The following is a 57,671-nucleotide window of genomic DNA, read 5'->3' on the forward strand; positions in this document are numbered from 1 at the left end:
TCGCTGGGGTTGGGGGGGGGGGGGCCCGCGGCCCCCCGCCCCCCCCCCCCCCACCCCCCCCCCCCGCCGCCCCCCCGCGCCCCCCCCCCCCCCCCCCCCCCCCCCCCCCCCCCACGAGCTTGCCCCGGCGGGCGACCGTCACCCGCCCTCGGCCCGGCGTACCCCCCTCCCTAACCCTCCCCCCCAAGGGGGGAGGGAACAAGAAGGTCGCCGCGGGGCCGTGACGCCCGTTCTCGACTCACCGCCCGCGCTCACGTTCGAGCAATGCACGCAGTTCGCCGTCGGCAAGATCGGCGACGTGCTCGGCCCGCTGTTCGCCGCCGTCGATGCCCACCCCACCCGCGTGCGGCTGCCGGAAGGCCCGCTCATGCTCGTGGACCGCGTCCTCAAGATCGAGGGCGAGCCGCGGTCCCTGAAATCCGGCCGCGTCGTCACGGACCACACCGTTGACGCGAACCGCTGGTATCTCGATTCCGGCCGCTGCCCGACGAGCATCACGGTCGAAGCGGGGCAGGCCGACCTGTTCCTCTCCGGCTACCTCGGCATCGACTTCGTCACGAAGGGGCTGGCCGTCTACCGGCTGCTCGACGCCGTCGTGCAGTTCCACCGCGGGCTGCCGGCGGTCGGCGAGCGGATCGAGTACGACATCCACATCGACGAGTTCTTCAACCAGGCCGACGCCTGGCTGTTCCGCTTCCGATTCGAGGGCACGGTCAACGGCGAGCCGCTCCTCAGCATGAAGAACGGCGTCGCCGGCTTCTTCACGCAGGCCGCGCTCGAAGCCGGGCAGGGGATCGTTCACACGAAGCTCGACAAGCAGCCGGTCCCCGGCAAAAAGCCGGCCGACTGGAAGGACCTCGTGCGGCTCGAACGCACGACGGTGGACGCCGCCGGCGTCGAGGCGCTGCGCCGCGGCGACCTCGCGGCCGCGTTCGGCACGGCGTTCGCGAACCTGCCGTTGAAGTCGCCGGTGAAGCTGCCCGGCGGGATGCTGCGGCTGGTGGACCGCGTGACCGACCTCGACCCGGCCGGCGGGCGGTTCGGTCTCGGGTTCGTCCGGGCCGAGTACGACCTGCGGCCGAGGGAGTGGTTCATCGAGTGCCACTTCGTGGACGACAAGGTGATGCCCGGCACGCTCATGTACGAGTGCTGCCTGCACACGCTCCGCGTCCTGCTGATGCGGATGGGCTGGGTCGGCGAGGCCGGGGCGGTCGTGTGCGAGCCGGTCCCCGGCGTGGACAGCCGCCTCAAGTGCCGCGGCCAGGTGCTGGAGACGACGGCGCGGGTGACGTATGAGATCAGCGTGAAGGAACTCGGTTACGGCCCCGCGCCGTACTGCGTCGCCGACGCACTGATGTACGCGGACGGGAAGCCGATCGTCGAAATCACGAACCTGTCACTGCGGATGACGGGGCTGACGCGCGACGGGCTGACGAGTCTTTGGAACCCTGAGCGGAAGCGACGGGGTGGAGAGACAGTCCAACACCCCGTCGCTTCCGCTCAGGGTTCTACGAAGGCGGCCCTCTACGACTCCGCGTCGATCCTCGCGTTCTCCAACGGCCACCCGTCGGAGGCGTTCGGCGAGCCGTACCGCGTCTTCGACTCCGACCGCGTCATCGCCCGGCTGCCGGGGCCGCCGTACCAGTTCCTCGATTGCATCACCGCCGTCACCGGCGAGCCGTTCGTCCTGAAGGCCGGGGCCAGCTGCGTCGCCGAGTACGCCGTGCCGCCGGACGCCTGGTACTTCGGAGCCAACCGCGGCGACACCATGCCGTTCAGCGTGCTCCTCGAAGTCGCGCTCCAGCCGTGCGGGTGGCTGGCGGCGTACTGCGGGTCGGCGCTCACGAGTCCGTCCGACCTGTCGTTCCGCAACCTCGGCGGCAAGGCGACGCAGTTCCGCCCCGTCACGCCGGCCACCGGCACGCTCACCACCGCCGTGACGATGACGCAGGTGTCGTCCTCCGGCGGGATGATCATCCAGCACTACGACATGCTCGTCACGGACAAAGTTGGGAAGGTGTACCAGGGGACGACGTACTTCGGCTTCTTCTCGAAGGAGTCGCTGACGAACCAGGTCGGGATGCCGACGGCGAAAGTCCCGTTCCTCGCCGACGGACAGAAGCTGAACGCCGGGCAGCTGCCGCACGACCCGCCGTTCCCCGCGCCGCAGATGCGGATGGTGGACGAGATCGAGGGCTACCTCCCGGCCGGCGGCAAGCGCGGCCTCGGCCTCATCCAGGGCCGCATCGCCGTGGACCCGTCGTTCTGGTTCTTCCAGGCCCACTTCTACCAGGACCCGGTCTGGCCCGGCTCTCTCGGCCTCGAATCGTTCCTGCAACTGTTGAAGTACGTTGCGTTCCAGAAGTTCGGCCCGCCGCCGGGCGGCGGGTGGCAGACGGTGGCCTTGAACCGCGAGCACGTTTGGACGTACCGTGGCCAGGTCGTGCCGTCGGATCACGTCGTCACGGTAGTTTTGGAAGTGACGGCCGAAGACCGGGACGCCCGCCGGCTGACGGCCGACGGATTCCTGACCGTGGACGGCCGAATCATCTACCAGATGACGGGATTCACACTAGAGTGACAGGACTCGCCCGGCCGCGGTAGGGATACAATGGCCGGAATCCCCAGACCCGCCTGCAACCTTCACGGATCGAACCCCCCGCAATGCGATACTCCCGCGTCCACATCGAAGCGCTCGGGTACGAGTTGCCGCCGGTCGTCGTCTCGACGGCCGAGCTGGAGGCGCGGCTCAAGCCGTTCTACCAGGAACACAAGCTCTCCTCCGGCCAGCTCGAGCTGCTCACCGGCATCAGCGAGCGGCGGTGGTGGGACAAGAACTACGCCGTCTCCGACGGCGCGACGGCGGCCGCGTTCAAGGCCCTCTCGCGGGCGAACTTCTCGCCGAAGGACCTGGACGTGCTGATCTACGCCGGCGTCTGCCGCGAGGGGTTCGAGCCGGCGACCGCGTGCGCCGTCGCGTCCAACATCGGGCTGAACAACGACGCCGCCATTTTCGACGTGAGTAACGCCTGCCTCGGCGTCCTGAACGGCGTCGTCGAGGTCGCGAACCGGATCGAACTCGGCCAGGCGGAAGCCGGCCTCGTCGTGTCGTGCGAAACGGCCCGCGAGATCAACGAGAACGTCATCGACCGGCTCGTCGATACGAAGTCGATGGACTTGTACCGCAGCTCCGTGGCCACGCTCACCGGCGGGTCCGGGGCCGTCGCCGTCCTCGTCACGTCCAAGGAATCCTCCTCCGAGAAGCGGCGGCAGATCGTCGGCGGGCTGACGAAGAACGCCCCGCAGCACCACAACCTGTGCCGGTGGGGGTTGCAGTCGGCGTTCCCGCCGCCGGTCGAGCGGCTGCTCGGCGGCGACCTGTCGCAGGCCGTGCAACGCTACCTGGGGTCGAACGCCGGGGCGATCGTGCAGAAGAGCATCGACCTGGGCATGAAGCACGTGATGATGCCGTTCATGGAGACGCACGCCGGGGAGGTGCTGAAGTACGGCATCGACCTCGGCTACCGCACCTGGAGTTCGTTCCTGACGAAGTTCGGGTGGACGACCGGCGAGATGGACAAGGTGATCTGCCACCAGGTCGGGGCCGGCCACCGGGACGCGATGCTGAAGGCGTTCGGCATCCCGGTCGAGAAGGACTTCAGCACGTTCCCGTACCTGGGGAACATCGGCACGGTGTCGCTGCCGCTGACGGCGGCGCTGGCCGAGGAGCGGGAGTTCCTCCGCCCCGGCGACCGCGTCGGCTGGCTCGGCATCGGCAGCGGCCTCAACTGCATGATGCTGGGGATCGAGTGGTAGAAGATGAACGGGTGAATCGGATGGTCGCCGAGACACCCCAAATGTTTCTGTACCACCTTGAACGGGCACCCGAAGCCCCGCGAGAAGCAACGCTCCTCCGCGAATTCCAAGAGGCTTGTTGCGAACAAATCCGTGGCGTACTCCCGGAAGAAGCCGATGATTGGTTGAGAACCGCATGTGCCTATCGTCTGAGGGAAGTGACCCCGGCCGAACTCGAAACCGTCCGCGTGGCCGCTTGGAAGTATCTCGGCCCTAGATCGCTTGAAGTAACCATTCCAGAGGTTTGTGCAGTTCGCGCGGTTATCTGTTTGCTCTTCCCCGACGACTACTCCGCTTATGACGATGAGACGCCGGTGCGAATCACTCGGTTTGAATCGCTGGACTGGTTTCTAAGATACGCCAACTGCGTGTCGGACGGCCGCGTGAAGCAGTTGGAACTGCTACGAACGCTTTTCCCGAACGTGGAAGCCTCCCAAAACACATGAAATCTGACTCACTCCTTCACCCCTTCACCCCTTCACCCCTTCACTTCAACCGCAACGGCCTCAAGCTCCACTATGTCGATCAGGGCGAAGGCCCGCCGGTCGTCATGCTACACGGCAACCCGACGTGGAGCTTCTACTGGCGGAACCTCGTTCTCGCCCTCCGCGACTCGCACCGCTGCATCGTGCCGGATCACATCGGCTGCGGCCTCTCCGACAAGCCGCCGGCGAGCGTCTACGACTACTCGCTCAAGGCCCGCATCGACGACGTGGAGGCGCTGCTCGATCACCTCAACGTCAAGGAAAAGGTCACGCTCGTCGTGCAGGACTGGGGCGGCATGATCGGGCTGGGCTACGCCGCCCGCCACCCGGACCGGATCGCCCGCATCGTCGCCACGAACACCGGCTGCTCGCGGCTGCCGACGGCGAAGGGCTTCCCGTGGTCGCTGTGGCTCGGCCGCAACACGCGGCTCGGCGAGTGGCTCATCCTGAAGCGGAACGCCTTCTGCAAGCTCGCCGCGAAGTGGTGCGTGACGCGGAAGCCGCTGCCGCCGGACGTTCGCGAGATGTACCTGAAGCCCTACGACTCGCCGGAGCACCGCGTCGCCGTGCTGAAGTTCGTGCAGACGATCCCGCTCGCGCCGTCCGATCCTGGCTACGACATCGTGGTCGGCGTGGAGGAAGCCGCGGCGAAGCTGCGTGACGTGCCGGTGCTGCTGTTGTGGGGGATGAAGGACTTCGTGTTCGACCGGCACTTCCTGGCCGAGTGGCAGCGGCTCTACCCGCACGCCGAGACGCACACGTGGCCGGACTGCGGCCACTACCTGCTCGAAGACGCGCCGGACGAGGCGATCGCGAAGGTCAAGGCGTTCCTGGCGAAGCATCCGGTGTAGTCCTCGGTTTTCACCCCGAAGGGGTAGGAGAACATAGCCCAGGGCAACGCCCTGGGTGCGGGAGGTTGCCGCGGCGTGGGACGTTGCCGCTCGCAGGCTTTCAGCCTGCCCTCGGTGGCGCGTCCCACCCAGGGCGTTGCCCTGGGCTGAGCGCTCCCAGGCCGTTGGCCTGAAAACCGCCGCAGACATCCACGGCCTCTTGGTGGGTGGATCACGTCTCGCCCGTTCATCACATCGCGGGCACGCGGTACATCGCCAGCGCCGCCGTCACCTGCTCCGGCACGCGGTACTGGCTCACGTAGGTCGCGTAGCTCGTCTCGACGCCGCTCTCGTTCCGCGACACCAGGTTCAAATGCCCGAGCGTCGCGTTCGTCTTCGCCTGCCGGTACCAGTGGCCGATCAGGTCCGCGTAGGCCCGGCCCACCGCCGCCGGGACCGCGCCGGTCGCCGTCGCGTAGACCACCTGCACCGCGTTCGGCACGCTCCCGCCGCCGAACGCCCCGCCCCGCGACACGATCACCCCGCGGTCCGACAGCACCGCGTACGCGCTCGCCGCCAGCTGCGTCTCGGCCCCGAACGCGCCGTTCGGGTCCACCTTCACGGACGTGACGCCCGCCACCGGGAAGTTCGCGAGGAACAACAGGCGCTGCCCGCTCGCGTGGTACTCCGTGAACGTCCCGCCGGCGAACGCCCGGCCGCAGTGCTGCTCGATGAACGCGTCCGCCGCCGCCTGCAGCTGCCCCAGCAGCGTGTCGTCGCCCGTCCCGCTGACGCCGAGGTTCACCTTGACGCTACTCAACGTGTCGATGGCCATGACAAGTCTCCAGAAAAAATGGCCACAGATGAACACAGAGAACACAGATAAAAACCAAGATTCATTTCAAAGACCTGAGCTGATCGAGCCGTCCGGAAAACGATCTCGTTTTATCCGTGTTCATCTGTGTTCATCTGTGGCTAATTCATCACGCGACCAGCAACTGGTCGCACAACACGAAGCTCGCCTGGTTCCGCGGGCCGGCGTCGATGTGCTGGATGCCGCGGAGGTACGTCTGGTCGTTTTGAAGCGCCGTGTCGCCGTGGCCGGACGCGAGGAACTCCATCACGCCGAGCCGCGCGACGATCCAGTCCGGGAAGTAGAATGACCCAATCCGGGTAGTTGATTTCCCTAGATTTCCGCTAGTTTTCTGAGCCATGATTTTTTGTGCACGGAATTCGTGCATAGAATTCTGATGGACCCCACTCCCCCGCTCACCGAGCCTCCGCAATGGCCCGCAAGTCCTCGATCTGGTTCCGCGAGCAGACCGGCTGGTACATGACCACCCACCGCGGCAAGCAGGTGAAACTCTCGCAGGACCCGAAGGAGGCGGAGCGGGCGTTCCACGCCCTGCTCGCCCACGAGGAGCCGCCCGAGGAGACGGGCGGGCTGCGGCCCACGTTTCGTAAGCTGGCCGACCTGTTCCTCACCGAGGCCGAGCGGACCGTCTCGGCCGAGCGCGTGAAGGTGCAGAAGGTCTACCTGCAGAGCTTCTGCGACCACGTGGGCCGGAAGCGGGCGGCCGAACTGAAGGTGCACCACGTCACCGAGTGGATCCACCGGCACGCGGCCGCCGGCCACGCCCAGAAGCGAGGCCGGGCGGGCGTGAAAAAGTACCCGGCGTGGGGCCCGTCCACCTGCACCACCGCCCGCAGCGTGATCACCGCGTGTCTGAACTGGGCGGTCGGGCAGGGGTACATCACGGTCAACCCGCTCGCCCGGCTGAAGCGCGGCAGCTACGCGCGGCGGGAACGCATCCTGACGGCCGACGAGAAGCGGCGGATCCGCGGCTGGTTGCCGGCGGGCGTCCGCGAGTTCGTGTACGCCCTGGAGCAGACCGGCGCGAGGCCGTTTTCCGAGCTGGCCCGGGTGACGGCGGGCATGGTCGACTGGCAGGCCGCGAGCGTGACACTGAAGGAGCACAAGAACGCGAAGCGGGGCAAGAAGCGCGTCATCTACCTGACGGACGGGATGAAGGAGTTGTTGCGGGGGCTGTCCGCCGAGTACCCGGACGGCCCGCTGTTCCGCACCCGGACGGGCAACGCGTGGAACAAGGGGGCCGTGCTGAAGTGGGTGCGGCGGGCGGAGCGGGCCCTCGGCATCCCGCGGCTGTCGCCCTACGCGTGGCGGCACACCTACATCACCGAGTGCCTGGCGAAGGGAATGAGCGCGGACATCGTGGCCGAGCTGGTCGGGAACTCGCCGGCGACCATCCACCGCTACTACTCCCACCTGGACCAGAAGTCCGACGCCCTGCACGCCGCGGCGCGCAGGGCCGTCGGGTGATCAGCGGATGTGCTTGAGCGGTTCGGACTCGTCCAGCCCGTCGGCATCGACCCGACAGGCGGACAGGAACGCGTCGAGGTCGGCCTCGTCGATCAGTAGTTTCCCGCGGCGGCCGTCGCCGCCGATCCGGAAGTGGGGCAGCCGCCGCTCGGCACACAACTGGTAGATGAGGCTGACGCTGATCCCGACGCGCTCGGCGGCCTGGGCCGGGGTCAACATCAGCAGCGCTTCGACCCACAGCAGCCAGGCGGCGAGCGGTGTGGCCGGGGTCGACGCGGGCGTGGCACCGAGCCGGGAGCGAATCGTCTGAAGCAGACGGGGTAACGCAGGTCGTAACAGGGCCCACGGCCCCGCCCCGGGTGTCGCCTGGCCGTCGCGCGGACACGCCGGTGCCTCGCCGGCCGTCACCGGGCAGTCGGCCAACAGTCTTTCCTCGTGCTGCATCGTCGGTACCATCGGTCGATCTCCTCGGTTCAGACGGACAGGTCGAACCTCTAACGTGTCAGGGAAAACCTTGGGAGGGCGGCCCGACCGCGAGGGCCGGGGCCGCCTCCGCGTTGCTGCCCCGGCCCTCGCAAAACGATTCCCGTCGCCCCCGACCCGCCGGCGGGGTGACCGCCCTGGCCGTGCTGCCGCAGTCGATCCTTCGCACCTCCGACACGGTGCCGTGGGCCCCTGCCGCGCTCGCCGTCTCGCTCGCCAACCGCCTCCCGCGTGACTCCCGTCTCGTCGCTCAGAACGGGAGATCGTCGGCGAACCCCGCGTGCGGCTCGTCCGGGTCGGGTGTCGGGTCGAACCGCGGCCGCTCCGGCGTGGCGTTCGCTAACAGCCACGCCTGGCGGTCGAGGTGCATGCGGACTTCCAGGCCGATCCGGCGGCAGAGCCGGTCGGTCAATTCGTCCTCGTCGAGAGCGGAAACGGGTAGCCCGCCCCGGTCCCGGATGAACCCACGAATCACTTCCAGCACGTCGCGGCGGCACCAGGTGGTGACGTCAGTTCGATCAGTCATGACAGCTCCTTGACACAAAGAAACCTTCCCCCACCTCCGCCCGCCCGTGGGCCCCGTTCTCCACCACCCGGAGCCACCTCGAACCGGTTGCCGTCATCATCGCCGCTTCCCCCGCGGCGGGGTGCGCCGTGGCCCGGCCGCGGGCGTTACGCCGTCGGGTCGGGCCTCGGCACCTTTCCGATCTCCTGGAGCTTCGGCTTCGGGTTCGCTTGCGGCGTGGGAGTCGGCGGGGTTGGCGGGGTCGCGGGCGGGGCGGCCAGACCGAGCCGGGTCCGGTCGTCCGCGTCCCACGGGCGGAGGTACTGGTGCCCGTCCGGACGGGGCTGGTAGTCGGGGACCGAGCGGTCGGGCGGGACCAGCCGCGCCGCCAGTTCGCTCCCAGGGATCGTGTGCTTGTACGCCCCCGTGACCGGGCCGACGAAGACGCCGGTCAGCCCGTTGGCGGGGTTAGTCACCGGCAGGTCGGTGAACTCGGATGGCAGCACCGACGGCCGCCGGGTGATGTCCTCGGTCAGGGACGGCGGGCCGCCCCCGGGCGGCTGGTTCTTCTTCACCTCCAGCTGCTCGTACTCGCCGACCACCTTCGACGCCCACGCGGCGGTCTCCGGGCTCTCCACCCGCAGGAGCGCCTTGTGGTTGCACTCCCCGGCGATCTCCTCGGCGGCGTCCCGGCCGTAGGCGTCCCACAGGCCCTCGATCGCCTGGAAGCCGAGGACGACGCACGCCCCCTTCGACCGGCCCTTGTTCAACAGGCTCCGGAGGCCGGTCAGCGGGCCGGCCTCGCGCACCTCGTCCAGGAATACCCACGTCCGCCGCACAGGGCTGTCGGGCCGGGCGAGGATCAACTCCACCGCCCGCTGGAAGATCGCCCGGTTGATGGCGTCGAGCGGTGCCCGCAGCGCCTCCTCGCACCCGAGGACGAGGACGGACTCGCCCCGCACCCAGTCCTCCAGGCTGACCCTGTTCGGGGCGTGATCCCAGGCGGCCGCGATGGGCATGAACGGGGCCAGCTCCGCCGCCAGCGTGCTCAGGAGGTTGGCGAGGGTCCGGGGGTCCTCGAAGTACTTCAGCCGGTCCGCGGTGTACGGGGACCGGCCGAGTAGGTCGCGCAGCGTGCCGGTGTCGGCGAACGCCAGGAGTACGTCCCGTAGCGACCACCGGCCGGGGGCTTTGACGATGAATGACAGGATCACGCCTGCAAGCAAGTCGCGTCCGCCCTTGACGAAGAACGCGTTCGGCCCGGCGTCGTGGTCGGCGATCAGGACGTGCGCGAGCTGGACGGCGGCGGCCGGCGTGTTGCAGTCGCGGGCCACGTCCCACCCGACCGACCGAGCGTCCATCGGGTTCAGGATCTTCACCGGGCACGGCAGCCGCATCCCCGCGAGGACCGAAATCAGGTCGTTCTTGGCGTCGTAGATGAGTGCCCGTGCGTCCGAGCCGGGTCGGATCCGCGGGAGCGCGTCCTGCATCAGCAGCCGCTGGAGCATCGTCTTGCCCGAGCCGGTCGTGCCGCACACCAGCCAGTGCAGCGTCCCCACGAACGACAGGAGCCGGCACCCGCCCCACCAGAGACCGTCGTCGTCTTCGGGGCGAGCCGCATCGGCGGCGCGTTCGGCGTCCGAGAACCGCTTCAGCCGCCGGCCCCGGGCGAACGGCTGGAACGGGTGGTCGGGGAACAGCAGGCCGCCGAGGACGTGCGCGACCGCCGTCAGGACCAGCAACCCGCAGAACCAGCGCGGCAGTTCGGTCTCCACCCACCCCGCCATGGGCGGGGCGGCCTCGGTGCGTGGAAACAGACCGATCGAGGCGAGCGGGTGGGCGGGCAGCATCCATTCCGCGAGCCGGTAGCCGACGAGGGCGGCGAGGAGTTCGGCCGCCAGGAGGAGTTCCTGCTTGACGAGCAGCCGCCCGAGGTCGGCGAGCGGAGGCGGCCCGCCCGTCCGCTGGCGCGACGTCAGGTGCGAGTACCGCCCGTGGCAGGAGGCCCACGCGGAGATGCCGGCGATCAGCCCGGCGACGGCGTTGACCCACAGCGGGTAGCCCGAGCGTGCGCCTACCTGGTACACCGCCCACGCGAAGGCCGCGGAGGCGACGAACGTCAGGGGGCCGACCAGGATCGGGGTCCAGTTGCTCATCGCACCACCTCCGGGGCCATCGGCTCCGTGCGCGCCGTCGGGTCGTCGGTGGCGGTCCGGCCCTCGGGGCCGGCCGCCACGTCGTGGGCCAGTTCCTGCGGGCGCGACTTCGCCATCGCCCGCGCCAGGTCGCCGAGCTGCTCCCCGGCCTCGGTCCTGTCCACGAACACGCGGGTCGTCGCGCGGGCGCGGGAGAGTTGCACGTAGGCGAGTTCGCGGTCGGTCATCGGGCCGCCGGCCAGGACGTAGGCGTGGTCGACGGTGACCCCCTGCCCCTTGTGCGTCGTCACCGCGTAGCCGAGCCGGACGTCGTCGTAGGTTTCGAGCGGGACGACGACCTCGCGGCCCCCGTCGAGTCGGACGCGCAGCGTCTGCAGGGCCGGGTCGGCGGCCGTGACCGTCCCGAGGGAGCCGTTCTTGACGCCGACCGACCGGTCGTTGCGGGTGAACAGCACCCGGTCGCCGGGCTGGGCCAGGTCGGTCCCGACCGCGAGGCCGACGCCGGAGACGTGGCCCGCTGCCCGGCGCTCGCCCTGGCAGAGCCGGTTCAGCCGGGCCGCCTCCTCGTTGGTGCCGGCGAAGATCAGGTGCCGCTCCGGGTCGGCGGCACCGCCCGCCCGCCAGGCGGCGACGAGTTCCCGCATCGCGGCCGCCCGGTCGTCGGCCACGGCCAGGAGGCCGCGGTCGGCGAAGGCCGCCAGGGCCGACGCGGCGTCCCCGCCCACCACCCTCCGGACGGCCTCCCGCGCCCACTCCTCCGACTGCCGCGTGATCTGCGTCAACTCCGCCCGGCCGATCCGGTCGCCGATGCCCTTGAACGCGCCGCCGGCGTCGACGCTCTGGAGCTGGCGGTGGTCCCCGACGAGGACGAGCAGGCTGCCGGCCTCCCGGCAGTGGTCGGCCAGCTGCGCCAGGTGCCGCGTCCCCACCATGCCGGCCTCGTCGATCACGACGACCGACTTCGGGGTGAGCTTGAGCCGCCCGGCGGCGAGGTCGATCAGCCGGCGGTGGATGGTGTTGCTGGCGATGTGCGCCCCGTCCTGCAGGCCCTGGGCGGCCTTGCCGGCCAGGGCGGCACCGACGACGGTCATCCCGCCCCGCTCCCAGGCGTCCCGGGCGGCGTCGAGCAAGGTCGTCTTCCCGGTCCCCGCCAGCCCGCTGACGACCCGCACGCCGCCGCCGCCCTGGGTGAGGTGGCGCACGGCCGCGACCTGTTCGTCCGAGAGCTCGCGACCGGCGGCCTTGGCCTTGGCTTCGGCCGCGGCCAGGGCCGCGGTGACGGCGTGGTCCGGCAGGTCCTTGGACCGGTCGCCCGCCGCCCGTTCCGCGCCCGCCAGGAGCTTCGCCTCGATCTCGAAGAGTTCGGTCGTGGTGTACCGCGGGAGCCGGTCCCGCACCCCGAGGCGGACGACGTCCGGGGACCCCTCCAGGTACGCCCGGACGTAGCCGCGGATGTCCACGGCGGCGATACCCTCGGCCTGGACGGCCTCGGCGACGCCGCGCACCACGTCCCGCTCGGCGAAGTGGCTCCTCGTATCGGTCAGACGGCGGACGGCCTCGGGCACCGCCGCGCGGAGGCGGGCCGCCGGGTTGCCGCACGGCCGGGCGACGCCGATCAGCCGGGCGGCCTCGTCCGGTCCGAACCCGACGGCCCGCCCGCGGTCCTGCCACCCGGCGAACAACTCGTCCCGCGGCCGGGCCTCCTTCGCCTGCCGCGTGGCCAGGGCCGCGGCCTCGGACGCCTTCGCCCCCGAGCAGCCGCGTTCGGCCAGTTCGGCCTCGATCTGCTTGCGGCGGGTCGAGAACTCGTGCGCGGCGTCGGCGGGCACCCCCGACAGCGTGAACCAGGACTGCTTCGGCTCACAGGCCAGCCCGAGTCGCTGTTGCAGTTGGCGGGCGAGTTCCGCCCGGTAGAGGGCCCCGGCGGCCATCTTCGTCTCGTAGAGCGGCTTGGACAGGATCGACCCGGTCGTGCCGTCGGCCCGCACGCCGACGTTCGTCAGGATGACGTGGGTGTGCAGGTTGCAGTCCTGCTCCCGGCTGGTGCCGTGTTCGAACGCGGCGGCCAGGAGCCCGCACGGCTCGGCCTCGGCCCCGGCCTTGCCCCGGCGGGTCCAGGCGAAATCGTCCTCCAGGAACCCCATCGCGGCGGCCACCGCGGCGGCGTGCGCCTGCTCCACTTGCGACCGGTCGCCGGCCCCGGCCATCGCCCAGAACACGCTCACGTCCTTCGGGGCGGTGAAGGTCAGGTCCCAGCCCGGCTGGCGGTTCTCGGCCCCGGCGTTCTGCACGAGGGGCCGGCCGTCGGGGCCGTACCCGTCGAACAGGCGGCGGAAGTGGTCCGCGTCCGCCGCCCCGGCCAGGCCGAGGGCGGCCGCCCCCGACCCGAGCCAGTAGCCGGGCGGCTCGGACCCGCGGAGGTAGTAGTCCTCCCGGGCGAGCTTGAGGTAGTACTCCTCCTGCCCCCGCCCGAGGGCGTTGATCGACAACATGGCGAGTACCCACAACACGGTCACGCCCCCGTCAGGTTCTCCCGAACCCACTTCTCGGCACCGGCCTCCACCACGTTGCCGGCGTGGGTCAGGAGGACGGCGGTCGCGCGGCCCAGGTCCGCCCGCAGCCGAGCCAGGTCCCGGCGGGCCGCGGCGAGTTCGTCGGCCACCCGCCCGGCGTCGCCCGCCAGGGCGTCGAGGACGATGCGGCGGGCGTACGTGCCCGGCGTCAGTTCGCGCTTCGCGGCCTCGGCCGCCAGCTTGCGGGCGAGGGCCGGCGGCAGCCGGAAGCCGACCGGTTTGGACTGCGACATGGCGGACTCCCGAACAGTGTTTCAGAGGGCCAGGCCCGATCCGTATCACACCCCGGCGGGCTACTCAACTCGCGGGCAACGAGGCCCGGCCCGGGCTTGAACGTCCCGGGCCGGGCAGGGACGTCAGCGGCGGGCGACCACCTCACCGGCACCCGGCGTATTCGGGGCGTAGTACGCGCGGACGCGGTACACCACCCCGCCGTGCAGCACGTACGTCTCGCCGATCGGGACGGCCGAGGCCGGGATCGCCGGGTGCCGCGACGAGTCCTCCGCGGCGGCCGGCGTGAGGGGCGGGCGGCCGGCGGGCAGCTGGGACTTCCTCAAGGCGTCCCGTGCCTTCGACACGTCGACCGGGCCGTCCGGGACGGCCGGATTCGTCGGCGTCGTCCCGGTCGGGGCGCCAGCCGCGGCCACCGCGTCGCCGGGCTTCGGCCGCAGGTCCGGGGCGACGGCCTGCTTCTTCAGCTGGTCGTGGAACTTGCCGAGGTTGCCCCGCAGCCCCTCGTACACCTCGACGTACCGCCGGAGCTGCTCCAGGAACTTGGCCCGCTGGTCGGCGTCCGCCGTCGCGGGGTACGCGTCCGCGAACGACTCGAACCGCCCCAGGAAGAGGACCGACCGCTCGACGAACTTCATCGTCTCGGCGACGTGCTTCTCCTCCGCCTCGATGACACCGACCCGCTTCTCCATCGCGGCGGACAGCGTCTCCCACGTCGCCGCGCAGGCGAGGTAGTCCTTCTTGATGTCCTCGAACGGCTCCTCGTCCGCGTACCGCCGGAACGTGGCCGCGGCGTCCCGGAAGGTCGCGGGGGCGTTCGTGTAGGCGGTCTTCAGCCCCCTGGTCGAGGCCGTGTAGGCCGCGTGCCCGTCGAGCACCGCCTTGCCGAGTTTGCGGCCGCGGGCGGCCAGTTCCTTCATCCCGGCCATCGCCGCCTTCTCGGCCTCCGGCCTGTCGATCTTCATCGCCGCGATCGCCGCGTCGAGATCCTTGAGGATGTCCGCCTCCGTGCGGGCCACCTCCTTCTCGGCCTTCTCGACGTCCTCCTTGGCGATCTGGGCCAGCCGGACCTTCGGGTCGGGCGGCGTGTCGGCCGCGCGAACGAACGGGGTGAAGGCGATCGCCGCGACCGCCGCCCCCAGCAGGATCTTCATGGGAATCCCTCAATCACGAACTTGCTGTCACCCCGCGAACCCCCGGCCCACGGCGGGCCGGGCGCGGGTCTACCGCCCGGACTCCGGGCGTAGCTTCTTCCACAGGGCCGGGGTCGGTTTCCCGCCCGGTCCCGGTGGTTCTGGCTCTCGGTTCGTCCACCACACACACCCGGCGATGAGCCCGAGGGCCGCCGCGATCGCGGCCCACGTCCGCCCGGGGTGCTTTTCGATCCAGTTGCCCGCCCGGACTGCCCACTCGGGCACCGCTGCGGGTGGGCAGGGTCCGGCCGGGGTGGCGCGGGTCGGCGGCCGGACGCCCGCTGCGAGCCAGTCGTCGAGCGCGTCGGCCAGCGTCTGCGCCGCCGGCCGGCGGATCGGGTCGGCGTGTCCGTCCTCGAAGCACTGCCGGAACAGCGAGCGGAGGTCGGCCGGCAGGCCGTCGAACGGCGGGGCGCTCTTCGGCGGGCGGTACGCGCCCTTGCGGCCGTAGGCCCACCAGCCGTTGGCGATCCGGGTGCCGATCGGGGCGGCCTTCCCGCCCCGCCGGGGCACCCCCCCGTACGGGTGGTGCCCGCCCATCAGTGCCTGGAACCCGAGCACGTGAACGGCGAACTGGTCGTCGGCGGGCGTCCGCGAGGTGCCCGACGATTGCCCCGTCTGGAACCGCGGGGCGGTGTACTCGACCATCCACCCCTGGCCCTCGAACACCCGCCCCCCGGCCCGCACCTGGGCCGAGTCGCAGTCGATGGCGGTGACGTTCCCGCTCGCCGGGTCGGCCAGCAGGTTGCGGGGGTTGAACACGTCCCCGCCCACCACGCCGGCCGCGTGGAAGCGGGCGGCGATGGTGCAGACGTTGCGGGCCGCGGTCACCAGCACCCGGTAGTCGGTCCCGGCCGGGCAGGTCGCCGGGTTGAACAGCTCGCCGATCGGGATGCGGCCCGGAACGAGCGGCGTCACGTGGCCCACGCACCGCCCGTCGGCGTCGATCACGACGTCGGACGGCCACGCCGCCGCCGCCGGGGCGGCCGGGTCGTGCAGCCCGTGCGGCGGCTGGGCGATCATCGCGTCCAGCTTCCGCTCGTAGTCCTGCGGCGGGTGGTCGGGTAGCTTGAGTGCGACGTCCGGGCGGGTCGCGTCCCGGTAGACCGTCCCCTGGCCCCCGGACCCGATTTCGGGTCCGAGGGTGACGGCGTACCGACCGTGTTTCGCCCGGAGTCGCATTGCCCTGCCTCCCTCACTCCGCGAACCCGCGCGGCCCGGTCGGGTCCTCAGGCCGGACGTCCTCGCCCGGCTGGGACTGACTGACCGTCCGGAGCGACCGGTACAGCCACGCGAACAGGGCCTTGAAGTCGAGGCCGCGGAGCGCGTACGGCTTGTAGATCGTCAGTGACTGGAGGGCGGCCATGTTCGCGCCGTCCACGCCGACCGCGAAGAACCGCAGCCGGTTCGCCTTCTCGAGCTGGCGGATCGCCCGGCCGGCCGCGGCGAACCGCTCCGGGTCGTCGTTCTCCTCGCCGTCGGTGACCAGGAGCAGCCACGGCACGTGGTGGTCGAGGTCGAGTTCGCGGTACAGCGCCAGCCGGTCGCTGAGGAGTTGCAGGCCCGTCAAGAGCCCGTCGCCGAGCGGCGTGGTCCCGTGCGGTTCGAGGGGGGGCGGGTCGAAGGAGCCGGCCGGGGCGAAGGGGACCTCGACCTTCGCAACGCCGGCCACCGCGACGGACGCCAGTTCGGCGTCGGCGGCGACCAGCTTGTCCGAGCGGACGAACCGCGCGAGTTCCCGCATCCCGGCGTTCAGCTGGTCGATCTTGGGGCCGGCCATCGACGCCGTCCCGTCGCGGACCACGACGCACGGCACCCGCGGGTTGGGGCTGGCGGTCGGCCGGGCGTCGGCCGTCTTGGGGAGCGGGACCAGGGCGTTCGTCAGGCCCTGGGTCCCGAACTGCATGGTCATGGTCAGCTCTCCTTTAGGGGGCGCGAGGCGGTTGCCGGCCACATGGCCGGCGGTCGGGGAATAACGGGTCAACCGGGGCGCGGGATTCCTCCCCGCGGTTACGGTGTCGGTTCGTCGCCCGCCTTCGGGTCGGGCGGTGGCTGCAGGGGGTCAGGCGGTTTGGTCCTGGGCCGGGAGACGGACCCGCCGGCCGGGGCCGCGGCTTCACCCGGGTCCGCCGCGCGGGCGTGGGCGCGGACGGCGGCGACCAGTTCAGTCACCGCGTCGGCCAGCAGGCGGGCGGAGTCGATCTTCTTGCCCTTGATGACGACCTTGTTGCCGTCCACGTCGAAGTCGAAGTGGTTGCCGACGAGGGACAGCTTGAGGTGGTCCCGGTCAGGCCCGGGCTTCTTCGGCCCGGCGGCGGCCTTGACCTGGCCCCGGGTCAGGTTCCCGGCCTTGACCTCACGGGCCAGGCCCGGCTGCACCTCGGCCGGGGCCTTGGCGATCTCGTACGCGGTGGTCGCCGGGATGTTGCCCCGGTCCACCTCCGCCTGGACGTCGGCCGGGAGGCCGAGCAGCCGGAGGTGCTGGCTCACCTTCGCCTGGGACATGCCGAGGCGGGCCGCCAGTTCCTTCGCGGTCCAGTTCTCCGCGGTCATCAACTGGTGGAACGCCTTCGCCTGCTCGACCGGCTGCAGCGCCGCGCGGAAGAGGTTCTCGGACAGTTGCTCCAGGGTCCGGTCGGCATCGGACAGTTCCGCCTCGGTGACGGCCGCCGTGATCGTTGCCCAGCCGAGTTCCCGGGCGGCCCGGTACCGCCGCTCCCCACACACCAACTCGTACCGGTCGCCCGCGACCGGGCGGACCCGGATCGCGTTCAGAAGCCCACACTGCCTCAAGCTCTCGGCCAGCTCCCGGTGCGACTCCTCGTCGAACACCTCCCGGGGCTGCCGCCCGCAGTCGATCCGGTCGAGCGGGATCTCGGTCACCGCCCCGGAAGCCCGTTGCTTCGGGGACGGGTTCTTCTTGCCCATTGTCCTTCCCTCCCTTTGGCCCGCGGTGGCGGGCGGTTCCGTGGCCAACCCCCGCCGTCCGGGGCTGGACAACCCTCCCGCCATCGCGTACCATTCTCGGCGAGAGGTCAGATATTCAGGTCTCGTTTACCAAAACAGGTAATCACGACCTGTTGAAGTATATTGCGATCTGTCCCCGCACGTCAGCGCGACTCTGAAAAAAATTCGGAGTTTGCGGCCGGGCGGGACTTCTTGAGGAAGTGAGGAGCACACAAGATGTCGAAGCCGACGCACAAGACGACGCCCGATGCGGCCGCGGGGGAAAGGCCCGCCGCCGGACCGGGGGCGGCCGACTTCCGACCCGTCGACGAGTCAGCCATCCGCCGCCCGTTCGCCGCAACCCTGGACCTGAAAGAGATGACCTGGCAGTTTCTCGGGCCGGTCGCCGGGGTTTCCGCCGCGGTGGCGGCCGCGGCCCTGCTCCCGAACAGCCCCGAGGCGGCGATCTGGAAGGCGCTCCGGGAGATTGTCGAACGGGTGATGAAGAAGGGACGGGTTACGCCCCAGGAACTCATGGCAACGGCCAAGGGCCGGTTTCTTCACCTGTCGGGTCAGGCGTCGGCGGCCGACGTCGGCCAACAGCTGGTCACGCTACTGGTCCGGTCGTACCTGGAATCGGCGAAGGCCGGCGGCGCGAGCCAGGGGGCCCAGGTCCGGCCTACCGACGACAGCCGGATCGAGGTCCGCCTCGACTCGAAACCGGACCCGGTTCTGCCGCCGTCGAGCACGGCGGAACTCGGCCCCGGGGTCCCGTTCCCGGCGTCCCCGCTCGACTCGGTGCGCGGCCTCCGCCTGGCCCTCGCCCCCCACCACCAACCGGTGGTGGGGATGGTTCAGCAGCTCCTTGATGAGTTCGTCGGGAAGCACGCCCCGTCGCTCGACGAGAACAGGGCGGTCGCCGCCGCGGTCAACGCCGCCGCCGACGACCACGGGGTGGCCCTGCTCTACGACGGCCGACCGGTCACCCTCCGGGTCATCGCGACCCGCAGCGACACCGGCGGCAGTTACCAGGCCCGGCTCATCGGCTCGGACCAGCGGATCCTCAAGACGAGCCGGGCGTTCCCCCCGTTGACAGCCGTCGCGAAGGCGACCGTCACGGCCGCCACGGCCCGGTCGGCGGACGACCGGCCGACACCCCCCGCCGCGTGACCGCGGCCGCCGTGACCGCCTTCACCTCAAGAGTCCACTGTCTGCCGCCCGCGCCCCGTGCCTCTTCACAACGCCGGGGGCCTGCGGCCCCTCGCCGTCAAGGTCGGGCCGTGGGGGCCCCGGGCTTCCGCGCTGCGCTTGTGCAGCCCGGGTGATCCTCCTCCCCCGGCCATCCACCTTGACAGCTCACCCCCGCCCGGACCGTGTGGATATGGGTTTGCAGCAGCACGCAGGGGCGTGCGGACGCAAACCCAGGGCCGGGCAACCGTGAGCGCCCGCTTCACGCGTGGGCCTGGCCCAAGACGGCCGTCGCTCCCCGCATGAATCATCCCCGGTCGGATCGGACGCGACAGCACTCGACCGGGGCCGTGGTGTTTCCCGAGGACCGACTGGTCCGTCAGGCGGACGGGGAAGAGGCGGCACGTTTCCCGCCGTGCATGCGGGCCGTCATGCTCGCCTTCAGGTTGGGGACGCCGCGGGACTCCGCGAGCAGCTTCGGCAGGGACGAGCCGCCGGGGAGGCCGCGGAGCCCCTTCCGCAGCGCCTGATCGACGTTGAACCAGCGCTCGCCCGCCGTGCCCGGGACGGCCTGTTCCGGACACCGGCACGTCGGCCACTCGCCGCGGGCGACGAAGTGGGCGTCCGCCCACGCCAGGATCTGCCGCTCGGTCAGCGGCGGCAGGCGGCCGACGTTCCGCACCCCGCGGTGCTCGGCGAGCAAGTCGAACAGCGTCCCGCCGCCGGGGAAGCCGCGGAGCCCGCGGGCGACCGCCTGGATCACGTTGCCCCACGTCTCCCCGCCGGAGTCCGGGATCACCTCCCGCCAGTGCCTCTGCTTCGGCCACTCCCCCGTCCGCCGGTGGAAGGCGTCCGCCCAGGCGAGCACCTGGTTCACCGACAGAGGCGGCAGGCCCGCCGGGTTGCGGACGCTGCGGTGGTCCGCGAGGACCTGCGGGAGCGACGACCCGCCCGGCAGCCCCCGCTGGCCGACGCGGAGGGCGGTGTCCACGGCCAGCCACGTCTCGCCGCTCGTGCCGGGGATCCCGCCGGGCTTCGTCTTGCAGTGCGGCCAGGTGCCGGTCCGCCGGTGGTACGCGTCCGCCCAGCGGAGGATCTGCGGGACGGTGAGGTGGGGAAGCCCCTTCTTGTTCCGCACCCCGCGCCGGGCCGCGAGCAGCCGGGCGAGGGAGGACCCGCCCGGCAGGCCGCGGTACCCCTTCTGTAGCGCCGAGTTGACCGCCGACCACCGCTCCACAAAGGACCCCGGCACCGCACCCGAGTCCTTCCGCGGCCAGCGGCCCGTGCGGTCGTGGAAGGCGTCCGCCCACCCGAGGATCTGGTCCTCGGTGAGGGCCGGAGGGGGCCAGTGTCTCCTTCGTTTCCGCCGGCGACGCATCGGCTGGCTCCCCACGCGGACGAACGACGCGCCCGGGCTGCCGCGAGAGACCGTTACCCGGGCAGCCTCCCGAACGCCACCCGGTCGGTCGAAGGGCACGCTAGCCCGCAAGCGAGCCGGCGACAAGCAGGACACGACCCCGCCCTGCGCCAGCGGTCACGGCCCTCCGCCCCGGCCGCCGCGACGCCGTCCTACATCGAGCCCCCGAAGGGTCGGGCGGGAACCCCGCCCGACCCGCGAAGTGCCCGCCGCACCGGCCCCAAGCCGGGGCGGCGCCGCTACTCGCGGCCGCGTGCCGGCCAGGAAGTCTCACCCCTGAGCGTGGCTCGACAAGGAATAATGAACGCACACCCGATGCACCCGGGTGTGCGAACGGCCGCGCCGCCAGGGCTGCGGAAAACCCCGGCGCGTCAAGGTCTTCGCGGCGTTAACGGGCTGCAAACGGGCGGCCCGGCCCGGGTACGTAACGTCGGCCGGACCCCGGACTTGGCGTGTGAACGCCGTTCGCCACACGGCGTTTGACTAGCGCCGCGGGGTGTGCTGAAATCACCCCATCACGTCAGAGCGGCCGGCACCGACCGGCCCACAGGGTAGAAGGCAGATCCTTTCGCTCCTCGACCGCACGCCTGAGCCTGCGGCCGGGGGGCGTGGTGCGATACGGTTTTGAGTAACGACAGATCGCCACCACCCCGCCCGGCGGCCCGGTCATGTGACCGGGCCGTTCCTTTTCCCCAGGCGGAGGACGGACGATGGCCAAGACGAACCTGACGCGGGCGAGCCAGGAACTGTTCCGGCGGACGCCGGACGAGACGTTCCCGGACCTCGCCGCCCTGGAGGCCCACTGCCGCGACCGCAAGGCCCGCGGGACCGACCGCTGGCAACTGCCCGGCTCGGTCCGGCCGGTCGTGACCGACGGCGGGCTGAAACTCGCCCTCGGCACCGACGGGGCGTTCGAGATGAACGACTGGAGCTTCGCCAACCTCTGCCGGCTGGCGGGGGTGGCCAAGGACACGGTCAACCGGTTCAGCCCCGAGACGGCCGCCCGGGCGTTCGCCGAGACCCTGCCGACCAAGGGCAAGCCGGTCCAGGCCCTGACCGACGGCGAGACCGTGCGGAGCCTCCACGGCACCACCTACACGCGGCTGTGGGACGCCGAGTTGCTGGCCGCGGTGCGGGAGTTCGCGGTCGATTTCAGTCCGCCCCCGCCGGGCTGCACCGGCGGCACCGGCCTGTACGCCGGGGACCGGGACCTGTTCTGCTTCCTGATCGACCCGGCCGGGTGGGTGGAGATCGACGGCGAGGCGTTCGCCCCGGGGTTCTTCGTGTGGAACTCCGAGGTCGGGTGCCGCACCCTGGGCGTGCAGACGTTCTGGTTCCAGCAAATCTGCCAGAACCACATCGTCTGGGACGCGGTCAACGTGGCCGAGGCGACCTGGAAGCACACCGCCCAGGTCGGCGACGCCCTCAACCAGATCCGGCGGATGCTGGACGCCCTGGTCCGCCGCCGCGACGAGCGGCGGGACGCCTTCGCGGCGGTCGTCAAGAAGGCGATGACGGAGTCGGCCGGGGCGGACGCCGACGAGGCGCTCAAGCTCCTGGCCGGCGAGAACGTTCCGCAGGTGCTCGGCAAGAAGGCGGTGGAGCTGGTCCGCGGACGCGGCCAGCGGTTCACGATCTTCGCCCTGGTGGACGCCCTGACCTCGCTCACCCGCGAGATCCCCTACGCCGGGGAGCGGGCGACGGCGGACGCGAAGGCGTCCCGCCTCCTGCGGCTGGCGGCCCCGGAGCCGGCGGTCACCGCTTCCGGCTCGGGTACGACCCCGGGGGGGTGGGCGGCCACAGAGCCGGAGGCCCCGGGGCTGGCGGCATGACCACGAACGTTACCCGGTTTTCATTCCCAGGGGCCCGGCCGCCCGCGCGGCGAGCCGGGCCCCGCTCACGACGGAGGACGCGACGATGGCCAGGACGAAGGCTCCCCCGCCCCGACCGGCGGAGGCCCCGACGACCACCCCCGAGACGCCCGCGACCGGCGACCGCCCGGTCCATGAGTTGCGGCTCGGGCGGGTCCGGTGTTCGGTCTGGAAGAACGAGTCCGACACCGGGCCGTGGTACAGCGTCAAGCTGACCCGGCTGTACAAGACGGACGACGGCTGGAAGGCGTCGGCGAGTCTCAACCGCGACGACCTGTTGCCGGCCGCCAAGCTGTGCGAGGAGGCCGCCCTGTGGATCTTCCGCCAGCAGCAGCAACCGACTGCGACCCCGGACGGCACCCCGCCGCCCGAGGCCGGTGACGACATCCCGTTCTGAGTGTTCCCCACGGCCCAGGCACGGACGCCCGGGCCGGTTCTTGCGACGGTTCCTTCAGCACCCCGCCCTCCTTGCCGATACCCCGAACCAGGGCCGGGGGCTCTGCCCCCGAGACCCCCGGGATTTTCCGAGGCATGGCTCCGGTGTTCGATGGACCGGGGCTTCCGCGACAACCGACGAAGGAGACCACCATGATCACCCGCAAAAAGAAAACAAAGCCCACGCCCCCACCCCCGCCGGTCCCGGCCGACCCCGGGCCGGCGAACTGGTTGGAGGAACTGATCGTCCCGCCCCCGATTCCGCTCCCACCCCCGCCGACACCCGCGAACCCCGACCCGGAGGACTGGTCGGAAGAGTTGATCATGCCGCCCCCGCCCCGCTCCCGGCCGCCGCGCGGCCCGGCAGCGGTTGCCCGGATCCGGGCCGACCAGCTATGGTGGCGGCCCAGGAGACTACCATGACCCGCCCGAAGAAGACCCGGCACCCCGCCCCGAAGCCCGCCGTCGTCCCGGCGGACGCCGGGTACGACGCGTTCCGGGCCGGGATCGCCGAGTTGCTCGACCAGGCCCGAGCCGCCGCCGCCCGGGCGGTCAACGCCGTGCTCACCGCCGCCTACTGGGAGGTCGGCCGGCGGCTCGTCGAGCACGAACAGCACGGGCAGGCCCGGGCCGGGTACGGGGACGCCCTGCTCGCCCGGCTGGGGACCGACCTGTCGGGGACGTTCGGCCGCGGGTTCTCGGCGCGCGGGCTGCGGAAGATGCGGGCGTTCTACCTGGGCTGGGAGATTTGGCCGACGCCGTCGGCCAAATCCGCGGCCCGCGTCCGGCTCCCCGTCGCGGGGCAACCGTCGGGTGTACCGGCCGTCCCGACCCCGCCCGGCGTCGCCGGCCTGGTCGACGCGTTCCCGCTGCCGTGGTCCCACTACGTCCGGCTGATGAGCGTCGAGGACCCCCACGCCCGGGCGTTCTACGAGGAGGAGGCCGTCCGCGGCGGGTGGTCGGTCCGCCAGCTCGACCGCCAGATCGCCACCCAGTTCTACGAGCGGCTCGCCCACTCCCGGGACAAGGCCGGGATGCTCCGCCGCGGCCGGGAGCCGAAGCCCGAGGACGCGGTCGCCGTCACCGACGCCGTCCGCGACCCGTACCTGCTGGAGTTCCTGGACCTGAAGGACGAGTACGCGGAGACCGACCTGGAGGACGCCCTCGTCCGGCACCTGGAGCAGTTCCTGCTGGAACTGGGCAACGGGTTCGCGTTCGTCGCCCGGCAGAAGCGGATCCTGATCGACACCGTCTGGTACAAGATGGACCTGCTCCTGTTCCACCGGCGGCTGAAGGCCCTGGTCGTCCTGGACCTGAAGGTGGGGAAGTTCACCCACGCCGACGCCGGGCAGATGAACCTGTACCTGAACTACGCACGGGAGCACCTGACCGAGCCGGGCGAGAACGACCCGATCGGGATCATCCTGTGTAGCGAGAAGAGCGACACGGTCGTGAAGTACGCGATGGGCGGGATCAACGCCCAGGTGTTCGCCTCCCGCTACCTGACCGCCCTGCCGCCGGCCGAGGAGCTGCGGCGGGAGGTCGAGCGCACCCGCCAGACCCTGGCCGCCCGGCCGACCCCGGCCGCCGAAGGCTGACCGGGTTACCCACAAGATTCGCTGCGGGGGCTCCGGCCGGCCCCGCTCCGCTCACCCGTGGATAACCCGGACCGCTTGCCGCCGGCGTGAAGGGTGCGGGTGTTTGAAGGCACACCGCGCGAAGCCTGAAGAACCGAAGGACCCCGACGGGCGTTGCCGTCCGCCGGGGTCCCGACGCGTCCATCGACGCACCATCGACCCGGCTATCCCTCGGCGGGTTGCGTCCCCGCAGAGCCCGCCTCCGTTTCACCGGGCGGTCCCAGCGTAGCACGGTCCCGGGGGCCACACAAACCGCCGGTCCCCGGCCGGATTCCGGCCGCGGTCCCGCCGGCCGGCGGGTGCCCCGCGGCAACCCCGTCGAACCGCTTGCGATCGTTGTCCGAAGTGTGGCAGGCTGCCGGGTGACGGCCGGGCGGACCCCGGCCGGCTGACGGAACCACGGAGGACCATGACCACCACGATCGCCATCACCCAGCAGAAGGGCGGGGTCGCCAAGACGACCACCGCCATCCACCTCGCCGCCGGCCTGGCCCGGGCCGGCCACCGGACCCTGATCATCGACCTCGACCCGCAAGGCCCGATCGCCCCCGGGCTCGGGGTCGCCCCGCCGGCCGACCTGATCCCCCTGGCCGACGCGGTCGCCGCCCGGGTGCTCGCCGAGGTGATACTCCCGGCCCCGACGGCGAACCTGTTCGTCGCCCCCGGCGACCCCGGCCTCGACCCGGCCGCGTTCGCCCGCCTGCCCCACCGGGCGACGGCCCTCCGGTTGGCCCTGTCCGACCTGCGGGCCGACTACGACGCGGTGGTGATCGACACCCCGCCGAGCCTGGACCTGGTCACCCTGAACGCGGTGATGGCGGCCGACCGGGCCATCCTGCCGTGCGACGCCGACGCCGAGTCGGTCAAGAGCCTGGAGCGGACGTTCCGCGCCGTCCGCACCTACCTCCAGCACCGCCCGGAGGTGGACCCGGCCGGGTTCTGCCGGGTGGTCGTCACCCAGGTGGACCCCCGGCGGCGGGTGCTCAACGACTGGCTCGACGCCCAGCTCGCCCCGCTCGGGGACGCCGTGTTCCTGACCCGGGTCCACAAGTCGGAGGCGTTCCCGAAGGCCCGGGCGAACGGGGAGACGGTGTTCGACTACGCGGCCCGGCACCCGGCCGGTACGGCCACCCGTGCGGCCGGCGAGCTAACCGGGTTGACCGAGGAGGTGATGGCCCATGAGTAACCGCGAGCAGATCCGCACCGCCGTACCGCTCGTCGCCCCGCGGCGGGCCGACACCGCCGCCCGCGCCGCCGACTTGCTCGGCGGCCACAACCCACCCGGTTGCCGGGAGCCGTCCGCCGGGACGTGCAAGCTGACGACCCGGGTGCGGGCGGACCAGCTCGACTGGCTGCAGGAGCAGGCCCGGACGTACCACCGCCGGCACCCCAGGGCCCCGAAGCTAACGATCGAGGAGCTGGTCCGACTGGCCGTCGACCAGTTGCGGGAGGCCCCGCACCTGGACGACCTGATCGGCCGCTACCGGTGCGGGTGAGGGCCGGGGTTCGTGCCTTCGGTCCCGGACACCCGGAGGGCGTTCGTGACTTCGGTCCCGGGACCGGGCACACGGTTCGTGCTTTCGGTCCCGAACCGACTAGTAACCGTCCGGCATCCCAAGCGAACCGGGCACGGAAAGAGAAGAATGAATAAAGATCAATGCAATAAACGGGGCGGAGCGGAGCCGGTCGGCGACGTGCTCGCCCGCCTGATGGCGAAGGTCCGAGGGGGCACGCTTGAAGTCGGGCCGGAGTCCCCCGCGACCGAGCCGACCACCGACCAGGTTGTTGTCCCCGCAAGCCCGCTGCCGAACACCGGCCCGGCGGTGTACGACTTCGACCTGGCCGAGTTCCCGCTGTTCTCGTTCGCCAAGCGGCCGGCCCGCGACCGGCACGCCCCGCTCACCTACACGGACACGATCCGCGGGAAGGGCGACCGGCCGGTCGCCCGCACCTGGACCGCGTACCCCGGCCGGCTCGGGGTCGGCGGGGCGACCGCCCACGCCCTGCTCTTCGACCTGCTCCAGCTCTACGCCGAGCAGGGCGGCCGTGCGTCAGTAATCCACTTCGGCACCCTGCGGGCGCTGTTCCTCCGCCGCGGGGAGCGGAACCCGTCGAAGAAGGACTACGACCGGATGCGGCGAGACTTCGTGGTCCTGCGGGGCTACGACTTCAGTTGCAAGAACGCCTACTGGGACGCCCGCCGCCGCGCCTACGTGGACATGGACTGGCGGCTGTTCGGGGCCGTCCGGTACTTCAAGGCCGGGCCCGGTGACGGGGCGGGGGAGCGGCCGCACGGGCAGATCGAGTTGAGCCCCACGTTCCGGGCCGCGCTCCAGGCCCGCGGGCTGTTCCGGCTCGGGTTCGAGGGCGAGCTGTTCCACCGGCTCCCGCCGCTCGCCCAGCGGCTGGCGGTCTACCTCGCCAAGATGTTCACCTACCAGACCGTCCACCGCCGCCGGGTCGCGGATCTGACGCGGGTACTGCCGGTCGAGACCCGCTCGCCCGCCGACGCGCGGAAGGTGCTCGGCCGTGCGGTGTACCGGCTGCTCGACGCCGGCCTGCCGATCCTGGCCGGGCACCGGGCCGAACGGGACCGTGACGGCATGTGGTGGGCGGTCTTCCGGCGGGGTAAGGGAACCGCACGCATCCCGGCCGCCGGGGTGCGCCAGCAGGAGCAAACTCACTACCAGGTGGAGCGGATCATCGCCGCCGTGAACGGCGAGTCCAGCCGCCGCTGGTGGACGCTGTGCGTCGAGCGGCTCGGCCCCGGCCCGGTCGATCGGGCCATCGGGCTCCTACGGGAAGCCCAACGGGTCGGCCAAGTCCTGAACCCTGGCGGGCTGCTCACCAAGATCTTCAAGGACCTCGCGGCCGAGGCTGGCGTCCGGCTAACCAAGTAAGAGGAGCGTGCCGCTGCCACGTCGATTTAGCGGCTAAACCGATCCCGCGTTAGCGGTCGAGCCGGCTGGGGAGATCGGCCGAAGGAACTCGTGCGGGCAACCTACAACGCACGCCCACGAACGAACGCCAAGAGATTCCCGCCAAGCACGCACCGGCCTATAGGGGGCATGACCCGCAGATACGGCACAGTAGCAGGCAACGGGTGGCCGGCGGAACCGGGTAGGCCGAGTTCGGGTTCGGTCGGGCCCATGCGGCGTCCGAAGAACCTGTCTGTATGCGCCTGCCCCGCGGTCGCGCCACACCAGCGGGTACACTCGATGCCTTACCGGGTGAAGGAACTGTTCTACACGCTCCAAGGCGAAGGCCGAAATGTTGGTCGGGCCGCCGTGTTTTGCCGGTTCGCTGGGTGCAACCTGTGGTCGGGCCGCGAAGCAGATCGGAGGACGGCGGCCTGTCAGTTCTGCGACACCGACTTCGTCGGGATGGACGGCCCAGGCGGTGGGGTCTTCGACTCGCCGGCCGCTCTCGCCGCCGCAGTTCTGAATGCCTGGCCGACCGACCGCCCCCGCCCATTCGCGGTGTGTACCGGCGGCGAGCCGCTCCTCCAACTCGACCAGCCTCTCCTCCGCGCGCTCCATACTGCCGGAGTCGAGGTTGCGATCGAAACTAACGGCACACTCCCCGTCCCCGCTGGTATCGACTGGGTGTGCGTTAGCCCCAAACCGGGGGCGCGGCTTGTAGCCACGCGGGGGGACGAAGTAAAACTCGTCTTCCCGCAAATCGACGCTCCCCCGGAGCGGTACGAGCATCTCGACTTCCGGTACTTCTACCTACAGCCGATGGCCGGCCCCCACCTCGCCGCGAACACACGCGAGGCAATCGCCTATTGCCTCGCACACCCGCAATGGCGTCTGAGCGTGCAGATGCACAAAATCGTCGGCATTCCGTAGAACCTCGCCACGGCTCTTGACGGGTTGACAGCTCACACCGAAACTGTCGATCAGACTCGCTGCAAGCGATCTACAGTTTCGACGTTTCGCCTGCACACCGAAATTCCACCGAGCAGACTCCGCGTGATTGCCGTCACCAACCTGGTCGTGAGCTGCGCGAAGCGAAAGACGCGGGAGCCCCGCGCGTCGCTCCTGCTGCGCGCGGTCCGACCGGGGAAGACGGTCGGGTGGCGGGCGGCTGCTTGGGCCACGCGCCTACGGGCCCAGTCTGTCACCGTTCCAGCCGGCGACCTGTACGCCGGCGAGCACTGGCAAATTGTTCGCTCAATCGCCGAGCGGTCGGCCCTGTCGGTCCGCGTCTGGGTCGTATCGGCCGGGTATGGGCTCGTCCGCCTCGACACTCCGCTGGCCCCGTACTCGGCCACCTTCACACCTGGGCAGGCGGATTCGGTCTGTGCTGCCGGGGGCAAGGTCGCACGGGTCATGCTCCCCGAATGGTGGCATACCATCGCCAACCATCTCGTCCCCCACGCTGGGCCCCGCACGATCGCGGCAGTCGCCGCTGCGTACCCGGCGGACTTCCTGCTCGTCGCACTCTCGGGTACTTACCTCTCGGCCGTCGCACTAGACTTGGCGGCGGCGGCGGCGCTCAGGGGTCCCGAACAGATTGCGGTCGTTTCGGCGGGCGGGGGCACGTTCGAGCCCCCCGTCCCCAGCATGCTTCCGGCGACTGGCAGGCTGAGCGGCTTCGCCGGCGGGACGATGAGCGCCCTAAACGTCCGGCTCGCACGTAGACTCCTCGAGGAGTTGGGGCCGGAACCTTTGACCTATACCCGTTGCCAGGCCACTGTCGAGAGTTGGTGCCGCCAAGCACCGCAGCGGACGATGCCGGCCCGGGGCAGGGCGACGGACCGCGAGGTCGCGGAGTTCATCCGGCGGCAACTTGCCGCGACCGGGCCCACCAGTCCGACGGCTCTACTACGTCGGCTACGGGACACAGGGCGAGCGTGTGGTCAGGCCCGGTTTGCCGACCTCTACCGCCGGACGGGAGGAGGCTGCCGTGCCGACGGTTGACAAGGTGTTTCGCCGCCGCGCGCTGCGACTCGTGCAGACGCCCGCGCACCCACTCTACGTGTTCAGCCTAACCGGAGAGGATTTGCTTGCCATCGCGGAAGTCTCCCGGATCTCGCGGACCGACGCTGGGAAGTTGCTGGGCTACCAGCGCCCGGAGGTCCGCCGACACGTGCAGGACATCGTGACCTACCTGAACGGCGACGAAGTACTCTTCCCAAACTCGATCATCCTCGCCCTGTCCTCAGCCGTGCGGTTCAAACCCGGCCGTGGGCCGGACGTGGGGGACCCGCTGGCGACCGCTGGCACCCTCGAGATCCCGGTGCCGGCCGGGCCGGGCCATAAGCCAGCGTGGATCGTAGACGGCCAACAACGGGTGCTTGCTCTCTCGAAGAGTCTTCGGCGACAGTTTGCTGTCCCAGTCAACGCCTTCGTCGCGGATGACGTGGGACTTCAACGCGACCAGTTCCTGCGGGTGAACAACGCCCGGCCGCTACCCCGGGGCCTCATTACTGAACTCCTCCCGGAGGTGTCAACCGCCCTCCCCGCGCGCCTAGCGTCGAAGAAACTCCCATCGGCCCTGTGCAACTGGCTCAACCAGAGCCCCACTTCCCCATTTCACCGGCTGATCCGCCGGGCGTCGGATGGCGAGAAGGCGGTCGGCGTCGTGACCGACACCGCAGTCGTTGGGATGATCGCAGAGAGCCTTCTATCTTCGTCCGGCTGCCTGTTCCCGTACCGGAACCTGACCACGAACGAGACTGACACCGAGAGCATCTGCGGCTTGTTAGTGACCTACTGGTCGGCCGTGAAACGGGTGTTCCCCGAAGCTTGGGGGAAGCCGCCGGCGAAGAGCCGCCTCATGCACGGAGCAGGCATCCGATCCATCGGCCGGCTCATGGATCTGGTCATGGCTGGGGTAGACCCCAAACACCCCAAGGCCGAGGCTACCGTAGAGCGGGAACTCCGTCGGGTCGCCCCAGTGTGCCGCTGGACGAGCGGCCAGTGGGAGGGGATGAACGGCCTCCCCTGGGACGATCTAGAGAACACAGGCCGCCATATCCGCACTCTGTCAAACCTGCTCGTCCGGACGTACGTCCAGGCTAAGGGGGGCAGGCCGGCATGAAGTTTTACTTCCCCGACGCGCAGGACCTGGTCGATCCGAGCTTCGACTTCGCCGCTGAGACCCGGGCCGATCACCGGATGAGGCACCGCGACGACCAGTACGCCCATGAGGTATTCCCCAGCCCGCCCTACGATGGCGTCCTCGTGTCTCGGGCCATTGTCGAGGGGCGGGCTGGGGAGAGCGGTCGGTACACACTCGCTCAGCGACACCGGCTGCTACGAATGGGGGCGCGAGAGTTCTTCCGGCTCGGCGACCGGCCGCTCACGACGATGGGCGACTGCGGGGCGTTCTCCTACATACGGGAGCGGGTGCCGCCGGTTTCGGTAGACGAGGTGATCGACTTCTACACGGCGTGTGGGTTCGATTATGGCGTGTCGATCGACCACATCATCCTGGCCTACGACCCGGACCTCGATCGGGCCCTTCCCGGAATGGACCCAGTACCCGAGGAGTGGCGGGCGCGGCAGGCGGTCACCCTTGAACTTGCTGCTGCCTTCCTCACCCGGCACGCGGCCCGGGGGTGCCGGTTCGAGCCGGTCGGGGCTGCGCAAGGGTGGAGCCCGGCGTCCTACGCTCACTGCGTGCGGGAACTCCAGCGGTTCGGGTACAAGACAATCGGACTCGGCGGGATGGTACCACTCAAGAGCCACCAGATCGTCGAGATCCTGGCGGCAGTTTCGGCGGTGAGAACCCCCGGCACGCGTCTCCACCTGTTCGGGGTGAGCCGGTGCGAGCACGTCGAGACGTTCGCCGGCCACGGGGTGTCGAGCTTCGATAGCACCTCTCCGCTCCGCCAGGCATTCATGGACGACCGCGATAACTACTACGCGGTGGGCCGCACCTACACCGCCGTTCGGATCCCCCAGGTGGAAGGGAACCCGAAGCTCCAAAAGCGGATAGGGGCTGGGCTGGTGAACCAGCAGGAAGCCAGGCGGCTCGAACGGGCCTGCCTCGACGGCGCGACCGCGTACGCCCGGACCGGCCGGGGGCTGGAGTCGGTGCTGCAGGTGCTCAAGGAGTACCAGGCCTTACACGACGCGCGGAAGGACCGCACCGCCGAGTACCGGGAGACCCTCGGTGACCGCCCGTGGGCCGCCTGCCCGTGCGCGGTCTGCAAGGCCCTCGGGGTCCACGTCGTGCTCTTCCGCGGGGCCGAGCGGAACCGCCGCCGCGGGTTCCACAACCTGTTCGTCACCTACGGTCGGCTGCAGAGCGAACTTCGCCGGCGGCCCGCCCCGCCGCGGCCGCCGGCGAAGAGGAAGACCCCGACGTGAAAGCGCCAACCATCCTCCGTGTCCCCGCCCTCGAGGTCCGCCAGGGGCGGTCCAGGGTGCTCTACAGCTTCGCCGTGGACGGGAAGCTGTTGCCGCGGATCGCGTCCGTGTCCCGGATCGCCCGCAAGGACCAACAGATCGCGGGCTACCAGAGGCCGGAGGTGCTCTCGCACATCGCCGAGATCCGTACTTACCTGGAGTCCGCCAACCCCCTCATCCCGAACGCGATCGTTGTCGCCTTCGATAAGCGAGTGAAGTTCGAGCCTCTTCCAGGACCGGCCGCCGATACCGCCTACAGCCGCCTAGGCACGCTCCTCATTCCCGTCGCGTCTGGCGAGGGCATGACCGACTTGCCGGGGTGGATTGTGGATGGTCAGCAGCGGACGGCCGCCATCCGGGACGCGCGGGTGAAGCGGTTTCCGGTCTGCGTTGTGGGGTTTAAGGCCGACCGGGACCACGAGCAGCGGGAGCAGTTCATTCTGGTCAACTCAACAAAGCCGCTTCCCAAAGGTCTCGTGTACGAACTGCTCCCGGTGACCACGGCCCGGTTGCCGAATCAGCTACAGCGACGCCGCTTTCCCACCATCCTGCTCGATCGGTTGAATTTGGACGCCGACTCACCGCTCAAAGGACTGATCCGCACCCCGACAATCCCAGGCGGGGTCGTGAAGGATAACTCGATCATCAAGATGCTGGAAAACAGTATAACCGACGGCCTTTTGTTTCGGTTCCGCCGAGACGACGGCGAACGGAGCGACACCGAGCCGATGCTCGCTGCGGTGAAGGATTTCTGGTGGGCGGTGTCAGATGTCTTCAAGCCAGCCTGGGGGCTCCCGCCCCGACGGTCTCGGCTGATGCACGGGGCCGGAGTGATCGGCCTCGGTTTCGTGATGGACGCTATCGCCGATCGCTACCGTGGAAAAGGAATTCCTTCGAGGGAGCAGTTCCGGGCCAACTTGGTACCGCTTGCCGACAGGTGCCGCTGGACCGAAGGCAGCTGGGAATTCGGCCCTGGCACAACCCGCAAATGGAACGAGATCCAAAACACACCCAAGGACGTGCAGGCTCTCGCGAACTACCTTCTGGAGCAATACAAAAAGCTTGTCTGGTCTCGGCCGGGGTAGGAACCGGCCCCTCTGACTTTGCCCTCGCTCCGCGGCACAGATGCCCGGTCACAGCTGCTTGAGCACCTGACTTAGCGATCCATTTCAGACCTGCTCCGGAATTCGATACAGCACCGTACGGTCGCCCGCCTTGAGCGTCCGCTCGTTGATGGGCCGGGCGTCGAACACGGCCGCAGTTGAGCCACGAGTGAGGCCGGCGAGGGCCGGGTTGCGGTCGGAAGTCGGATCGAGATCGATCAGTTGGAGTGGCCCGCACGAGGTGTTGAGTTCGACGACCGCCAGGCTCCGGCGGGTGGTGCTTACGCCCTGCACGGTCCCCCAAACGTCACGGGCCCACGAGTCGGAAGGAGTCTGCGACTCGGACCAGGGGCGGTACGCCGGGCAGACGGGCCGGTAGCGGCACCACTGGCAAGCCGCCCCCGGCGTGGCAAGATCCGTGAGCGCCGCCTGCCCCGCCCGCACCTGGCCCACCCGCCTCCACAGGTCCGCAGCTCGCCCCTTCGCCTCGTCGAAGAGAACGGCGCATTCGGCCTGAGTAAACTGAACCGGGATAATCTCGCCTGACATCGTCACGAGTTCCAACCCGACCGGCCAAAACTTGCGGGCGTCGGCGTGCAGGGCGGCATATAGCTTGAGCTGGACTTGGTACGCGGCCCTAACATCGTGCCCGCCGCCCTCAGTGTTGTCGAGTACGTCGCCCGTCTTATAGTCCCGGACGACTACCCCGTCCGGGGTCCACCGCGCGACGTCGATACGGCCGCTCACCGTCCCGTCCGCGCTCGTCAGCCGGGTTTCGGGCGGGAGACCTCCTGGCCCGCCTCCGCCCGGCCGGGGTGCGGGCCGCCAAGCGGCGGCGACGGAGACAGCGAGCCGGACCGTCGCGACCCGGGTCTCTTCGTAGTTGCGGACCCACGCCCTGAGCGGAACGAAGGGACGCTCAAGCCACGATTGCCGCATCCGTTCCTCGACGGCCGCGACTGCCTCTCGCCACGCCTGACGGATCTGCGTGGGTTCCGGGGGCAGCACACCCCGACCGGCCTGTGCGAGCAGGTCGTGCACTGCGGTCCCGAGCCGGGCTGCCGGGTATCCCGGCAGCCGGGGCGGCTCGCGCGACTCCTCCCAGATGTACCGGAGCCCGCAGGCGAGCAGGGTCTGGTACCCGCTCGGGGAGAGCGGTAGGGGCGCCGCCGGCAGGCCCGCGGAGTCTAGTGTGCCATCGGGCACGGAAACTCCTTAGGGTGGGGACAGCTTCCGCCGCACCCACGCCGGGCGGGCAGCCAGGTTGAACGAGTCCATCGTCCGCACGCCGGGTCCGGCCGCGAGTCGTGCCTCGGCGAGGATGTTTTCCTCGACGTTCGACTGGTCTTGCCACAGGGGGTGCGTGACGACCACCGCCCCACCGTCAGCGTCAACGAAGCCGGGCAGCTGTCCGAACGTCTGCGGGGTACAGCCGAAGTCGTGGCAGTACGCTCCCACCAACTCCTCGGCCCAGGCCGCCCAGTCGATTGGCGCGCCACCCACCCCGGGCCACGCTTCCAAGTCGGGGCCGGAGAACGACCCGTCCAGCCCGCAAAGGTACCCGGGGTCGGCCAGCACTCGGAGTAGCGACAGCCCGAGCCGCCAGTCGAGTAGCCCGTGGTAGTTCATGTTCCGAAAGTGCTGCAGGCACAGCGGGCAACGGGAGTCGCACCGGCCCCGGTGGCTGGGGTCGAGTACCCGTCCGGCAAACGGGTTGGTGCCAGCAAGGACCGACCCGAGCAGGGTGGCGAAGTGGTCATTCAGCCAGCGGGTGAACCCCGCTCCATTTGGCAGCCGGTCGTTGACGAACAGTACCCCGAAATAACTAGCGTCGCTCCCCTGGCCCGGCTGCTGGTCGCGGAACAGGCTACTGATCTCAAGTTCGGCCGGATCCACGTCGAGTTCCGCCGCGACGGCGTGGGTCAGGAGGAACCCCGCCGAGTAGTACGCGGCCCGCACCGCCGACCCACTCCGCATCGGATCGAGGGCGAGGCCATTCAGGTTCGACCGGGGGCCGATCTGGAGGACGTCGGTGGACTTGGCCGCCACCAACGCTATCTGGTCCGCCTGCCCTCGGATCAAGCCGTTGGGCTGAAACTCCCCAGCGATCCATTGTGGGCTGAGGGGGAATGTACGCCGCTGGGTGCCGCGGTAGAAGCCGCAGTCGAACGGCCGCGCGCTGCCCTCGAACAGCCGGCCGGCATTGTCATTCACCCGGTACACCCGCCCGCCCGGTACGAGCCGGAGGGTCGTGTTCAGGCCGGGTGGGTGGTTGACGCCCGGAGCGTTGTCGGAGGCGGTCAAGGCGAGCGTCACCGCATACCCCGGCGGGCGGTCCTGTTCCTCGCCCGCGTCGGCCGCCCGGTCCAGGATCGTCCGGAAACCCGTCGGGATGGCCGTCGGCAGGCACCGAAATCTCGGGTCCGGCCCAGGCTCGTCGGTCCGAGCCAGCCCGCAGTTGTCACACGCCGCTGGGGCCGGAAGGCCGTTGGCGATTAACACGGTATTCCGGCATTGGCCGCACACTAGTAGTTGCCCCGGCGAGGTATACGGGGCCGGGTCGTCGGGCAACTGCCACTCCCGCCGACGGGTGTCCGGGTTGAACCGGACCAGATAAGGGGCGGTCAGCCCGATACTCTGGAGCAACCGCTTGTCCTTAGTCCGCTGGGCTCCGGGAGCGAACTCGACGATCGCCAGGTCGAGTTCTCGGTCGATGGTCCGTGCGGTCTGGTCGTCCCCCTCGGGGGCGGTGAGTTCGTGAAACAGGGATCGGACGCGAGACGGCATGCCGAACATCGGCAGGATCCCACCCTCGGCCAGCCGCTCGGCGAGACCGACCCCGCCGAGTTCGGGGTTGACTACGCACGCATCCACTCTGCCAGCGAGTTCTGACCGAGCGAACTGCACGAGTCGGGCGGCCGGGACGTTCGAGCCGACGGTCAGGGTAGCGGCAACAGTAGGGACATCCGGGTGCGTGCCGAGCCACGCCTCCACGTCCGCCCGCACGCCTCCCCAGCCCGTGGCCGGGCCGAACTGCCCATGGGAGTCCGGCGGGCTGATAGGCCCGGCGCAATAGCCCACGCCAGCGGCGAGAAACGCCCGCCGCAAACACTCCTTAGCCATGAGCCGGAGTGCAATGTCCACCTGGCCCATCGCCAGGAATGGGGCCGCCGGGGCACCGCCGGTGATCTCGGCCGGCGCATCGAAGTGGTACTGGTCGTGGCTGCGGCCCCGGCAGAAAGTCAGTGCGACTGAGAATGGCTGATTCTTTCGCCCAGCCCGGCCGACCCGCTGCTGGTAGTTAAACCGCTCTGGCGGCATGTTGGCGAGGAACACCGCGAGCAGGCTCCCAATGTCGATCCCCACCTCCATGGTGGTCGTGACGCTGAGCACGTCGATCTCATCGACGTGCGGCACGGCCGTCCGCTCGTCGATTTCCTCACCGGGCAGGATTAGGTTCCGGAATAGCCGCTGCCTGAGCGATTGGTCGTCCGTCTGCCCGGTCAGCTCCTCACAATGCAGGCGTAACGGCCGGGCCCGGTCCGTGGCCTTGCGGCCGTAGTAATGCCGGTCCCGAACCTCTCCCGCCCGGGCGTTCGGATCGCCGGGGAGCGGCCCCCGGCAGGTTGTGCAGACCCCCGCGGCGGGCTGGAGGTGGGGCCGGCAGCACCGCGGGCAGACCCACGCCGGGTCGGTCGGGAGTGCGAGTTGGACCACCAATCGCCTGGGGTCGGCCTGCCAGACTGCACCATCTGAGAGGTCCGACACCGCCGTACCTACCGATAGAACGAGCGCGGCGTATTGCTGCCGCCCGCGACCGCGAGGGTTCAGGTCAGGAAAACGGCTGCGGAAGACCGCTTGGAGGTAGTCTCTGACCGGGCTACTGGGTGAGGTTGGTGCCCAGTCTGGGAAGTCTCGCCCGCGGGTCGGCATCGGATCTGGGGGGAGGTACCGAAAGTTGTCGCCTAGCATCCGGATGACGGCTTCGAGAACCTGACCAAAAGTGGCCGGGTCCAATCCGGCCGCTGCTCCACGGGTGGTCAGCTCGCCCTGCGCCATCGCGTGGGTGAGGTATCCGAGGCCTGCCGTCTCGAACCCGAAATAGTCACGGCTGAAAAGTACGCGACAAAGCTCGCGGGCGAGCTTATTCCGCAGCATTTGGTCGCGGCGTACGATCTGCTCGGTGACCAAGTCCGCCCGCCATGCGACCGCGGGTAGCCCACTGAAATCGAAAAATCTCGTCCAGTGCGGCCGCTCGGCCCCGACCTCCACGAACTCGTAATCCCGCGATGGGGAGGCCGGGTTGCAGCCGACCCCGCCGCCGGCCAAGCGGGAGATGAGCAGCGCCATCCGACCGACTTCGTCCTCGGTCAGCGGCCGGAGCGGGACCGTCCGCCAGCCGCCGCGGACGGCCGCCAACTCTCCTTCTGCCTCGTCGCGGGCCCGCTGGACGATCGCCGCGAGGGGTGCCGGCAGCCCATTGGGAACGGGAGCAGCGAGGGTTTCCAGGTGGGCGCGGAGCAGGGCCGCGTCCTCCGGCCGTTGTTCCAAGTAGCGGAGGGCGGCAGCCGAGACAGGCGAGCCAACTGATTCGAGGTCGGAGAGGTACGCGGCCCGGTCGAGCGACACAAGGGCCAACTCGTCGTACGCAGCCTCCCGCAAGAGGTCCCAGAAATGCTCCCGCTCCACCCCGTTGGCCAGCGTGGCGGCATCTTCCCGACTGTCTGTGAACGCAACCAACTTCCGGTCGTCGGTCTCCGGCAGAACCGCGAACAGTTCCTTCGTCAGCACCTGGGTGGCCTTGTTGATGCCGATGTAGAACGGACGGATGCTCGACCGGCGGGCTGCGCTCTGGCGCCACGTCCGGTCCGCCCCGCAGGCGGGGCAGATATGTGGTTGGGCCGCGTACTGGTCCGCCTCCTCGGATGCTGCGTCCACCGCATCGAGGGTGAAGAGGTACCCCGAGACCGAACCGTCCCCCGGCTCGAACCGGACCGTTCCGGTGGCCGGCTCAAGCCACGCTTCGGACCACCGCGCGTTTTCCGGCGGCCGCCCCTGGGGCCAATCCTGCTCGTGCCGCCGCCGCTGGTGGAAGTGTCCCGCCTCGTCGTGGAGTGAGGATTCCCTCCGCGGCCAGAAGATGGCGTAATGCCGGTACGTGCGTTGCCAGATGAACCGGGCCGGCATCCGGTCAGGGAGACCCTCGAGTTCGGGCTCGGTCACGAGCAGTTCGTATCCCTCATTGTGGTCGGACAGGGCTAGACGGTTCCCCCCGAAGAAGGTGGTCCCACATTGGTCGCAGAACAAGAGGTCAAGCACCCGCCCGCCGTCGGCGAAAGTCACCGGCTGGAAGAAGAGCCGACCAGCCGTGCGACCCGGGTCAGCCGGGTCCGGTGTCGCTCGAGCCGTCGCCCACAGCCCCTCGATGCTGCGGAACATCCAGTGCAGCCGGAGGGGCGGGAGGTCAGAGCCGGAGTGGTGGCAAGCCCCACGTGCCACCAAGAACCCCCGCGCGGCCCGGAACCGGTCGGCGTCAGGAACCCCTGGGCCGAACAACCCGGTCACGAACGCGTCCAAGCTTACCGCCCGAACGCGGCCGTCCGACACACAGGCCCCGAGTATCCGCCCGGCCATGTTATTGGCCGCGTGTTCAAACGCCGCGCGAACCCGTGTGAGGGGTGCATCGGGTCCGGGGTGCCCGAGTGCGTCGGCGACCTGCCCGAGCGCAGCATCCCGGACGTCGTCGGGACCGCCCAGGGCGTCCGCGAGTGCCACAAACGGTGCCACGGAGAGCGGGGAGCCAGTGTGTGGCGTCGGTAGGTCGGCGGGGTCGTCCCCGATGATCTGGTCGGCCGCCCAGGCGGAGCCGAAGAACTCGCGGAGGAACCGCTGCCCGGCCTCGTCGTCGCCGAGCGAGGCGCTGGACGCGACGACCCGGAGCTTCGGGTCGCCGGGCACGAGTCCGAGTCGCTCTAGAAACAGCCGGAGAAGATACGCGACCTCTGTACCGGCGGTCCCACGGTACAGGTGGAGTTCGTCCACGACCAGGTGGAACACGCTGTCCGGGCGGGCGAGGTATGCCTTGGTCTGGTCAAATATGGGGGACTCTATTTGCCGCATCAGCATGACGGCGAGCATGCTGAAGTTTGTTACGAGGAGGTCAGGTGGCGACGCCTGGATGTCCCACCGCGAGGTCATCTCGGCCCCGTCGTGCCGGGGGAAGAAGAACCGTGCGTCAAGCAGTCGGTCGAGTTCGTCCGCGGCTGCAGCCCGTTCTGTGTCGCTGGTCGCAGCCGCGAGACGCTGGCTGGCGTTATTGAGTAATCCGTCGAGTTGGACCGAGTCGTTGATGATCTGCTGCCGACGTCGGCCAGCCTCGCCAAGTTTGGACGCATTCGGCTCCCCGGTCGGCTCGGTCTGATCACCGTCCGCGCACCGCACCGGATACCCGGGAACCGGGGTCAGACTGTTGTACCGCGCGAACGAGATCGGGTATGGGATCGCTTGGGCTGCGGCCCACCCCCTGGCCTCGTCCGAATCGAGCGCGACACGAAGCCGGTTGAGCTGATCCTCGACGAGCGCGTTCATCGGGTACAGGACGAGCCCTCGTAGCCCCGGCACTCGGGTTCGGTGGGCGAACCGCTCCTTAACCAGGTGGCCCAGTACCGGCATCAGGAACGCTTCCGTCTTGCCAGACCCGGTGCCCGTCGTCACCACTGCGCTCCGGCCGCCTAAGACGGTCCGAAGCATCTGAACTTGGTGGCGGTACAGCCGCGGTTCGTCCACCCCGAACAGTCCCACTCGCAGGAGGTTCAAAAACGCTACGCGAGCCGCTCCAGTCAATCCCGGCAGGTCGCCATCATCGAGTTCACTCAAGGTGCGATACCCTAGGTACTTCACCCTGGGCTCGAGGTATGGCGATTGGTGAAACTGCCCGGTCTGTCTGAGGAGCTGCAGGCGATCCTCCTCGAGCGACGGAAACCGTGTGCGGAAGGCGGTTTGGACGTACAGGATGAAGTTCTCGCGGAGGCGCTCGAACGCCCCGAGGGGGTCAGTCAGGATCACGACAGGGCCTCCGGTGAGGGCACGGGAACGAGGCACTGGCCGAGTTTGGCGGCCGCAAGGTCCGCGAGTGGCTGGGGGACGGCAGAGTACCGCAAACAGGCGGCTGGGCAGCCGGGCGCGTTCGTGATGCGCACCACTCGTGGAGCGAACCCGCTGCATAGCGTCAAGGCCGTGTCGAACGGGGCCGGGAGACGTGCGCTAAGGGGGATGAATATGGCCTCGCCGTCGTAGTACAGAACGTTACGCACAGCGGCGGCCAGGGCGATGTAACAGCCCCATGCCCGGTCCACGTCAGCAACCCGGTCCCCGCGCCGCAGCCGGTAGGTACGCCGGCTTGTCCGCGGGTCAGTGAACTCGGCCAAGCCATCACCCGAGGCACCTAGGGCTGTCCACCGGACGCTGTCCACATCGAAGTCCCGCCGCTCCCAGTTCAGATCCTGCTGGACCCGCCACAGAAGCGATCTTCGGTATGTATCCACCGTCTCCGCCATCTGTAGCACGCGCCACGCGGCCGGGTCGGGATCGAACCGTGCCTCGACCGCCGCTGCCACGGTCGCCAAGTCATCTACTGAGTCTGTCTCGACGCTCAGCCGGTAGGGGATGAACGGCCCCTCACCGCCGCCCGCGGACGCCGTCGCCCATGCCCCGTGGACACGCCCACAGCTATCAAGGAAAAGCTCTTGGTTGTCGGCCGTCCGGTGCCCAACCAACACTGCCGTTGGCCGACCGGCAACCGGAAGCCGAGCGAGCACCCGCGGAGCGACGCGTACGACACCGCTCCCTTCCGTGAAATCGACCGTGATGTGTCCGAGCGACTGGAGAGTGCTGGTCGTCACCGTCTCAAGGTTGCGAGGTTTGGGCTGACCGCCCGCTAGCCGGGCGTGTAACTCGTCGATGTACCGGCGGCACGTCGGCCAGGCGACTTCGCCGCGACGGCTGAGCACCAGCAGAAGTTCGTCGGACATCCGTCGGTAACTCCGTGCGTGTCAGAGGCGGCCATTGGCCTTGCCGACCAACCCGTCACGCTCGCTGCCCGGCTCTGGCCAATACCGGGGCGATGGCGCGCACAAGCGGGTCCGCTTCTTTAAGGAATGGCACCCCAGGCGGCCCGGTCTGATCAATCGGGAGCGGGAGGAGGCCCAGATCGGCCAAGACCCGCGCGGCCAGTCGGTCCTCAGCCGTGTCGGTGTACTCGGTCGGATACTCCCGGCCGGGGTACTCCTTCGCCCAAGCATCTTCGAATAGCCGCCCGGCCCAATACTCCTGAACGTCCCTCAGAATAGAGGGTTGCTTGAACTCACCCGAACGGGCAGCGACCACTGCCATAAGTAACAACTCCTGCTCACGTGGGCTGAGCCGCACGGTGTCCGGCCCGGCGGCGAGTTGGTCCAGATGGTCGTGCAGTTTCTTCTCGTACTTGGTTGCCGTCAGGTTGAACTGGTCCTGGCCTACGTTCACCCCGCCCTCCGTCTCCATGACCAATTTCAAGGTCTGGTAGAACAGACTGACCAGATACGGGATGCGACCGGTCGCCGCCGTGATCCTGTCGAGTTCATCCCGGTCGAACTCGAACCCGCAGACCCGACGGAACCAATGGTCAACGGCCGCCCGTGTCAGCCGTCGCTGGCCCTGTACCTCGATGGCCGTCCCCCGATTTGCGAGTCGGAGCCCCCAACGGAGTAGGTCCGCTCCGCCCACCATGAACGCCGGTGAGGCGTCGGCCGGGCGGCTGGCAAGCACTCGATCGGCGTCAGCCGGCGAGAGTTCTATGTAGGCGCGGGCATCAACTGCCCGCAGCTCGCCCCGTTGGCTCAGGTCGGCGGGCTGGTACCCGAGCCGGTTCGCGAGCCAGTCGGGGTTCGCCACGGACTGGGGCCAGAGCGTCCCCAGCACGCCCGCCTTGTAATCGCCTAGTCCCAGTTCCTGGTGTTTGCGGAGGACCTCCTCCAGGTCGCGGAGAGCAAGCGGGTGGACCGGATCGCCTCCGGCATCTTCCTCCCCCGCCGGCCCCGTGCCTGGGGCCATCTTGGCCAGAGCCGCCCACGCCTCCACCTCAACCTCGACAAGCAATGTGGCCAAGTGGTACGGGAAGCGGAGCCGGAATATCCCATCCTCGCGGTTGATCAGCGTCAAGAGCTTTCGCTCGTGGAAGTCGGCCAAGTGCCGGTTGATTTCGCTCACCGCCACCTCGGTCGGCTCCGTCCCGTCCGGTCCGCGGGGGGTGAGCCAACCGACTCGCCTGGCAGCCTGCTTGACCTCCTCGCCGCCCTTATCCACCAACTCTCGGAGCCGCCGCCAGATCTCCTGGGGGGCGTTCACCAGAGCGTCCCCGGGGGCCAGGGTTGCGAACGCGAGTAGCGTGGCCGAGAAGACCGCCTGGCCGGCATCATTCCCGTGGAAATTGTTCCGCACTACCGTCCGGATCTCGTCCTGTACCGCCTGGTGGTCGAACACCTCCCGGACGTGTGCCGGGGTGACGACCACGTGTCCCCGGTCGGCCATGTCCGGGTGCTGGCCATCGAGCAACTCAAGCAGCCGCTCGCCGAATCGCAGCAGTACCGCCGGCTGATACCCACAGCGGTAAGCGACTGCCGGTGCGGCGTCTGTGGCGTCGATGCCGAGCCGAGCGAGCGGCCCGGCGATCAGGTCTGCGGCCTCCTCACCCTCCAGCGGGTTCAGCAGCAGCGGGTCGCCCCAGTTCCCCCACGCCCCGCCCCGGGTGTTGGCCTTCCGATAACCGGCGAAGACGAACCGGATGCGGGGTAACCCCTGGCCGTCTACCTCCTTCTGGGCGTCGGACCGGATGCGGAAACTCAGGCACTGCTCCTTGTGGGCGTCGTACTGCTGAAGTTGCCGCTCAATAAACACGTCGGCCTCGTCGAGGATGACGAGCAGGCTGTCTTGCGGACGGGAAACCAGGTACTCGGACAGGGCCGCTAGGAAGGCGTCAGTGGTCAGCGCCACCGGCCCTGTTGGCTCGAATTTAAGTCGATTTTTGAGCTCGGCCAACACCTTTCCGATGATGACCGCGTCGGCGTCGTTGCCGACAATCGGGATCCGCAGCACATGCAGCCGGTTGCCGGACGGTAGGGTGGATCCCTCGTACTTGTCCTCGATAAATTTCAGAAGGGCACTCTTCCCAAGTTTCCGGCCCGAGAACAACCGGGAATACTTGTTGTCCGTCGCAAGCACCTCAGCCTCATCCGCCCGCCCGACGTACATCTCGATCCGGGCTTGGGCTCCGTCGTGGGCGTGGAACGGCGACATGGTCGTCCATCGCTGCTGTTCTAACATCACCTCGAGCAGCCCGATGACGAGGTTGATCTGCCGGCCGCCAGGGTTGAGCAGCCGGCACAGGTCCACGCTGTCGAGTACAGCCGCGGTGGCCTTCCGCTGCCGCAACTCCTGCAAGAGCGCAGCTCGCAGGTCAGATTTGATGCCCGGGGCGAGTACCCCGACCAACTTGGTGGCGTGGTTGGCGGCGATAAGGTTCGCGGTCTGCTGGACGAGCCCAGGATCCTGGTATCGCGTCGGTGGGGTAATCAGCACGATCTCTTCAGACCGGGTGAGCTGTGGGAGGAAACTCGGATTCAACCCCTGGCGGGCCACATACTCCCGCATCCGCTGACACGGCATCCGGAAGAACGTCCGCTCGCTCTTGCCTTGCTTCCGGAGTTGTTCCCCCTCCCCGCCGAAGGTGTCTGCGAACACGACATCGGCGAATCGGGTCCGGAGCGGCTGGTCGGCCGTGAGCACCCCCGAGTGGCCTTCCAGCCATGTTTCGATGAGGCCGCCAATCTCCCCCTTAGACCGGCCGGTTGGGTCGAGTCGACGGCGGTAGTCGCGGAGGGCCTCGACCGGGTTGGCGAACCGGACCGCGGCCTCCTTTCGCCACGCGGTCTGGCGGCGGCCGGCGGAAGGGGTTGCTTGGTCCCGCGGCGACTCGTTCCGAAGGTAGACAGCGTCGGCAAGCCGTCCCTCGCGGAGAGCCAGGAGGATGTCGTCCGAGGCTGGGTGACAAGCTTGGGTAACGGCCTGGCGGATGGAAGCCAACTCGTGTTCGAGTAGCCGGTCCGTGTACTCGGCCATTAACACAAGCCAGTTGCGGAACAGGAGTTCGCTTCCGGCCTGGACGGCCTCGTCCTCCGACACGGCTTTGAGGCGGTCAGTGGCGTCACGCAGTACCGCGTTTACGGCCCTCTCATCCCGCGAGGCCAGGTCGGCGAGCCGCTCCCATCCCCGCCGGAACCGCGCGAAGGCTTCGGCCGTCTCCGCGGCGACGGCGTTTCGGGCAGCGCGGACCTTGGCCTGGTCGGACGGATTGAGGTGGGGGACGAGTGGGCCGAGTACGTCGTATCGCTGCATGCGGATCAGGGCGCGAGCAAGCCGTTCAAGGAAGTCAGCACCGACCGGGTCGCAAGGGGTCGGTGGTGTGGGGTCTAGGAGTATGGCGGCTGCTGCCCCCGGAAGCTTGATGTCGGCGACAGGGATGACGTCCGCCTCGCCCAACCCCGAGAGCTGGGCCGGTTCGATCGCGACGCACCCGAGGAGGGCTGGGTGGTCAAGGAGGTCAGCCGCGGTGAGCCCAACCCTCACGTCCGCCCCCACCCGATAGGCGACGAGGCGGTCAATGAGCAGCCGACACGCCTCCTCGAACGGGTCTGCGAGCGGTGCTTCAGCCTGGAGCCCTTCAGCCCGCGCCGCTAACTCGTCGTCCGAGACCGCACGTTGTCGGTCGCCCTTTCTGGCCACCCGAAGTTTGCGGTGCAGGTCGTTCACCCCGGCCGATTTCTCGGCGATGGACCGGGCTGCCCGGTCCATCTTGTGCCGGTCGTGGTACTTCGCCTTGTGCTCGTCAGCAATGTCCTTATGGACCTTTTCGAGCCGCCCGATCTTCCGTCCCATCTCGTCGGGATCCCAGTCCTCCCGGCCGCCTTCGGTCAGTGGGTAAAGCGGCTCTAAAGTCGCCCGCGCCTGTGCGACGAACTCGTCCCAGGCCCGGCGGCAGTGACTCCGCTCGATCTTCCCACCCGCCCCGCTCCAGAGCCGTCGGACCTCAGCGTGTAAATCCTTCCGGGCAGCCGCTAAGGCCTCGGTCAGCGAGTCAATCCGAGACCCAGACGCCGTTACCGCTCGACGGACCTCGTCCGTCGGGCGGTCGGTGGACCGCCCGACACGGAGTAACAGATAGAGCATCTGGCGGAGCCCGCCTGACGTGAAGCCCGTGGCGTCTAACCACTCATCGACTTCGTCGTGGGCGGGTGGGAGGTCGCGAGACGGGCGGATCGCTTCCAGACACAGGCGGAGTTTCCAAACGCGGGTTGGGACGAGACGGCCGTCACTCGCGGCCAGCCGGAGTTGAAGTACCCCGTCCATCCCCAGGCCGACCGCGTCACGAGGGTTGAGCCAGAGTCGCGCCCAGGTCTCGACTTCGTCCGGCGTTGGAGCGCTTTCGCACCCAAGTAGGTGAGCTGCCGCAGCGAATACCTTTGCTCGCCCGAACCGCTCGCTCTCGATCGACTGGAAGAGAGCCTCGGTGAGATTTGCTCCGAACGACTTCGCGTCCAGCCACGGGGCCGGTTCGCACTTACCCTGGGGGGTGATCCAGCGAGTGTTCCGGAACGCTTTGAACGTGGCGACGGCCGAGTCGAGGGCGGGCGGAGCGACGAGCCGGCCCCTGCCGAGAATGACCTCGGCGCGGATTTCGGCCACGGCTGTCGAATTCGGACTGATCGGCGCGTGCAGTTGCGAGGCTACCGGCTGAACAGTCTCGACAGGCACGAACGCAGCCAGCGGCGGGGATACCTCCGTGACCGGCTCCGCCCCATTCCCACCTGATACTGCCGACCGGTCGCCCGGCGGTGCGGTTGCCTCGTTCGAATTATCTGTGTCGGGATTCGGAGGGGCCGGCGGCTCGGAGCAGGGCAGGTCGGCGGTCGAGGTCGGGCGATCTCCTTCGACCGGTGGGAGGCTTGAGGTGCCTCGCTGCTCCCCGGCTAGGCCCTCATGTGACTGTGACCACTCTGCGACCGATGCCTGACCGGGCGGTGTCCACTGCTCACGCGTGACCGCCTCCAGGAAGTCGGCGAGGGCGGGAGTCATCCCGCGGATGTCCTCGAGGGCCTGCTCCGCGGCGTCCCCGGCCGTCCAAAACCATTCCAGCCAATCTCGGCCGTCGGTCGGACCGGGCAACGGCCGCACGTCCGCAGGAGAGACGGCTCGGAGTTCGGCAACAGCTGTCCGACGTAGGGCGTTTAGACGCTCGCGGACCTTCGCCAAATGGTGGCCGACGTGCCCACCGTCGAGGTGCGACGCCAGTTGGTGCAGCGGCGCAATCGCCTCGGCTCTGATCCTCGATTCAATAACTGCGCGTGCAGCGGTGAGCAGGTCGAGCAACCCGGCCCGGTCGTCCCATTCGGTGGTGATACCGACTTCCTCGCATACCCGGCGGGCGTCGCTCCTCACGGCCGCCGCTTCGGCCATGAATGTCTGAACTAGGGCCGCCAAATCAACTCCGTCTGCCGGGGCCGAGGAGAGCTGACCGGCGAGTCCTGACTGGATATGGGTGACGAGATGATCGAGTGCGGCGATCCGCTTGCTGACCAATTGCTGTAATTCGAGAGGGCTCATGGCGGATGTGACTTCTTGTTGATCTGAGGTCTGGGGGACGACCGAATCCTCGACCGGGGGGATGTGGGTCGATTGAGGAGGCGGTGGGCATGTGTCGGGCCCTGGTGACGTTGCTGGCACGACGGTGACACCACCGACGCCCGTTTCTGCACAAGTCCCGGTGTCCCCGTCCGGCAGAATGTCTGCGGTAGAGGTAGGAACAGGACCGCGCGTGACGAGCGAGTGAAAGTCGAAGCATGGCAGGCCGGACGCCTCCACCCACCCCCCACACCATCCGGGCGGCCCCGCCGTGGGGCAACCGAAGCCGTCGAGCACGACGCGGAGGTGGGTCGGGCCGCCAGCGTGAGCCACTTCTACGAGTGTGAACGACGCCTCGGCGACCGTCACTCCACCGCGAACGGCCCGGACCCGCACGCTTCCAGGTCCGGTGGACAGGGGTAATTCGTACACCCCATCCCCATCCGCGTCATCCACCGGAATGAGTGGCACTTCCCCCGCCTCGACGGTGACAGCCACCCGGTCGCCGCCGAGTTCAAGACGCGGCGGGGCGAAAGCGTGATACTCCTTACCGCCGCCCCGCCGAACGCGCAGGCCACCTTTCAACCGCAGTTCCGGCTCGACGTCCTCGGCCCCGCCCGGGAACTCGGCCCGCAAGGTGGAGTCTGCGGGAACTGCATCGATGCGGTATAAGATCCATTTAAATGGCAGGCACGCGTGTTCTGTTCGGTAGGACGTGGCAGGCAAACGACGGAGCCAGCCCTCGACCGCCGCCCGTTCGGGCGACCCGGCGGCCACCCAGCAACCTCCAGACGCCGGAAGTTGATCGCCCTCAACCAAACCACCAAGCCCGTACCGGGTCGCCGGAACAAACACACGGACGCTTCGTCCGGAGAATCTAAGCCGCCGGGGGCCACTCGTTGGGACACCGGTCCACACGCAGTCTTTGTCCCAGTCAAGTCTCGAAGCGTCGAAATCATTCCCGTCCTCTGTTCGAACGATTGGCGACCACCCGGCAGTCGGGGTGGCGACGAGTGCCGGCCGTCCGCTTACGGACTGGTACCGGACGGCTCGAACCTCGCCATCGATTGCACTCTCGAACCTGAGCCGGGCCAGTAACTGGTTGCCCCGCCTCACCAGGAACGGCACCAGGTCGGCCGATCTTGGCAGGACGGCGACCGTCCGGCCGGAATCCTGGAACTGCGACCGGCAGGTACCATCCCACGCCCGCAACTCCCGCCGCAGGTCATCTAGTACGAAGCTTTCGAGGTCGCCGCCCGCCGCGACCGCCCGCCGGGTCCGCCCGCTCAGACAGGACCCGCCGAACTCGCTCACGATCTGCCGGAGGCGGGCCGGTGGGGCAGGTGAGTGGGGAGTTATTTCGCTGGCCGCGAACACCCCTGGAAGGCGGCTCCTCTCCTCCTCCGTCATGATCGCCTGGGCCCACGGTATGCTGACGTGCGCAAAAGCTCCGAGCTTTAAGGCCCGGAAGACGCCAAGCTGCCCTCCCTGCGATTCCCGGCTCCATGTTTCGAGCGCGCACCAAAGCCGATCCATCTGGTCGAACCCCGGATACATGGTCGGGGTCGTCGTCCAAGACCGGATTGGGAAAAGCGACCAGAGATTCCTGTGGTAGCTCTGGTTGGCGTCCTCCTCGAGCGTGGCGACAAAGACCAAGACACCCAAATACCCAATGAACGGAGGGTAGCAATGGGCCGGGCAAGCGGCCCTGCGATCGACCTCCGGCCAGCTGGCGAGAAGGGAGCTGGCGTACTCGCACACGTTATCAGTGCGCTTCGGGTACGCGGCCAGTCCTTGTGCGGCGTGGCTAGCAAAGTCCGCAACCGAGAGACCGTGTGGGCGGGCGAGCGCGGTGAGCAGTTCGCGAGTGACGTTAAGGCGCACCGTCTGGCCAGCGCGGGCCGGGTTGAAAAAGTGTTCGGCGAGAAGGCGGGTCCAGGTGTCAAACGGACGGCCGGACATGGCCACTCCGATGTTTCTGTCGTACTAAGTTCAATCCCTTCCGGACGAAAGGGTGTCAGGTCTCAAGCTATGTCGGACCGCGGCAAGCGATGCGGTCTGGTTGATTTATCGGTAACGCGCAGAACGGCCCGAGGGGATCTCGGTACTGTAGAGCAATCATTCCACGCCTGCGAGAAGCTGAGCAGGTGCTATTCGTGCGACGATTTGGCTGATGCGTTTTCCGCCTGCCCCTTTGCCTCGGCCAGCTTCAGAAACTCGGTGTGGATCTCGGGGTGCCGCTGGGACAGGTACCGCGCCACGCGGGTGTTCTCCGTGAGCCGCTTGAGGTAGCCGGCGACCACCACCAGGTGCAAGGCGTTTCGCCCGTGCGACTCCTCGATGAGCCGGAACTCGCGCGACTGGGACGCCATCTCGTGTTCCATGCGGGCGACGTCCTCGGGCGAGAGCCCACGGACCTCCTTCCCCCTCTCCCCGTCGACGAGTTGCTCGGCCGGGGAGGTCGCCACCAGACACTTCACGTACCCGACCGAGAAGTTGTCGGCCGCACACATCAACTCGGCGATCTCGATCTGCCGCATCGGCCGGACCTTCCGCAACTCCCGCAGGGCGTTCGCGGTCGCCCGCCGGTCCCGGAGGAGATGGACGGCTTCCGGGCAGATGCCGTCGAGCAACTCCCGCTTCTGCCGGATGCTGGCGACGTCCACGTTCAGCGACCGGGCGATCCGCTCCTCGCTCACCCCGGACTTGATCGCCCGCAGGATCATGAAGTGCTCCTGGATGGCCGACAGCCGGTTCACCTTGTGGTTGTACGTGAACCCCTCGTCGTCCCCGGCCACCAGGCACTTGGCCGCCGCCGCCCCGAGGTCCTTGAGGATCAGGAGCCGGACGTGCCCGTCGAGCAGGATGTACCGCCCCCCGGCGTCCGGCTGGGGGAACACCACCAGCGGCTCGATCAGCCCGAGTTCCCGGACCGACGCCTCGATGCACCGGAACTTGACCGACTTCCGTGCCGCGTCGTCCAGCCGGCGGGTCGGCAGGATCCGGTCGAGCGGCACCTCGACCACTTCGGGCTGACACGCGAGTCGGACGTTGGCGTTCACGGCTTCCCCCGGTGGGCGGCGAGTTGGTCGGCCAGGTACTCGGGCACCGAGTCCAACCCCTCGGCACGCAGTAGGGTCACGAAGTGGTCGTCCTGGAACAGCTGCTTGAGGGCGGACACCGCGAACAGGAGCCGGGTCTCGCAGATCTTGGCCTTCTGGACGACCAGCTTCTGCCGCACCGTCTCCTGTTGGAACGTCCGCAGCACCGCCTCGGCCGAGACCGGCCGGTCGCCCGCCGCCCGCCGGCCCCGGCGGGGCTTCTTCCCGCCGGCCCGCCGCTGGTCGATCAGCCGGCGGGCCCGGATGAGCGCCCTCCCCCGGAGGTCGTTCCGCTCGTACGCCTCCTGCAGGACACGCTGCACCGCCTTGTCGTCGGACGTCGCGATGGTGATGGCGACGTTCACCGGCAACTGCCCCTTCTCGACCGCCGCGAGCAACCGCTCCTCGCCGCGGTCGAGGAGGACGAGGACCCCGCGGACATACGACGCGTCCAGGTCCGTCTTCCGGGCGATCTCCGCGTGCGAATACCCGCGCTCCTTGAGCGCCCGGACGTCCCGCACCAACTCGACCGCCGAGTGGGACCGGCGGGCCAGGTTCTCGGCCAGGCTCATCAGCATCAGCTCCTCCCGGGTGCCCTCCACCAGCACCGCCGGGATCTCGGCCTGGCCGAGGGTGACGTACGCCTCCAGCCGGCCCTGGCCGCACACCAGGTCGTACCTCGGCTCGCCGTCCCGGGATTCGGCGGCCGCGACCGTCACCGGCCGCTTCAGCCCGAGCTTGGCGATGTTCCCGGTGATCTGGGCGAACTTCTTCTTCCCCCGCGACCGCGGGTTGAGCACGTTGATCTGGCTGACCGGGATCATCCGCACCCGGGGGTCGTGGCGGACGGTCATGCGGGCACCTCGATGGGGCGACGCCGGGCGAGGGCGTCGAACTGGTCCAGGGTGTCGAACTGGTACGTGTCCAGGTGGGCCCCGTTGGCCTCGCACAGCAGCAGGCGGTGGGCGTCGATGTCCATGAGCGGGAGCAGGTAGTAGTCGGCCGGGCGGGCGTTGGCCGGGTCCATCCGGGCCAGCACGGTGATGTCCGGGGCCACCCGCCGGTCCAGCCGGACGACCCACCGGAGCGACCCGGCGGGCGTTCGCCGACACCGAGACACGACCAGGGTGGCGCTGTACTCGCGGTTGATGACCAGCAGTCCGGTCGCGGCGTCGTGGGCGACCGTCGCCCCGGCCCCGCCCAGCCGCCGGGTCAGGTCGGCGACAAGACCGCCGTACAGGGTCCGCAAACCGCGGTTGACCTCGACGTACCCGTAGTCCCGCGCCGGCGCCAGGCCGGCCAGGCGGAGGGCGTTCAACAGGCCTCCGAACCGGGACCGGTACGCCGCGGCCGACGGCATGGCCTCGTCGGCGTCGATGGCCCGGGCCGAGACGACCGCGACCGCCTGCCCGAGCCGCCGCAGGTGGTCGAGCATGTCATCGGACGACACCCGGCGGGTCCGCTCGCGGATGATCCCGCGGGCGACGAAGAAGTCCTCCGGGGGAACGACGGGCTCGAACGCCCGGTCCGAGCGGACCCACATGTCCGGGGGGTTCCCGACGTGCTTCTTCTTGAGCTTGAACGAGGTGCGGTTGTAGACGTTGTTGCCGATGTACTTCTCGTTCGTCAGGAGTTGGTTGACCGTCCCGCGGGTCCACGGCCGGCCGAGGTCGGTGACCAACCCCTGGTCGTTGAGGGCGGCCGCGATCTCCGTCTCCCGCTTCCCGTGCCGGGTGAACTGCTCGTACACCCACCGGACGACCGCGACCTCGCCGTCCGGGCCGGGGACCAGGATTACGCGGTCGGTCTGCAACCCCTTCCGCTCCCCGCGGGGCAGAACGCCCTTCCGCTCGCCGGTGTGGCTGACGAGCATCCGGCGGAGGCCGTACCCGGGCGCCCCACCCTGGCGGTAGCCGAGTTCGATCAGCCGGCACTGGCCCTGAAACACCTTGGCCGACAACTCCCGGCTGTACTCCCCGGCCATCGCCCGCTTGACGCTCTTGATGATGGTGGCGGCCGGCCCGCCATCGTTCTCGAACTGCTCGGCGCAGTAGTGGACCTCGATCCCGGCCCGGCGGCACAGGTACTCGTAGTACGCGCTCTCGTCGGCGTCCTGGAACCGGCCCCACCGGCTCACGTCGTACACCAGGATGGCCCGGTACTCCGCCCGTCCGGCCTGGACGTCGGCGATCATGCCCCGCAGTGCGTCCCGGCCGGCGGCAGTCAGCCCGCTGCGGCCCTCGTCGGCGTAGGTGCGGACGACCTCGAACCCGCGGCGGCGGGCGTACTCGTCAATCGCATCCTCCTGGTTGGCGGTCGAGTACTGCTGGTGCTCGGTGGACATGCGCACGTACTGGGCCGCCGGGACCGGCGCGCCGGGGGTGGTCCCGGCGGGGTGGTTGTTGTCGGTCATGTCGGTCGTCGGGGTTGGGGCAGCGGTGTCGGTAGTGCTGACCGGATTATGCGGCCAGCCGGTGGCACGGCGCGGGTGATCCGCGTGTGATCTCGGTGTGAAAACGCACCCTACGTGGGGAGCCTGAGTGCGTACCGGCCGGGTGACGACCCGTCGATGGCGTCCGCCAAGTCGCCCAACCCGGCCCCGCGGAGCTTCTGCCGCAACACCTTCACCACACTCCGCACCGCTCCCTCCGAGCGCAGGCCGCCGTCCCAGACGTCGGCCAGCAGGTCGTCGTGGGTGACGTAGCAGTTCGGCCGGCGGGCCAGCCGGACGAGAAGGCGGAACGGGAGGGTGTTGCCGAGGAAACAGGCCCGGCCCCGGAAACTGACGGTCAGCAGGGCCTCGTCGACGACCGGCTCCGGTCCGGCCGTGGGCTGCCCGGCAGCCGTGTGACGGGCGAGGTAGTCGAGCGGGTCGAGAGCCAGCTCGTCCGAGAGGAGGGCGTACGTCTGCTCCATGAGACGCATGGTGGCGGCGTACGACTCGGCTAGTGCGCGGAGGGAACGTCGGACAGATTCGCGGCGGTCGGCGTCCATGAGGGGCCCGTGATGCGGGTGAACGGGCCCACCGGGGCTGGCACCAGCGACTCGACGGCAGGCCCCTCGCGGAATCGGTGGCCAACCTGCGGCAGATGGTAGATAGCCGGAAGATCGTTCAGGGCACAGTGAACTGGATTCCTCTCCTCCTCTCGTTCAAGACGCGAAGGGAATGCAGTACCACCGCGTGTCGGGACAGGCTACTGCCATGAGCCCCACCCCGAAAAACGGCGACCGACGGCGACGGGATCGCCTGCCGGGCGCGGTGCGGCGCCGGCCCGGCGGCGAATTCGGCTACAGCAGTTCGAGGTCAATGTACGTCCGCGGGTCGAACGGCACCGGCTCGCCGCACGTGGCGCACGCGCGGGACTCGGGCTGGAAGTCGCTCGGGAATCCGTGGACCTTGGCCGCGTCCTCGCCGCAGACCACCTTCACGCCGCTACAGGGGGCCGTGAAGTGCCCGTTGTCGTACCGGAGGCCCGTCTGTTCCCCCGCAAAGAAAATGAGGTTCTTGCGGCCCTGCGTGTCGATTTCCAGGCACCCCGACGCGGCGGCGGCCACCAGGTGATTCTGGTAAGCCCCCCAGCTCGGGTCGGCGAACACGGAATTGACCGGATACACGCCGGTCGGCTGGGTGTGCTTGACGTACTTGTCAAGCTGGTACTGGCCGCCCGGTGCAGCGGGCGGGGTCACGGGCGTGACGTGACCGGCGCGCCGGGCGCATCGGTGGCAATAATAGGTGCTCATTCCCGCGGTCTATCTCCCCTTCTTCGTTAGCGAACCCGCCGCCCCGGCTCCGTGCCGGCGCGGCCGATCAGAACCAGTTGATCTTGCTGAGCAGCTCGGTCTCAAACTTCGACGCCGTCTGCTCGAACCTCGGGTACGACCCCCGGAACAAACCGGCCTTGATCGGCCCCCACTGGTCGCGCTGTTGCTCGGCCTCCGTGCGCAGCTCGGTGTATGGGCTGTCCGAACTCATCCTGCTGCTGTGCTTCCACCCGAACCGGCCCACCGGGCCCCAACCGTGTCCCGTCAGGTCGGCGTACAGCCAGGCCCGGAGGATCTCGTAGCGGTCGAAGAGTTGCTCATAGCTGCCGCCGAGGAACAGCAGGTCCTCAAGCACCGGCTGCAGGGTCTTGAACAGGTACTCGCTCTCCGGCGTGTAGTGCTTCTCGTGCCCGGGAAGACACTTCCAGGCATTGGTCTGTGTGAGGTCGAGCATCGCATCCACGATCGGCACGATGATGGGGACTGCCGTGTTGCCGATCCGCCGCGTTCGGGTGTCGACCTTCTTGGTGTGGACGGCAACGAACGCGGCGTAGTTCTCGGCCGACAGGGCCGCGATGCCGGCGGAGTAGGCGAGCAGCGACAGCGGGTACCACCGCATCCCGAGCCAAAGCGTGCTCCCCCCCAGCGGCTTGACACAGTTGTCGGACATGCGGGCCATCAGGGTCGTGAGCGTCGGGATCTGGTCGGCCGTGGCCCACTTGCCCAGCAGCACCGCGTTCGCCTGCAGCGGCCGGATCGCGTCCTCGTAGCTCTTCAGCCGGGCGGCGACGTCCGCGCCGGTCGCGTTCGCCACGTGCAGCGGGAACTTTTCGTCGCTGGTCTTCAGGATCGCTGCACGGACGTTGGCGCTCACCAAGTCGTCCAACTTGATGCGGAAGCGGGGCTCCGACAGGTATTCCTTGACTAGCCCGAGCTGCTGCTCCTCGGTTGTCGGATCGTGTTGGTCGATGAGCGTCGCGGGCACCTCGACCACGACGTCGGTTCCCTTCGTCGGGTTGTCGGCCAGGGCATCGGCCGGCAGCTCACTGAAGATGAAATCGCCGTCGCCGTCGATAAAGCCGTAGTGGGGCGTTTGGTCCGAGTGGTGATCCGTGGCGACCCGGTCGTACACGTAGGCCATCACACCGTTCGCGGTGATGAACCCGCTCTTGGACGCGGCCTTCCCGGCCAGAGCCTCCAGCAGGTGGCCGGTGAAGATCGAATGCCCCGGCCGCGGGCCGCCCTCGTCCGCGACCAGCTCGTCCTCCTTCCCGGCGGTCAGCACTTGCCGGGAGTACCGGCGGAGCATGTCCTTCAGAAACCGGCGGCTGCCAGGGGCGACGTGGCGCTTGACCGCCAACCCTCCGTAGCACGCGTCCATGATGAACAGGACGTGCTTGGCGGGGATCATGTCGGCGTTCCGCGTCAGCTCGTCCCACCGTATCAGGGTGGCCAGCTTGTCGCAGTCGCCATCCGCCGGCACCAGGTAGCCGACCTCACCCCGGTTCCCCGTGACCGTCTCCCCGTGCCCCGCGAAGAAGACCAGCAGCCGGTCGTCGGGATCGACGGCCCCGGCCTCGGAGTGTGCGAGCAGGGCATCGAGGATGGCCTTCCGGGTGGCCTGGCCGTCGAGGAGCAGCGTCACGTTCTCCTTGGGAAACTGGAACGTATCCACCAGCACGCCGGCGACGGCCTGTGCGTCGTTGCGCGCGTAGCCCAGCTTGCTGCAGTGCTGGTAGTCATTGATCCCGATCACCAGCGCCCAACTGGACTTGTACTTGGGCTCGTAACTGACTTTCACGGCCACCCTGCACCTCACTGGGAACGAGACCGGCCGGGGGCCGCAAGCGGCCCCGCGGCACCACGTGGACAACGCCGCCGATCAGGACACGGCAAAGGGGAAATGCACCAGGCGGCGGACCGGCGGCATCTCCGGGTGCTGCTGCGGCTCCATCGCCATCGTGCGGGCCTTGGCGGTGGCGAACGCCGCGTCCAGCCGCAGCACCGCGTTCCGCGGCTGCCGGCTCACCCACTCGCCCGCCGCCTTCAGCAGGTTGAACGTGAACAACCCACCGTCGTCGTCGTCGTCGGCCGCCGTCTGGTTCTTGTCGCAGGAGTACAGGTAGACGGCCCCCTCCTCGGCCCCCGACACCGACGAATCGAACAGCGCGCGGCACCGTACCCGGTCGTCGTACTCGGAGAACGCCTTGGCGCGGTACGTGAGCGCCTCCTTGATAAGCTCCGACGGGATGTCGACGATCAGGTTTCGGCAGCAGTCGGCGACGATGGTGCACCGCTTGTTGCCCGGGTTCAGCGCCTTCACCCGCAGGTCCTCGCCGTCGCGCAGGCAGACCACCGTGTCGTGCCCGCCGTACTCCGCCTTCACCATGTACCCGTGCCCGGCGAACGCGGTGAACGCGTAGTCGCAGCTGGTCTGGTGGGCCAGGTACGGCTTCAGCTCGGCGTGGGTCGGGTTGCTGAACGTCTTGATCTCGTTCGGCTCCCACGCCCCGCCTTGGTTGGACAGCAGCCACTCCCGCAGCTTCACCACGTCCACCTCGGTCCCGGGCAGCGGGCGGTGGTCCTTCAGCTTCGGGGCCGCGATCAGGATGGCGAACCGCTTCATCACTTCTTCCTCTGGCACTGGGTGTGAACGTAGGTGACGTACTCGTAGAACGCCTCGGAGTAGCCGCCCTTCAAATTCTCGTCGTCGCTGGTGAACCACGTGTAGTGGCGGCAGATCAGCTCATCGACGTGCAGGATTTTGCGGACCGCGGCGTGCCGCCAGGCCTTGCTGAAGAACCGCGGCCAGTGCAGTTCCCAGGCCCGCTCGATGGTGTTGAACAGCAGGCAGCAGTAGTTCTCGTACCGGGCGCGGTTGTCGTCGTCCGGGTCGCCGTCCTTCTTCCACGCCGCGCAGTAGCTGTCGCGCTCCAGGTACGGGTACTCCATCGACATCTCGATGAGCTTCTGCACCTGGGCGTCGATCGCCACCCGCTGCTGCCCGCGGGTCTTGAGCGTCCCCGAGATCCACCCGCCGACCGCCCCGATCAGGAAGGTGGCGCCCTTCTCCAACCAGTCGGTGTGGGCCGCGGCCTGCGGGGCCGCGTCGGCGAACAGTTCCAACATGATCCGCGATCTCCTTTCCGCGCGGCCGGGCCGCGCCAGGGCCTTGGGTCAGTAGCGGATTGCGAAGGGATAGAACCGGCTGAGACCGCCCGGCAGGGAGCGGGGCTGCTGCTGGGGGTTCTCGCCGGTGGTGAACGTGGCGGCCGCGTTGAACGCGTTGCGGACGGAGAAGTAGTAACCGGGCTTGGGCACCCACCGCTCGGCCGCCTGAACGAAGCCCAGGGTGAACAGCCCGCCTTGGCCGTTCTCGTCCTCGGCCGCCGACTGGCCGATCGAGCACGAGTACAGGTAGTGGGTGCCCGCGGCGCAGGTCCCCACGAGGCGGGCAAACTCCCGCCGGGCGGCGGCACGGTCGTCGTGCATGGACATCTTGATTGCCTTCTCGACCCGGTTCTCGACGAGCTGGCGGGGGAGGAGGACGGTGAGGCCGCGGCAGGCGTCAATCAGCACGGTTGCCCGCGGGTTTCCCGGGCTCAGCGACCGGGCCGGCATCTCCTCGTCGTCGTTCAGGCAGATGCGGGTCTGGCCGCCGGCCTTGGTGACGACGTGGTGGCCGTGCCCACTGAAGGCGCCGAAGAAGTAATCACACTTCTTCGCCTTCTTTAGCTGCTCCTCGACCGCGGCGACGGTTGGGTGACTCAGGGTGACAATTTCGTGATCGTTCCAGGCGCCCCCCCTGGGGCTGCGGAGCCAGCGGCGCAGGAGCCGCACATCAGCGCGGGCACCAGGAAGATCGGGGTGAAATGCGAGTTGGGAGGATTCGATCAGGAGGGCAAACCGGCTCACAGCAATGACCCAAGAACCCGCCGCACGCGCGGCGTAAGCAGCCGGTGAGACCGGCACCTGAGGGGACTGAGGAGGTGATGTGAGAAGGGCTGGGCGGGCAGGTCGCCGGGAGTGGAGGCGGCCGGGCTCGTCACGGTCCATCACGCCATCGTCGAGGCTTCCCCGTGCCCCGAAAATCCGGCCGACGCGATTTGCGGGATTTTCCCCTTTACCCCGCGAACCCGTTCTATACTTGTGTCGTAGTCACTACAGCTGGCATTGCGCACCGTGTCGGTCTGGTGTGCCCTCATTATAGAGCACCTCGTGTGCCGCCGTTTGCATTTCTGAACGGGTTTTCCGATCTACATCTCTGCCAACACTTTGCGACGCTCTTCACGGTATCTACACAGATGGACACTTGGTGAACGGCCGTTATATTGGCAGTCGCCCGAGCGTATGACATGCCAGGTTGACAGGCGGCTCGCGCGTCTGATCAAAGTACCGGAAGGAGCTGCGGGCCGGGCTCGACGCCGGCTGTCGTCGCCGTCGGCCAAGCCGTGCGATTAAGCAACCGCGCATCCGGGATATCAC

General features: G+C 69.1%; 42 protein-coding genes. 17 read left to right on the forward strand and 25 right to left on the reverse strand.

Going from position 1 to position 57,671, the window contains the following annotated elements:
- Positions 1–220 precede the first annotated feature (220 nt).
- The 4 genes from AC5JJ2_RS06765 (at position 221) to AC5JJ2_RS06780 (ending at position 5,191) form a co-directional block, all read left to right on the forward strand.
- Entirely contained in the window at positions 221–2,581 is a 2,361-nt protein-coding gene (locus tag AC5JJ2_RS06765; protein ID WP_495857207.1) for a hypothetical protein, read from the forward strand.
- Positions 2,582–2,664: 83 nt separating this feature from the next.
- On the forward strand, positions 2,665–3,816 hold the full coding sequence (locus AC5JJ2_RS06770; protein ID WP_495857208.1) for a 3-oxoacyl-ACP synthase III: 1,152 nt from the start codon (positions 2,665–2,667) through the stop codon (positions 3,814–3,816).
- 41 nt (positions 3,817–3,857) lie between these two features.
- Complete coding sequence (locus tag AC5JJ2_RS06775) at positions 3,858–4,301, forward strand: hypothetical protein (protein ID WP_495857209.1); 444 nt, start codon at positions 3,858–3,860, stop codon at positions 4,299–4,301.
- Positions 4,298–5,191 (forward strand): alpha/beta fold hydrolase, encoded by an 894-nt coding sequence (locus tag AC5JJ2_RS06780; protein WP_495857210.1) that lies wholly within the window; start codon positions 4,298–4,300, stop codon positions 5,189–5,191. Before AC5JJ2_RS06775 ends, AC5JJ2_RS06780 begins: the two co-directional genes overlap by 4 nt.
- A gap of 229 nt (positions 5,192–5,420) precedes the next feature.
- On the opposite strand, the gene AC5JJ2_RS06785 is transcribed toward AC5JJ2_RS06780, so the two are convergent.
- Together AC5JJ2_RS06785 and AC5JJ2_RS06790 are read right to left on the reverse strand one after the other, a co-directional pair.
- Positions 5,421–6,005 carry a head-tail connector protein gene (locus AC5JJ2_RS06785; protein ID WP_495857211.1) on the reverse strand — a complete coding sequence of 195 codons (585 nt, stop codon included), beginning with the start codon at positions 6,003–6,005 and terminating at the stop codon, positions 5,421–5,423.
- 148 nt (positions 6,006–6,153) lie between these two features.
- Positions 6,154–6,384 (reverse strand): hypothetical protein, encoded by a 231-nt coding sequence (locus tag AC5JJ2_RS06790; RefSeq protein WP_495857212.1) that lies wholly within the window; start codon positions 6,382–6,384, stop codon positions 6,154–6,156.
- Between the two features lie 71 nt (positions 6,385–6,455).
- On the opposite strand from AC5JJ2_RS06790, the gene AC5JJ2_RS06795 reads away from it, so the two are divergent.
- Positions 6,456–7,511 (forward strand): tyrosine-type recombinase/integrase, encoded by a 1,056-nt coding sequence (locus AC5JJ2_RS06795; protein WP_495857213.1) that lies wholly within the window; start codon positions 6,456–6,458, stop codon positions 7,509–7,511.
- Here the strand turns inward: AC5JJ2_RS06795 and AC5JJ2_RS06800 are convergent, their stop codons facing one another.
- The 9 genes from AC5JJ2_RS06800 to AC5JJ2_RS06840 all read right to left on the reverse strand — a co-directional run bounded on the left by AC5JJ2_RS06800 (position 7,512) and on the right by AC5JJ2_RS06840 (position 17,580).
- A complete protein-coding gene (locus AC5JJ2_RS06800; RefSeq protein WP_495857214.1) occupies positions 7,512–7,730 on the reverse strand; it encodes a helix-turn-helix domain-containing protein in 219 nt (72 codons plus the stop codon).
- Between the two features lie 514 nt (positions 7,731–8,244).
- A complete protein-coding gene (locus AC5JJ2_RS06805) occupies positions 8,245–8,520 on the reverse strand; it encodes a hypothetical protein (protein ID WP_495857215.1) in 276 nt (91 codons plus the stop codon).
- Positions 8,521–8,666: 146 nt separating this feature from the next.
- Positions 8,667–10,655, reverse strand: a complete 1,989-nt coding sequence (locus AC5JJ2_RS06810) for a type IV secretory system conjugative DNA transfer family protein (RefSeq protein ID WP_495857216.1) — start codon at positions 10,653–10,655, stop codon at positions 8,667–8,669.
- Complete coding sequence (mobF, locus tag AC5JJ2_RS06815; protein ID WP_495857217.1) at positions 10,652–13,171, reverse strand: MobF family relaxase; 2,520 nt, start codon at positions 13,169–13,171, stop codon at positions 10,652–10,654. The genes AC5JJ2_RS06810 and mobF overlap by 4 nt, the downstream gene beginning before the upstream one ends.
- Positions 13,168–13,461: a hypothetical protein gene (locus AC5JJ2_RS06820; RefSeq protein ID WP_495857218.1), complete on the reverse strand. Its 294-nt coding sequence runs from the start codon at positions 13,459–13,461 to the stop codon at positions 13,168–13,170. The genes mobF and AC5JJ2_RS06820 overlap by 4 nt, the downstream gene beginning before the upstream one ends.
- Before the next feature lie 123 nt (positions 13,462–13,584).
- Positions 13,585–14,613, reverse strand: coding sequence for a hypothetical protein (locus tag AC5JJ2_RS06825; RefSeq protein ID WP_495857219.1), 1,029 nt, complete (start codon positions 14,611–14,613; stop codon positions 13,585–13,587).
- Positions 14,614–14,682: 69 nt separating this feature from the next.
- The gene (locus AC5JJ2_RS06830; RefSeq protein WP_495857220.1) at positions 14,683–15,834 is read right to left on the reverse strand and encodes a hypothetical protein; all 1,152 of its coding nucleotides are present in this window, start codon (positions 15,832–15,834) and stop codon (positions 14,683–14,685) included.
- Positions 15,835–15,847: 13 nt separating this feature from the next.
- Positions 15,848–16,564: a vWA domain-containing protein gene (locus AC5JJ2_RS06835; RefSeq protein WP_495857221.1), complete on the reverse strand. Its 717-nt coding sequence runs from the start codon at positions 16,562–16,564 to the stop codon at positions 15,848–15,850.
- A 98-nt stretch (positions 16,565–16,662) separates the two neighbouring features.
- On the reverse strand, positions 16,663–17,580 hold the full coding sequence (locus AC5JJ2_RS06840; RefSeq protein ID WP_495857222.1) for a ParB/RepB/Spo0J family partition protein: 918 nt from the start codon (positions 17,578–17,580) through the stop codon (positions 16,663–16,665).
- Between the two features lie 255 nt (positions 17,581–17,835).
- Between AC5JJ2_RS06840 and AC5JJ2_RS06845 the strand changes: the two genes are divergently transcribed.
- On the forward strand, positions 17,836–18,768 hold the full coding sequence (locus AC5JJ2_RS06845; protein WP_495857223.1) for a hypothetical protein: 933 nt from the start codon (positions 17,836–17,838) through the stop codon (positions 18,766–18,768).
- 397 nt (positions 18,769–19,165) lie between these two features.
- Here AC5JJ2_RS06845 and AC5JJ2_RS06850 read toward each other — a convergent pair whose 3' ends face one another.
- Entirely contained in the window at positions 19,166–20,038 is an 873-nt protein-coding gene (locus AC5JJ2_RS06850; protein WP_495857224.1) for a hypothetical protein, read from the reverse strand.
- An 875-nt stretch (positions 20,039–20,913) separates the two neighbouring features.
- On the opposite strand from AC5JJ2_RS06850, the gene AC5JJ2_RS06855 reads away from it, so the two are divergent.
- The 11 genes from AC5JJ2_RS06855 to dbpB (AC5JJ2_RS06905) all read left to right on the forward strand — a co-directional run bounded on the left by AC5JJ2_RS06855 (position 20,914) and on the right by dbpB (AC5JJ2_RS06905) (position 32,592).
- Entirely contained in the window at positions 20,914–22,035 is a 1,122-nt protein-coding gene (locus AC5JJ2_RS06855) for a DUF932 domain-containing protein (RefSeq protein WP_495857225.1), read from the forward strand.
- A gap of 85 nt (positions 22,036–22,120) precedes the next feature.
- The gene (locus AC5JJ2_RS06860; RefSeq protein ID WP_495857226.1) at positions 22,121–22,471 is read left to right on the forward strand and encodes a hypothetical protein; all 351 of its coding nucleotides are present in this window, start codon (positions 22,121–22,123) and stop codon (positions 22,469–22,471) included.
- Between the two features lie 457 nt (positions 22,472–22,928).
- The gene (locus tag AC5JJ2_RS06865) at positions 22,929–24,107 is read left to right on the forward strand and encodes a PDDEXK nuclease domain-containing protein (protein WP_495857227.1); all 1,179 of its coding nucleotides are present in this window, start codon (positions 22,929–22,931) and stop codon (positions 24,105–24,107) included.
- A gap of 448 nt (positions 24,108–24,555) precedes the next feature.
- A complete protein-coding gene (locus AC5JJ2_RS06870; RefSeq protein WP_495857228.1) occupies positions 24,556–25,332 on the forward strand; it encodes a ParA family protein in 777 nt (258 codons plus the stop codon).
- Positions 25,325–25,642 (forward strand): hypothetical protein, encoded by a 318-nt coding sequence (locus AC5JJ2_RS06875; protein ID WP_495857229.1) that lies wholly within the window; start codon positions 25,325–25,327, stop codon positions 25,640–25,642. Before AC5JJ2_RS06870 ends, AC5JJ2_RS06875 begins: the two co-directional genes overlap by 8 nt.
- Positions 25,643–25,840: 198 nt before the next feature.
- A complete protein-coding gene (locus AC5JJ2_RS06880) occupies positions 25,841–27,046 on the forward strand; it encodes a hypothetical protein (RefSeq protein WP_495857230.1) in 1,206 nt (401 codons plus the stop codon).
- Between the two features lie 318 nt (positions 27,047–27,364).
- Positions 27,365–27,997, forward strand: a complete 633-nt coding sequence (queE, locus tag AC5JJ2_RS06885) for a 7-carboxy-7-deazaguanine synthase (RefSeq protein ID WP_495857231.1) — start codon at positions 27,365–27,367, stop codon at positions 27,995–27,997.
- Positions 27,998–28,144: 147 nt separating this feature from the next.
- On the forward strand, positions 28,145–29,071 hold the full coding sequence (locus AC5JJ2_RS06890) for a DUF6884 domain-containing protein (RefSeq protein ID WP_495857271.1): 927 nt from the start codon (positions 28,145–28,147) through the stop codon (positions 29,069–29,071).
- Positions 29,058–30,194 carry a DGQHR domain-containing protein DpdB gene (dbpB, locus tag AC5JJ2_RS06895; RefSeq protein ID WP_495857232.1) on the forward strand — a complete coding sequence of 379 codons (1,137 nt, stop codon included), beginning with the start codon at positions 29,058–29,060 and terminating at the stop codon, positions 30,192–30,194. The genes AC5JJ2_RS06890 and dbpB (AC5JJ2_RS06895) overlap by 14 nt, the downstream gene beginning before the upstream one ends.
- Positions 30,191–31,468 carry a tRNA-guanine transglycosylase DpdA gene (gene dpdA / locus AC5JJ2_RS06900; RefSeq protein ID WP_495857233.1) on the forward strand — a complete coding sequence of 426 codons (1,278 nt, stop codon included), beginning with the start codon at positions 30,191–30,193 and terminating at the stop codon, positions 31,466–31,468. Before dbpB (AC5JJ2_RS06895) ends, dpdA begins: the two co-directional genes overlap by 4 nt.
- Complete coding sequence (dbpB, locus tag AC5JJ2_RS06905) at positions 31,465–32,592, forward strand: DGQHR domain-containing protein DpdB (RefSeq protein ID WP_495857234.1); 1,128 nt, start codon at positions 31,465–31,467, stop codon at positions 32,590–32,592. The genes dpdA and dbpB (AC5JJ2_RS06905) overlap by 4 nt, the downstream gene beginning before the upstream one ends.
- Before the next feature lie 84 nt (positions 32,593–32,676).
- Here the strand turns inward: dbpB (AC5JJ2_RS06905) and AC5JJ2_RS06910 are convergent, their stop codons facing one another.
- The 13 genes from AC5JJ2_RS06910 to AC5JJ2_RS06970 form a co-directional block, all read right to left on the reverse strand.
- Positions 32,677–33,816 carry a PD-(D/E)XK nuclease family protein gene (locus tag AC5JJ2_RS06910; RefSeq protein ID WP_495857235.1) on the reverse strand — a complete coding sequence of 380 codons (1,140 nt, stop codon included), beginning with the start codon at positions 33,814–33,816 and terminating at the stop codon, positions 32,677–32,679.
- A 9-nt stretch (positions 33,817–33,825) separates the two neighbouring features.
- A complete protein-coding gene (locus AC5JJ2_RS06915) occupies positions 33,826–39,675 on the reverse strand; it encodes a DEAD/DEAH box helicase (RefSeq protein WP_495857236.1) in 5,850 nt (1,949 codons plus the stop codon).
- Positions 39,672–40,640 carry a hypothetical protein gene (locus AC5JJ2_RS06920; protein ID WP_495857237.1) on the reverse strand — a complete coding sequence of 323 codons (969 nt, stop codon included), beginning with the start codon at positions 40,638–40,640 and terminating at the stop codon, positions 39,672–39,674. The genes AC5JJ2_RS06915 and AC5JJ2_RS06920 overlap by 4 nt, the downstream gene beginning before the upstream one ends.
- A 55-nt stretch (positions 40,641–40,695) precedes the next feature.
- On the reverse strand, positions 40,696–46,305 hold the full coding sequence (locus AC5JJ2_RS06925; RefSeq protein WP_495857238.1) for a hypothetical protein: 5,610 nt from the start codon (positions 46,303–46,305) through the stop codon (positions 40,696–40,698).
- Positions 46,306–48,473: 2,168 nt separating this feature from the next.
- Complete coding sequence (locus tag AC5JJ2_RS06930; RefSeq protein WP_495857239.1) at positions 48,474–49,385, reverse strand: plasmid partitioning protein RepB C-terminal domain-containing protein; 912 nt, start codon at positions 49,383–49,385, stop codon at positions 48,474–48,476.
- The gene (locus AC5JJ2_RS06935) at positions 49,382–50,278 is read right to left on the reverse strand and encodes a plasmid partitioning protein RepB C-terminal domain-containing protein (protein ID WP_495857240.1); all 897 of its coding nucleotides are present in this window, start codon (positions 50,276–50,278) and stop codon (positions 49,382–49,384) included. Before AC5JJ2_RS06935 ends, AC5JJ2_RS06930 begins: the two co-directional genes overlap by 4 nt.
- On the reverse strand, positions 50,275–51,837 hold the full coding sequence (locus AC5JJ2_RS06940; protein ID WP_495857241.1) for a recombinase family protein: 1,563 nt from the start codon (positions 51,835–51,837) through the stop codon (positions 50,275–50,277). Before AC5JJ2_RS06940 ends, AC5JJ2_RS06935 begins: the two co-directional genes overlap by 4 nt.
- A gap of 110 nt (positions 51,838–51,947) precedes the next feature.
- Complete coding sequence (locus AC5JJ2_RS06945) at positions 51,948–52,349, reverse strand: winged helix-turn-helix domain-containing protein (RefSeq protein ID WP_495857242.1); 402 nt, start codon at positions 52,347–52,349, stop codon at positions 51,948–51,950.
- Between the two features lie 363 nt (positions 52,350–52,712).
- The gene (locus tag AC5JJ2_RS06950) at positions 52,713–53,111 is read right to left on the reverse strand and encodes a hypothetical protein (RefSeq protein WP_495857243.1); all 399 of its coding nucleotides are present in this window, start codon (positions 53,109–53,111) and stop codon (positions 52,713–52,715) included.
- 121 nt (positions 53,112–53,232) lie between these two features.
- Positions 53,233–54,993, reverse strand: coding sequence for a caspase family protein (locus tag AC5JJ2_RS06955; protein ID WP_495857244.1), 1,761 nt, complete (start codon positions 54,991–54,993; stop codon positions 53,233–53,235).
- A gap of 75 nt (positions 54,994–55,068) precedes the next feature.
- A complete protein-coding gene (locus AC5JJ2_RS06960) occupies positions 55,069–55,812 on the reverse strand; it encodes a caspase family protein (RefSeq protein ID WP_495857245.1) in 744 nt (247 codons plus the stop codon).
- Complete coding sequence (locus tag AC5JJ2_RS06965) at positions 55,812–56,315, reverse strand: hypothetical protein (protein WP_495857246.1); 504 nt, start codon at positions 56,313–56,315, stop codon at positions 55,812–55,814. The genes AC5JJ2_RS06960 and AC5JJ2_RS06965 overlap by 1 nt, the downstream gene beginning before the upstream one ends.
- 48 nt (positions 56,316–56,363) lie before the next feature.
- Positions 56,364–57,101, reverse strand: a complete 738-nt coding sequence (locus AC5JJ2_RS06970) for a caspase family protein (protein ID WP_495857247.1) — start codon at positions 57,099–57,101, stop codon at positions 56,364–56,366.
- Between the last annotated feature and the right edge of the window lie 570 nt (positions 57,102–57,671).

The organism is Limnoglobus sp., from assembly GCF_059499385.1.

Coding starts and splice junctions, on each gene's coding strand:
- AC5JJ2_RS06770 (WP_495857208.1), top strand. CDS start 2,665: ATGCGATACTCCCGCGTCCACATCGAAGCGCTCGGGTACGAGTTGCCG.
- AC5JJ2_RS06775 (WP_495857209.1), top strand. CDS start 3,858: ATGTTTCTGTACCACCTTGAACGGGCACCCGAAGCCCCGCGAGAAGCA.
- AC5JJ2_RS06780 (WP_495857210.1), top strand. CDS start 4,298: ATGAAATCTGACTCACTCCTTCACCCCTTCACCCCTTCACCCCTTCAC.
- AC5JJ2_RS06785 (WP_495857211.1), bottom strand. CDS start 6,005: ATGGCCATCGACACGTTGAGTAGCGTCAAGGTGAACCTCGGCGTCAGC.
- AC5JJ2_RS06790 (WP_495857212.1), bottom strand. CDS start 6,384: ATGGCTCAGAAAACTAGCGGAAATCTAGGGAAATCAACTACCCGGATT.
- AC5JJ2_RS06795 (WP_495857213.1), top strand. CDS start 6,456: ATGGCCCGCAAGTCCTCGATCTGGTTCCGCGAGCAGACCGGCTGGTAC.
- AC5JJ2_RS06800 (WP_495857214.1), bottom strand. CDS start 7,730: ATGTTGACCCCGGCCCAGGCCGCCGAGCGCGTCGGGATCAGCGTCAGC.
- AC5JJ2_RS06805 (WP_495857215.1), bottom strand. CDS start 8,520: ATGACTGATCGAACTGACGTCACCACCTGGTGCCGCCGCGACGTGCTG.
- AC5JJ2_RS06810 (WP_495857216.1), bottom strand. CDS start 10,655: ATGAGCAACTGGACCCCGATCCTGGTCGGCCCCCTGACGTTCGTCGCC.
- AC5JJ2_RS06820 (WP_495857218.1), bottom strand. CDS start 13,461: ATGTCGCAGTCCAAACCGGTCGGCTTCCGGCTGCCGCCGGCCCTCGCC.
- AC5JJ2_RS06825 (WP_495857219.1), bottom strand. CDS start 14,613: ATGAAGATCCTGCTGGGGGCGGCGGTCGCGGCGATCGCCTTCACCCCG.
- AC5JJ2_RS06830 (WP_495857220.1), bottom strand. CDS start 15,834: ATGCGACTCCGGGCGAAACACGGTCGGTACGCCGTCACCCTCGGACCC.
- AC5JJ2_RS06835 (WP_495857221.1), bottom strand. CDS start 16,564: ATGACCATGCAGTTCGGGACCCAGGGCCTGACGAACGCCCTGGTCCCG.
- AC5JJ2_RS06840 (WP_495857222.1), bottom strand. CDS start 17,580: ATGGGCAAGAAGAACCCGTCCCCGAAGCAACGGGCTTCCGGGGCGGTG.
- AC5JJ2_RS06845 (WP_495857223.1), top strand. CDS start 17,836: ATGTCGAAGCCGACGCACAAGACGACGCCCGATGCGGCCGCGGGGGAA.
- AC5JJ2_RS06855 (WP_495857225.1), top strand. CDS start 20,914: ATGGCCAAGACGAACCTGACGCGGGCGAGCCAGGAACTGTTCCGGCGG.
- AC5JJ2_RS06860 (WP_495857226.1), top strand. CDS start 22,121: ATGGCCAGGACGAAGGCTCCCCCGCCCCGACCGGCGGAGGCCCCGACG.
- AC5JJ2_RS06865 (WP_495857227.1), top strand. CDS start 22,929: ATGACCCGCCCGAAGAAGACCCGGCACCCCGCCCCGAAGCCCGCCGTC.
- AC5JJ2_RS06870 (WP_495857228.1), top strand. CDS start 24,556: ATGACCACCACGATCGCCATCACCCAGCAGAAGGGCGGGGTCGCCAAG.
- AC5JJ2_RS06875 (WP_495857229.1), top strand. CDS start 25,325: ATGAGTAACCGCGAGCAGATCCGCACCGCCGTACCGCTCGTCGCCCCG.
- queE (WP_495857231.1), top strand. CDS start 27,365: ATGCCTTACCGGGTGAAGGAACTGTTCTACACGCTCCAAGGCGAAGGC.
- dpdA (WP_495857233.1), top strand. CDS start 30,191: ATGAAGTTTTACTTCCCCGACGCGCAGGACCTGGTCGATCCGAGCTTC.
- AC5JJ2_RS06920 (WP_495857237.1), bottom strand. CDS start 40,640: ATGTCCGACGAACTTCTGCTGGTGCTCAGCCGTCGCGGCGAAGTCGCC.
- AC5JJ2_RS06925 (WP_495857238.1), bottom strand. CDS start 46,305: ATGAGCCCTCTCGAATTACAGCAATTGGTCAGCAAGCGGATCGCCGCA.
- AC5JJ2_RS06935 (WP_495857240.1), bottom strand. CDS start 50,278: ATGACCGTCCGCCACGACCCCCGGGTGCGGATGATCCCGGTCAGCCAG.
- AC5JJ2_RS06940 (WP_495857241.1), bottom strand. CDS start 51,837: ATGACCGACAACAACCACCCCGCCGGGACCACCCCCGGCGCGCCGGTC.
- AC5JJ2_RS06945 (WP_495857242.1), bottom strand. CDS start 52,349: ATGCGTCTCATGGAGCAGACGTACGCCCTCCTCTCGGACGAGCTGGCT.
- AC5JJ2_RS06960 (WP_495857245.1), bottom strand. CDS start 55,812: ATGAAGCGGTTCGCCATCCTGATCGCGGCCCCGAAGCTGAAGGACCAC.
- AC5JJ2_RS06965 (WP_495857246.1), bottom strand. CDS start 56,315: ATGTTGGAACTGTTCGCCGACGCGGCCCCGCAGGCCGCGGCCCACACC.